Origin of the sequence: Lacticaseibacillus parakribbianus (assembly GCF_025490915.1) — a bacterium.
Lineage (GTDB): Bacteria > Bacillota > Bacilli > Lactobacillales > Lactobacillaceae > Lacticaseibacillus > Lacticaseibacillus parakribbianus.
The window spans coordinates 57672-115026 of record NZ_JANQBA010000002.1; the positions used below are offsets into that span (position 1 = coordinate 57672).

General features: G+C 62.9%; 49 protein-coding genes and 2 pseudogenes (2 of these 51 only partly in view). 19 read left to right on the top strand and 32 right to left on the bottom strand.

What is annotated here, in order from left to right:
- On the bottom strand, positions 1 to 1311 hold the 5' portion of the coding sequence (gene adhE, locus NUH19_RS02330) for a bifunctional acetaldehyde-CoA/alcohol dehydrogenase (protein WP_262314956.1). The gene continues 1305 nt to the left of window position 1, outside the view; 1311 of the gene's 2616 nt are visible here — the first part of the coding sequence; it begins with the start codon at positions 1309 to 1311; its stop codon lies beyond the left edge, outside the window.
- 336 nt (positions 1312 to 1647) lie between these two features.
- Here adhE and NUH19_RS02335 point away from each other — a divergent pair, with 336 nt between their 5' ends.
- Positions 1648 to 2424 carry an alpha/beta hydrolase family protein gene (locus NUH19_RS02335; RefSeq protein WP_262314957.1) on the top strand — a complete coding sequence of 259 codons (777 nt, stop codon included), beginning with the start codon at positions 1648 to 1650 and terminating at the stop codon, positions 2422 to 2424.
- Positions 2425 to 2533: 109 nt separating this feature from the next.
- Here NUH19_RS02335 and NUH19_RS02340 read toward each other — a convergent pair whose 3' ends face one another.
- Entirely contained in the window at positions 2534 to 3541 is a 1008-nt protein-coding gene (locus tag NUH19_RS02340; RefSeq protein ID WP_262314958.1) for a glycosyltransferase family 2 protein, read from the bottom strand.
- A gap of 107 nt (positions 3542 to 3648) precedes the next feature.
- On the opposite strand from NUH19_RS02340, the gene pepF reads away from it, so the two are divergent.
- Complete coding sequence (pepF, locus tag NUH19_RS02345) at positions 3649 to 5460, top strand: oligoendopeptidase F (protein ID WP_262314959.1); 1812 nt, start codon at positions 3649 to 3651, stop codon at positions 5458 to 5460.
- 128 nt (positions 5461 to 5588) lie between these two features.
- Here pepF and NUH19_RS02350 read toward each other — a convergent pair whose 3' ends face one another.
- Positions 5589 to 6095: a flavodoxin domain-containing protein gene (locus NUH19_RS02350; protein WP_262314960.1), complete on the bottom strand. Its 507-nt coding sequence runs from the start codon at positions 6093 to 6095 to the stop codon at positions 5589 to 5591.
- Positions 6096 to 6269: 174 nt separating this feature from the next.
- Here NUH19_RS02350 and NUH19_RS02355 point away from each other — a divergent pair, with 174 nt between their 5' ends.
- Together NUH19_RS02355 and NUH19_RS02360 are read left to right on the top strand one after the other, a co-directional pair.
- The gene (locus tag NUH19_RS02355; RefSeq protein ID WP_262314961.1) at positions 6270 to 6767 is read left to right on the top strand and encodes a thiol peroxidase; all 498 of its coding nucleotides are present in this window, start codon (positions 6270 to 6272) and stop codon (positions 6765 to 6767) included.
- 147 nt (positions 6768 to 6914) lie between these two features.
- Positions 6915 to 7424 carry a hypothetical protein gene (locus tag NUH19_RS02360; protein WP_262314962.1) on the top strand — a complete coding sequence of 170 codons (510 nt, stop codon included), beginning with the start codon at positions 6915 to 6917 and terminating at the stop codon, positions 7422 to 7424.
- Positions 7425 to 7505: 81 nt separating this feature from the next.
- Here the strand turns inward: NUH19_RS02360 and NUH19_RS02365 are convergent, their stop codons facing one another.
- Positions 7506 to 8480 carry an AEC family transporter gene (locus NUH19_RS02365; protein WP_262314963.1) on the bottom strand — a complete coding sequence of 325 codons (975 nt, stop codon included), beginning with the start codon at positions 8478 to 8480 and terminating at the stop codon, positions 7506 to 7508.
- A gap of 20 nt (positions 8481 to 8500) precedes the next feature.
- Positions 8501 to 10162, bottom strand: a pseudogene (locus tag NUH19_RS02370) (malolactic enzyme); the annotation flags it as partial.
- A gap of 105 nt (positions 10163 to 10267) precedes the next feature.
- On the opposite strand from NUH19_RS02370, the gene NUH19_RS02375 reads away from it, so the two are divergent.
- The 5 genes from NUH19_RS02375 to NUH19_RS02395 all read left to right on the top strand — a co-directional run bounded on the left by NUH19_RS02375 (position 10268) and on the right by NUH19_RS02395 (position 14663).
- The gene (locus NUH19_RS02375) at positions 10268 to 11164 is read left to right on the top strand and encodes a LysR family transcriptional regulator (protein WP_262314964.1); all 897 of its coding nucleotides are present in this window, start codon (positions 10268 to 10270) and stop codon (positions 11162 to 11164) included.
- Positions 11154 to 12533 carry a class II fumarate hydratase gene (locus tag NUH19_RS02380; RefSeq protein WP_262314965.1) on the top strand — a complete coding sequence of 460 codons (1380 nt, stop codon included), beginning with the start codon at positions 11154 to 11156 and terminating at the stop codon, positions 12531 to 12533. The genes NUH19_RS02375 and NUH19_RS02380 overlap by 11 nt, the downstream gene beginning before the upstream one ends.
- 208 nt (positions 12534 to 12741) lie before the next feature.
- Entirely contained in the window at positions 12742 to 13101 is a 360-nt protein-coding gene (locus NUH19_RS02385) for a DUF488 domain-containing protein (protein ID WP_262314966.1), read from the top strand.
- Positions 13098 to 13640, top strand: coding sequence for a 5-formyltetrahydrofolate cyclo-ligase (locus tag NUH19_RS02390; protein WP_262314967.1), 543 nt, complete (start codon positions 13098 to 13100; stop codon positions 13638 to 13640). Before NUH19_RS02385 ends, NUH19_RS02390 begins: the two co-directional genes overlap by 4 nt.
- A gap of 84 nt (positions 13641 to 13724) precedes the next feature.
- The gene (locus tag NUH19_RS02395; protein WP_262314968.1) at positions 13725 to 14663 is read left to right on the top strand and encodes an AEC family transporter; all 939 of its coding nucleotides are present in this window, start codon (positions 13725 to 13727) and stop codon (positions 14661 to 14663) included.
- A 147-nt stretch (positions 14664 to 14810) separates the two neighbouring features.
- Here NUH19_RS02395 and lexA read toward each other — a convergent pair whose 3' ends face one another.
- Both lexA and ccpA read right to left on the bottom strand, forming a co-directional pair.
- Positions 14811 to 15437: a transcriptional repressor LexA gene (lexA, locus tag NUH19_RS02400; protein WP_262314969.1), complete on the bottom strand. Its 627-nt coding sequence runs from the start codon at positions 15435 to 15437 to the stop codon at positions 14811 to 14813.
- A gap of 151 nt (positions 15438 to 15588) precedes the next feature.
- On the bottom strand, positions 15589 to 16590 hold the full coding sequence (gene ccpA, locus NUH19_RS02405; protein WP_262314970.1) for a catabolite control protein A: 1002 nt from the start codon (positions 16588 to 16590) through the stop codon (positions 15589 to 15591).
- 189 nt (positions 16591 to 16779) lie between these two features.
- On the opposite strand from ccpA, the gene NUH19_RS02410 reads away from it, so the two are divergent.
- Positions 16780 to 17883, top strand: a complete 1104-nt coding sequence (locus tag NUH19_RS02410; RefSeq protein WP_262314971.1) for a M24 family metallopeptidase — start codon at positions 16780 to 16782, stop codon at positions 17881 to 17883.
- A 105-nt stretch (positions 17884 to 17988) separates the two neighbouring features.
- On the opposite strand, the gene NUH19_RS02415 is transcribed toward NUH19_RS02410, so the two are convergent.
- From NUH19_RS02415 to NUH19_RS02430, 4 genes are all read right to left on the bottom strand, one after another.
- Positions 17989 to 19329 carry an NAD(P)H-dependent oxidoreductase gene (locus NUH19_RS02415; protein ID WP_262314972.1) on the bottom strand — a complete coding sequence of 447 codons (1341 nt, stop codon included), beginning with the start codon at positions 19327 to 19329 and terminating at the stop codon, positions 17989 to 17991.
- Between the two features lie 67 nt (positions 19330 to 19396).
- A complete protein-coding gene (locus NUH19_RS02420) occupies positions 19397 to 19993 on the bottom strand; it encodes an NADPH-dependent FMN reductase (RefSeq protein ID WP_262314973.1) in 597 nt (198 codons plus the stop codon).
- A gap of 271 nt (positions 19994 to 20264) precedes the next feature.
- A complete protein-coding gene (locus NUH19_RS02425) occupies positions 20265 to 21056 on the bottom strand; it encodes a Cof-type HAD-IIB family hydrolase (protein WP_262314974.1) in 792 nt (263 codons plus the stop codon).
- Positions 21053 to 21883 carry a Cof-type HAD-IIB family hydrolase gene (locus NUH19_RS02430; RefSeq protein ID WP_262314975.1) on the bottom strand — a complete coding sequence of 277 codons (831 nt, stop codon included), beginning with the start codon at positions 21881 to 21883 and terminating at the stop codon, positions 21053 to 21055. Before NUH19_RS02430 ends, NUH19_RS02425 begins: the two co-directional genes overlap by 4 nt.
- Before the next feature lie 139 nt (positions 21884 to 22022).
- Between NUH19_RS02430 and NUH19_RS02435 the strand changes: the two genes are divergently transcribed.
- Positions 22023 to 22607 carry a sugar O-acetyltransferase gene (locus NUH19_RS02435; protein WP_262314976.1) on the top strand — a complete coding sequence of 195 codons (585 nt, stop codon included), beginning with the start codon at positions 22023 to 22025 and terminating at the stop codon, positions 22605 to 22607.
- Between the two features lie 672 nt (positions 22608 to 23279).
- Positions 23280 to 23567 (top strand): annotated as a pseudogene (locus NUH19_RS02440) (DapH/DapD/GlmU-related protein); the annotation flags it as partial.
- Between the two features lie 28 nt (positions 23568 to 23595).
- Here NUH19_RS02440 and NUH19_RS02445 read toward each other — a convergent pair.
- A complete protein-coding gene (locus tag NUH19_RS02445; RefSeq protein ID WP_262314977.1) occupies positions 23596 to 24024 on the bottom strand; it encodes a hypothetical protein in 429 nt (142 codons plus the stop codon).
- Between the two features lie 136 nt (positions 24025 to 24160).
- Here NUH19_RS02445 and NUH19_RS02450 point away from each other — a divergent pair, with 136 nt between their 5' ends.
- The gene (locus tag NUH19_RS02450; protein WP_262314978.1) at positions 24161 to 25027 is read left to right on the top strand and encodes a helix-turn-helix domain-containing protein; all 867 of its coding nucleotides are present in this window, start codon (positions 24161 to 24163) and stop codon (positions 25025 to 25027) included.
- A 1014-nt stretch (positions 25028 to 26041) separates the two neighbouring features.
- Here the strand turns inward: NUH19_RS02450 and NUH19_RS02455 are convergent.
- From NUH19_RS02455 to NUH19_RS02465, 3 genes are all read right to left on the bottom strand, one after another.
- Positions 26042 to 26290, bottom strand: coding sequence for a type B 50S ribosomal protein L31 (locus NUH19_RS02455; RefSeq protein ID WP_262314979.1), 249 nt, complete (start codon positions 26288 to 26290; stop codon positions 26042 to 26044).
- Positions 26291 to 26529: 239 nt separating this feature from the next.
- Positions 26530 to 27792, bottom strand: a complete 1263-nt coding sequence (locus NUH19_RS02460; protein ID WP_262314980.1) for a UDP-N-acetylglucosamine 1-carboxyvinyltransferase — start codon at positions 27790 to 27792, stop codon at positions 26530 to 26532.
- Positions 27793 to 28064: 272 nt separating this feature from the next.
- Complete coding sequence (locus tag NUH19_RS02465) at positions 28065 to 29057, bottom strand: aldo/keto reductase (protein WP_262314981.1); 993 nt, start codon at positions 29055 to 29057, stop codon at positions 28065 to 28067.
- A 70-nt stretch (positions 29058 to 29127) separates the two neighbouring features.
- Between NUH19_RS02465 and NUH19_RS02470 the strand changes: the two genes are divergently transcribed.
- Positions 29128 to 29568, top strand: coding sequence for a MerR family transcriptional regulator (locus tag NUH19_RS02470; protein WP_262314982.1), 441 nt, complete (start codon positions 29128 to 29130; stop codon positions 29566 to 29568).
- Positions 29569 to 29705: 137 nt separating this feature from the next.
- Here the strand turns inward: NUH19_RS02470 and NUH19_RS02475 are convergent, their stop codons facing one another.
- The 3 genes from NUH19_RS02475 to NUH19_RS02485 form a co-directional block, all read right to left on the bottom strand.
- Positions 29706 to 31307 carry a CTP synthase gene (locus tag NUH19_RS02475; RefSeq protein WP_262314983.1) on the bottom strand — a complete coding sequence of 534 codons (1602 nt, stop codon included), beginning with the start codon at positions 31305 to 31307 and terminating at the stop codon, positions 29706 to 29708.
- Positions 31308 to 31709: 402 nt separating this feature from the next.
- The gene (gene rpoE, locus NUH19_RS02480; protein WP_276580120.1) at positions 31710 to 32348 is read right to left on the bottom strand and encodes a DNA-directed RNA polymerase subunit delta; all 639 of its coding nucleotides are present in this window, start codon (positions 32346 to 32348) and stop codon (positions 31710 to 31712) included.
- Between the two features lie 43 nt (positions 32349 to 32391).
- Positions 32392 to 32838: a YwiB family protein gene (locus NUH19_RS02485; protein WP_262314985.1), complete on the bottom strand. Its 447-nt coding sequence runs from the start codon at positions 32836 to 32838 to the stop codon at positions 32392 to 32394.
- Between the two features lie 119 nt (positions 32839 to 32957).
- Here NUH19_RS02485 and NUH19_RS02490 point away from each other — a divergent pair, with 119 nt between their 5' ends.
- On the top strand, positions 32958 to 34298 hold the full coding sequence (locus tag NUH19_RS02490) for an HD domain-containing protein (RefSeq protein WP_262314986.1): 1341 nt from the start codon (positions 32958 to 32960) through the stop codon (positions 34296 to 34298).
- On the opposite strand, the gene NUH19_RS02495 is transcribed toward NUH19_RS02490, so the two are convergent.
- Complete coding sequence (locus NUH19_RS02495; RefSeq protein WP_262314987.1) at positions 34273 to 34734, bottom strand: NUDIX hydrolase; 462 nt, start codon at positions 34732 to 34734, stop codon at positions 34273 to 34275. The genes NUH19_RS02490 and NUH19_RS02495 overlap by 26 nt on opposite strands.
- Before the next feature lie 139 nt (positions 34735 to 34873).
- Here NUH19_RS02495 and NUH19_RS02500 point away from each other — a divergent pair, with 139 nt between their 5' ends.
- Positions 34874 to 35926 carry a YdcF family protein gene (locus NUH19_RS02500; RefSeq protein WP_262314988.1) on the top strand — a complete coding sequence of 351 codons (1053 nt, stop codon included), beginning with the start codon at positions 34874 to 34876 and terminating at the stop codon, positions 35924 to 35926.
- A 70-nt stretch (positions 35927 to 35996) separates the two neighbouring features.
- Here the strand turns inward: NUH19_RS02500 and NUH19_RS02505 are convergent, their stop codons facing one another.
- From NUH19_RS02505 to NUH19_RS02515, 3 genes are read right to left on the bottom strand one after another with little or no spacing between them, the layout of a single operon-like run.
- Positions 35997 to 38096 (bottom strand): transglutaminase-like domain-containing protein, encoded by a 2100-nt coding sequence (locus NUH19_RS02505; protein ID WP_262314989.1) that lies wholly within the window; start codon positions 38094 to 38096, stop codon positions 35997 to 35999.
- A gap of 4 nt (positions 38097 to 38100) precedes the next feature.
- A complete protein-coding gene (locus NUH19_RS02510; RefSeq protein ID WP_262314990.1) occupies positions 38101 to 39084 on the bottom strand; it encodes a DUF58 domain-containing protein in 984 nt (327 codons plus the stop codon).
- Between the two features lie 4 nt (positions 39085 to 39088).
- Positions 39089 to 40027, bottom strand: coding sequence for an AAA family ATPase (locus NUH19_RS02515; protein WP_262314991.1), 939 nt, complete (start codon positions 40025 to 40027; stop codon positions 39089 to 39091).
- Between the two features lie 143 nt (positions 40028 to 40170).
- Here NUH19_RS02515 and mscL point away from each other — a divergent pair, with 143 nt between their 5' ends.
- The 3 genes from mscL (at position 40171) to NUH19_RS02530 (ending at position 44278) form a co-directional block, all read left to right on the top strand.
- Positions 40171 to 40545 (top strand): large-conductance mechanosensitive channel protein MscL, encoded by a 375-nt coding sequence (mscL, locus tag NUH19_RS02520; protein ID WP_262314992.1) that lies wholly within the window; start codon positions 40171 to 40173, stop codon positions 40543 to 40545.
- Positions 40546 to 40762: 217 nt separating this feature from the next.
- Positions 40763 to 41248, top strand: a complete 486-nt coding sequence (locus NUH19_RS02525; protein ID WP_262315162.1) for an HAD-IIIA family hydrolase — start codon at positions 40763 to 40765, stop codon at positions 41246 to 41248.
- 297 nt (positions 41249 to 41545) lie between these two features.
- Complete coding sequence (locus tag NUH19_RS02530) at positions 41546 to 44278, top strand: YhgE/Pip domain-containing protein (protein ID WP_262314993.1); 2733 nt, start codon at positions 41546 to 41548, stop codon at positions 44276 to 44278.
- 89 nt (positions 44279 to 44367) lie between these two features.
- On the opposite strand, the gene xylB is transcribed toward NUH19_RS02530, so the two are convergent.
- The 10 genes from xylB to NUH19_RS02580 all read right to left on the bottom strand — a co-directional run.
- Positions 44368 to 45864, bottom strand: a complete 1497-nt coding sequence (gene xylB / locus NUH19_RS02535) for a xylulokinase (RefSeq protein ID WP_262314994.1) — start codon at positions 45862 to 45864, stop codon at positions 44368 to 44370.
- A 183-nt stretch (positions 45865 to 46047) separates the two neighbouring features.
- Positions 46048 to 47247: an ROK family protein gene (locus NUH19_RS02540; protein ID WP_262314995.1), complete on the bottom strand. Its 1200-nt coding sequence runs from the start codon at positions 47245 to 47247 to the stop codon at positions 46048 to 46050.
- A 144-nt stretch (positions 47248 to 47391) separates the two neighbouring features.
- Complete coding sequence (locus NUH19_RS02545) at positions 47392 to 49428, bottom strand: beta-galactosidase (protein WP_262314996.1); 2037 nt, start codon at positions 49426 to 49428, stop codon at positions 47392 to 47394.
- Positions 49429 to 49543: 115 nt separating this feature from the next.
- On the bottom strand, positions 49544 to 50884 hold the full coding sequence (gene xylA / locus NUH19_RS02550) for a xylose isomerase (RefSeq protein ID WP_262314997.1): 1341 nt from the start codon (positions 50882 to 50884) through the stop codon (positions 49544 to 49546).
- Positions 50885 to 51018: 134 nt separating this feature from the next.
- Positions 51019 to 52182 carry an ROK family transcriptional regulator gene (locus tag NUH19_RS02555; RefSeq protein WP_262314998.1) on the bottom strand — a complete coding sequence of 388 codons (1164 nt, stop codon included), beginning with the start codon at positions 52180 to 52182 and terminating at the stop codon, positions 51019 to 51021.
- Positions 52183 to 52204: 22 nt separating this feature from the next.
- Positions 52205 to 53677 (bottom strand): glycoside hydrolase family 1 protein, encoded by a 1473-nt coding sequence (locus NUH19_RS02560; protein WP_262314999.1) that lies wholly within the window; start codon positions 53675 to 53677, stop codon positions 52205 to 52207.
- 12 nt (positions 53678 to 53689) lie between these two features.
- Complete coding sequence (locus tag NUH19_RS02565) at positions 53690 to 54562, bottom strand: ROK family protein (RefSeq protein WP_262315000.1); 873 nt, start codon at positions 54560 to 54562, stop codon at positions 53690 to 53692.
- Positions 54563 to 54571: 9 nt separating this feature from the next.
- Positions 54572 to 55390, bottom strand: coding sequence for an alpha/beta hydrolase (locus NUH19_RS02570; protein ID WP_262315001.1), 819 nt, complete (start codon positions 55388 to 55390; stop codon positions 54572 to 54574).
- Between the two features lie 5 nt (positions 55391 to 55395).
- Positions 55396 to 56859 (bottom strand): alpha-L-fucosidase, encoded by a 1464-nt coding sequence (locus NUH19_RS02575; protein ID WP_262315002.1) that lies wholly within the window; start codon positions 56857 to 56859, stop codon positions 55396 to 55398.
- 1 nt (position 56860) lies between these two features.
- Positions 56861 to 57355, bottom strand: the 3' portion of a protein-coding gene (locus tag NUH19_RS02580) for an SGNH/GDSL hydrolase family protein (RefSeq protein WP_262315003.1). It continues 162 nt past the right edge of the window; the window shows 495 of its 657 coding nt (coding positions 163–657); the start codon falls outside the window, past its right edge; the stop codon is at positions 56861 to 56863.

Below are 57355 nucleotides of genomic sequence, written 5' to 3' on the forward strand. Positions count from 1 at the left end.
GGAGATCGAGTTGCCGCCGTAAGAGCCGCAGCCCAGGGTCAGCGATGGAATCATTTCGTTGTACAGATCCCCGATGCCGCCCATGGTGGAAGGACTGTTGACCAGAATCCGGCAGGCGTTCATGCGATCGGCGTATTCAAGCGCCAGGTCTTCGTCGGCGGTGTGGATGACCGCGGTGTGGCCGAGGCCGCCGTTGTCGAGCATCCCTTCGGCCTTGGCGAAGCCATCGGCGTGGTCTTCGGCCTTGATCATGGCCAGAACCGGGCTGAGCTTTTCACGAGACAGCGGGAACTTCGGGCCAACGCCCTTGAGTTCGGCAATCAAGATTGGCGCGTCTTCTGGAATCTCGATGCCGGCCCAATCCGCAATCGTGTGGGCGCTTTGGCCGACGATCGGTGGGTTAACGGAGCCCTTCTCCAGGTTGATGACGGTCTTGCTCAAAGCCGGGATGTCCTTTTGCTTGGCAAAAGCGGCGCCTTGGGCGATGAATTCGGCCTTCACTTGGTCGTAGATGGCGGCATCGACGATGACCGCCTGCTCGGACGCGCAGACCATGCCGTTATCGAAGCTCTTGGACAAGATGACATCGTTGACCGCCTGCTTGATGTTGGCGGATGCTTCGATGTAGGCTGGCACGTTGCCGGCCCCGACGCCCAGCGCCGGCTTGCCGGTGGAGTAGGCCGCCTTGACCATGCCAGGGCCGCCGGTGGCCAGAACCGTGGCGATGCCTGGGTGGTTCATCAGCTTCTGGCAGGCTTCGATGCTTGGCACCGGAATGTACTGAAGGGCGCCCTTTGGCAGGCCGGCCTTTTCCGCTTCCTCGCGAATCACTTCAAGCGCCTTGGCCGAGGACTTTTGCGCCCCTGGGTGGAAGGAGAAGATGATTGGGTTGCGGGTCTTGATCGCGATTTCGGACTTGAACATCGTGGTCGACGTCGGGTTGGTGACAGGCGTTACGCCGGCGATCACCCCGATTGGTTCCGCGATGGAAACCAGGCCGCGCTGCTTGTCTTCGGCGATCACGCCGACGGTCTTGTTGTCCTTGATGGCGTGCCAAATCTCTTCGGTCGCGAACATGTTCTTGATCGCCTTGTCTTCGTACACACCACGGCCGGTTTCTTCAACCGCCAGCTTGGCCAGCTCCATGTGGTGGTCAAGCCCGGCAATCGCCATGCGGTGAACGATGTGGTCAATCTTGGCCTGGTCGAAGGTCTTCATGACCTTCAGCGCTTCATGGGCGTTGGCGACGAGTTCGTCGATCATCTTGTCAACATCGACGGGCGCTTCAGTTTTAGGTGTCTCTTTAAGCATCTGGATCCCTCCACTTTTGTTTGCAAGTTTTCGTTAACCATTTCACAAACAATAATATAGCAAGGTTTTGTGAATTTGTAAACAAGTTTCGGTGAATTTTTTCACGGAGATTTTGAATTGCTGTTACACCAACGATTTTCAGCTGTCACAAGGTGTGACTGGATGAGCGTAACCGGCTTCATTTCGCGGTCTTCACCTGTACTGAAGCGCAGTCGCAACTGTCTACTTTTTCACACACTGCCGGTTCAAAAAAACTTGGCCGCGTCAGGCAAAAAAATTGCCCGGCGGCGGGTGACCGCGTAAAGTGAAAGGTGAAGCCAACAATGGAGGTGCATCATGGCACAACTGATCGCTACCGATGTGTTTTACGCCGAGGGGCTGGGGCTGACCACCGACTTGTACCAGCCGGCCGGCCACGCGCGAGGGGGCATCATCCTGATTCACGGCGGCGGGTGGTTCCAGGGTGACAAGCACAAGGACGCCGATTGGGCCGAGGCGCTGGCCGCCGCCGGCTACTTCGTGATGGTTCCCAACTACCGGCTGGCCAAGGTGGCCCCGTTCCCGGCGCCGCTGAGCGACATGGCGACCTTGATGGGCTGGTGCAAACGCCACGACCTACCCTTCCCCAGCGAGCACATGGCGGCGGTCGGGGCCAGCGCCGGCGGCAACATGGCCGTCGAGCTCGCGATTCGCTTCGGCATCCCCGCGGTGTCTTTGTCCGGCATCCTGGACATCGCGCCGTGGCTGGCCGAGCACGAGAACGTGGTGCCCGTGCCGCGCGAACCGGGGGCCAGCGTCGCGTCAAGCGCCATCGACCAAGGCGGCGCCGACCCCGGCTTTTACAAGTGGTTCGTCACCAACTACCTGCCGGATCAGGCGCAGTACGCGGCGGCGACCCCGGCGCCGCGGGTGACCCACGCAACCGGCCCCCTGTTTTTGGCCAACTCGCTGCAGGAGTTCGTGCCGATGAGCGGGGTCTTGCAGGTGGCGGCGGCCGCCAGCACCGCCGCAGTGCCGTTCACCGTCCGGGCACTGGCCGGCACCGCGCATGGCAAGGGCTATCTCGACGCTGTTCACGAAGACGTCCTGAGCTTTTTGGCCGCCACGATCTGACCGGCCGGCGGACCCGCGCTTGGCCGACTGCTAGAAAGCTTCGGGCCGGCGCCATCGCCCAAACGCCAAAACAGCGCGACCCCCCAAGCGGGGTCGCGCTGTTGACGTGTCAGTTGAACTGATAAACGTGCCGTGCCATGCGGTAGGCGGTCACGGTCAGGGCCCGGCCGGTGTGGCCGGGCAGGTTCATCACCCGCCCGACCAGGCCGTGGCGCATCTGGGTGTAGAGTGCCGGCGCGGTTTGGGCCATGTAGGCCCAAAGCTCGCGCTTTTTGGCCAGAGCCTGCGGGGTCTTGGCTCGCAGCAGGAGAATCGACGAGATGCCGGTCACGATGGTCACGTAGCTTCTCATGTACCGCGCAAGCGCCGGGTCGTGCAACGGGGTGGTCGCGTAGTAATCGATCATCGCCTTGTTGACGAAAATCTGCTGGTCGATGCGCCCGATCATCACTTGCTCGTTGACGGACTGATCCGCCCGGCCGATGAAGTAGTGGTAAAGATCCAAGTCCAAGTAGCGCATCGCGGTCACGTAAGGCAGCGGGTAGAAGACGTAGAGGTTGTCTTCATAGAAGGTGTGTGCCGGCAGGCTCAGGTGGGCCTCCTGCAGACACGCGGTGCGGTAGATCACCGTGTGCATCAAGAGGTACTTCCCCACCGGCAGCTTCACGTCCCGCCAGGTGAACGCGCGGTCCGTTGGCAGCAGATGGCGGAACTGAATCACCTTCTTGTGGTTTTGCGCCACTTTGTCGTAGATGTAATTGCAGATCAGCATGTCCAGCCCGGCGGTGAAGGTCGCATGGGCCAAGTGAGCCATCAGCGCCTTGAGGGCCGCGGGGTCCAGCCAGTCGTCCGAGTCCACCACCTTGAAAAAACGCCCGGTGGCCTCGGCCAGCCCGTAGTTAATCGCCTGCCCGTGGCCGCCGTTGGCCTCGTGCAGCGCCCGGACCTGCGGGTAGTCTTGGGCATAGCGGTCGGCGATGGCCCCGGTGTCGTCCTTGGAGCCGTCGTCGACAATCAGGATCTCAAGCTCCGGGCCGCCGGTGAGCAGCGCATCGATGCAGCGGGCCATGTAATCGGCGGAGTTGTAGCATGGCACGACGACGCTTAAGAGTTTCACATGATCACAACTTTCTTTATAGTCACTGCCCTTATCATATCAGAAGTGTTCGGCAAACGCGCCTAAAACAGGTAAAATAAGCCTGACCACGAAAGGAAGTTATGCTCATGTCTACCACCCCGATGACCCGCAGCCAGGCCCCGCTCAACCAGACTTGGGACCTGACCGCGCTGTACCCCACCGATGCCGCCTTTGAGGCCGACATCGTCAAGCTCAAGGAACTGACCGCCGACTTCACCCGCATGTACCAGGGCCGCCTGACCCAGCCGGCGGTGATTCAAGACGCCTTGGAGGACTACGCCAACATCCAAGACATCGCAGACCGCGTGATGCACTACGGCTTCCTGCCGGCCGCCGCCGACACCAGCGACGCCCAAGCAACGGCACGCAACAACCGCGTTGAGGCCCTGATGGCCCAGCTCGACGGCGCCTTGACCTTCCTGGCCGCCGAGCTGCAACAGCAGCCGACGGCGACGCTTGACGCCGTGGCGGCGGCCGACGCCGAGCTGGCCCCGTACATCCGCCACGTGCTGCAAGACAAGAAGCAGGCGCTCGATCCCGCCGCCGAAAAGGCCCTGGCCGAGCTCGCCCCGGCGCTTGACGCCCCCAACGCGATTCGCAGCCAAAGCCTTTTTGGCGACGCGGATTTCGGCACCTTCACCGCCAACGGCAAGACCTACCCGCTGTCGTTCGTCGACTACGAGGAGACCTACCAAAAGCACCCGGACACCGCGGTTCGCCGCGCCGCCTACCGCCAGTTCAGCAAGACCCTGGCCAAGTACCAAAACGGCATGGCCGCCGGCTACTACGCCCAGGTCGCCAAGGAGAAAACGCTGGCCACCATGCGCGGCTACGACTCCGTAATCGACTACCTGCTGGCCGACCAGGAAGTCACCCGCGAGATGTTCGACCGCCAGATCGACGTGATTATGACCGAGCTGGCCCCGGTCATGCGCCGCTACATCGGCCACATCCAAAAGCTCTGGGGCCTAGATCACATCGGCTACACCGACCTGCAAATCGACCTGGATCCGACCTACACGCCCAAGGTCACGCTAGATCAGGCCCCGCAGTACATCAAAGACGCGGTGGCGCCGATGGGTCAGGCCTACCAAGACCTGATCATGCGGGCCTTTCCGGAACGCTGGGTCGACTTTGCCCCCAACGTCGGTAAGGAATCCGGTGCCTTCGCCTCGGCCCCGTACTCGGCGCATCCCTACATCCTGATGAGCTGGAGCGACACGCTGCCGGCGATTTACACATTGGTTCACGAGCTCGGCCACGCCGGGCAGATGACGCTTGCGGCCCAGGCTCACGGGATTTTGGCCGCCAACCCGTCGACCTACATTGTGGAGGGGCCCTCGACCTTCCACGAATTACTGTTGACCCACAGTCTGGTGCAGCAGGCCGAGTCGCCGCGGTTGCGTCGCTTCGCCCTGAGCCGCCTGCTGTCTGATACCTACTTCCACAACTGCGTCACCCACCTGCTGGAGGCTGCCTTCCAGCGCAAAGTCTACAAGCTGATCGACGCCGGTGAGTCCTTCACCGCCACCGACCTCAACCGCATCAAAAAAGGCGTCTTGCACCAGTTCTGGGGCGACGCCGTCGATCTGGACGACGGGGCCCCGGAGCTCACGTGGATGCGCCAGTCGCACTACTACATGGGGCTGTACTCTTACACCTACTCCGCGTCCATGGTGGTCTCGACCGGCGCCTACCTGCGGGTGCAAAAAGAGGGCCAGCCGGCGATTGCCGATTGGCAGCGCTTCTTGGCCCTGGGCGACAGCCTGGATCCGATCCACTCGGCCCAGGTGGCCGGCGTCGACATCACAAGCGACGGGGCCTTGCGCGACATGATTCACTTCCTGGACGACACCGAGCGCCAGATTGAGGCGCTTTCCGCCGAAATCGGCGACTAGGCGACCGGCCGCATCAAGCAAAATTTGGCCGTCACGCCACCTGGCCGCAACACGTTCGGCCGCCGTGTCAGCCGGCAGAAATCGATCAAACCCCCGCCAGCGGCCGCTGGCGGGGGTTTGGCGTCGGGTCAGTCACCTTCCAATAGGCCGAGGTCGTCCAGCTGCGTGGCGGCGACCAGAAGCGGCGTGATCGAGGCGGCATTCGGCGGCTGCGGCGCCGTGGCCGAGGCGAAGTACTGCGTCCAGTGAAACACCAGCCGCAGCCGCACCGGCAAGGCCTTGGGGTCGACTTGGCCGCGGAAGTAGAAGAACTGCGGTGCCACGGTGCAGCCGGCGAAGCTGTGGGCCCAGACCCGGTCGAGGTCCAGCTCGCTTTGCGCAAGCATCCCGGTGCCAAACACCAACAGGTGCTCGGGCAAGACCTCCGCATACCGGCGGTAAAAGCGCGAGAAGCCGCTGACCTTCCGCCCCCACAGCAGGTGGCCGCCGTAGACCACCAGCCGGGCGTTTTGCAGCTCGGTTCGCGTAATGAACTTGCTATCGACGACCTCGCAGTGCAGCTGCCGCGCAATCCACAGCGCGTACTGCTGGGTGAACCCGGTCTGTGAGGTGTACACGATCAAACACTTGGCCATCCGTCCCGCTCCCTTCGTCTCTCTTTCTGTATTGTAACAGCCTGCTTTGACACCTTGCCACCCTTGCACACAACTGTCATCAAAATGTTGCTTTTTTGAAATTAAATTGTTCACAATTCGTCACCGGCAGGATTGTGTTATACTGAAGGTAACGTCACCCATAGGAGGCTAATCATGCAAATCACACGTCATGGCACCCCACTTCAGACCACCGGCGAACCGCTTGGCATCGGCCACGCGCTGCCGGCGTTCACCTTGCAAGACGCCGCGGGGCGCACCATCACCCCGGCGGATTGGGCCGGCCAATACACCTTGATCAGCGTCGTGCCGGACATCAACACCCGCGTCTGCAGCCTATCGACCAAGCGCTTCAACGCCGCAATGGCCGATTTTGAAGGCACCCACTTCATCACCGTGTCGACCAACGCCGCGGCCGACCAGCAAAACTGGTGTGCCGCAGAAGGCGTCGCCAACATTCAGCTGCTGTCGGATGCCGAAGGCGCATTCGGCCGCGTGATGGGCCTGCTGGTCGAAGACGGCCACACCGACGCCCGCAGCGTCTGGATCACCGACGCAAGCGGCAAAATCGTCTACCGCGAGCTGGTGCTTGAGCAAACCGACGAGCCGGATTACGACAGCGCCTTGGCTTACCTCGAGACCCACAACCGCTGAGCAGCCTGGGCCGCCAACCACTTGGCGGCCTTTTTGGTGTCACCGAGCGGCCGCTCACGCCAATTTTTCGACCGCTCGCGCAAAAAGCGTGACGGTTGGGGACCCCCGCGGTAAGCTAGGCTCATCAACTTGAAAGCCGGGAAGCTCATGAAAAAATCAAGCGTTATCGTTAATGGCAAGCCGATTCACGGCCTAGCTGCGCTGCCCATCGCCGGTTTGGCCATCGTGATTGCCGCCGTGGTCTTGGCCGTCGTCGTGCCGGTGGTGCTGGGGGTGTCCGCCTTGGCCCTCGGCGCGGTGTTGCTGGTGCTGGCGGTGGTCGCCATCGGGCTTTTGGTGCTGGCCTGCGTCCTGCCCTTCCTTCGCCTGCGTCACGCCACGTTGACCTTCAAGGACGGCGGCGAGTCCAAGCGCTACGTCGTGGCGATCGACGTGCGGCTACGCGACGGCTGGGCGCAGGCCAAGGGCTACTACCGCGCGGCAAGGCAATCCCTCGGTCGCGCCGACGCCTTCGCCGCGGCGCTGGAACGCTTCGTCACCACCGACTTGTACCCGGTGTTCGAGCAGGCGCTGGCTGCGCAGTACGGACCGGCCGTCGCCGCCGCGTTCGTTGCGGCCGGCCAGCACTACCAAGTCAACACCCTCACGGCCAACTGACCCGCTCACCCAACACGGCGACCTCGCGCCGCCCAAAAAAGCGCCGCCTCCAATTGCCTGGAGACGGCGCTTTTGAGTTACCTAGAACCCTTGAATCAGGAGCATCACGATCGGCACCACGATGGCGAACAGCACCGTCGACAGCGTCACGACGTTGGTGGCGTATTCGACGTCGCCGTGGCCTTCGGTGGCCAAAATCGGCAGCACCGCAAGGCCCGGGGCCGAAGCCTGAACGATCAGGGTCTTAATCTCAAGGCTCGGCACGTCGAAGCCGGCGTGAAGGCCGAGCACGATCAGGGCGGTGATCAAGGCAGGGGCGATCACGAAGCGGCCGAGCAAGGCGACGATCGAGTCGCGATCGAAGCGAATCGTTTTGAATCCCGCCTTGGCCAGAATAATCCCGATGTAGATCAGAGACAAAGGCGTCACCAGGCCGCCGACGTAATCCAGCGTGTTGACGGCAAAGCCCAGCCAGCCGACGTGAACGAAGGGAATGTTCAACAGCAGGAAGACCAGTGCCACCAGGAAGCCCAACAGGGGCGCCGGCAGCAGCTTTTTCCAGTTGAAGGCGACCTTAGCCTTGCCGGCGGTCGGGTCGTCCCAGCTCATCAAGAAGGCGCCGAGGGTCCAAGTGGAGACGGTGTTGACCACGTAGTACATCAGAAAGTACGGGGTCGCCTGGTCGCCGAACAGCGCGAGGTTGAGCGGCAGGCCGATAAAGATGGTGTTGGCGTTGACGAACATGTTGATGAAGGTGCCGCGCCGCCCCGGGCGAATCTTGAGGAGGCGGACCAGCAAAAAGGCGATCAGGTAGCCTAAAATTACGGCGCCGAAGCCGTACAGCAAACCGGAGCTCAGGCTCACCAGCTTCTTGAGCGTCAGCCGCTCCAGCACTGAGATAAAGATGGAGGCCGGCAGCGCGACTTTCATTAAGAGCTTGCTGATGGTGCCGCCGAACGCGTCGTCGAACCAATTGTTGCGTTGCAGCAGGTAGCCCAAGGCGATGATCAAGACAATGGTCAAAATGCTTTGGACCGAAGTGTATAAAGCAGTCAAGGTATTCTCTCCTTTGCGGGTTACTTCACGATTTCAACGCCTGTCAGCGGCTGGTACTCCGGGTGCCACTGGCTAGCGGCAACCGTGGCCGCGACATCGGCCACCGGCGCGGCGAGGCCCTCGGCCACCGCCGCTTCGGCCACGGCCACCGCGACGGTCTTGGAGAACACATCCAGCTTGTTGACCGGCGGCAGCACCGCGGCGCCTGGCACCGTGGCGTCCAACTGGCCACCCAGGCTGTGAGCGGCGGCGGAGATCATGCCGTCGGACAGGCGCGAGCTGGCCACGGCGATGGTACCCAGGCCCAGCCCCGGGTAGATCAGGGCGTTGTTGGCCTGACCGATTTCGTAGGTCACCCCGTCCAAGGTGACCGGGGCGGACGGCACCCCGGTGGCGACCAGGGCCCGGCCGTCGGTCCAGCGAATCAGGTCGGCGGCGCTGGCCTCCATCAGCTTGGTCGGATTGGAAATCGGGAAAATCACCGGGCGTTCGGTGTGGGCGGCCATGTCGCGGATAATCGGCTCGGTGAAGGCGCCGGGCTGCGTCGAGGTACCGACCAGAACCGTCGGGTGAACGGCATGGACCGCGGCCTCCAAGGTCGTCAGTTCCGCAGCGTTAGCAAACTCGCTGCGGGACCGCGCGAACGGCCGCTGCGCCGGCGTCAGGGTTGGATCGTCGGCGAACAGCAGGCCCTGCTTGTCGACCAGGTAGAAGTGCTTTTTGGCCTCGGCCGGGCTCATGCCTTGCGCCACGAACTCGTCGTAAACGCGCGAGACGATGCCGGCCCCGGCCGTGCCGGCGCCAAAGCTCATGTAGACCTGGTCTTCCAGGCGCTGCTTGGAGATGTTCAAGGCGCCGAGCAGGCCGGCCAAGACGATGATGCCGGTGCCTTGAATGTCGTCGTTGAAGGTCGTGATCTGGTCTTTGTACTGATCCAGAATCTCGGCGGCGTTGTCGCGGCCGAAGTCCTCAAAGTGCAGGTACAGGTGCGGGAACTGGCTCGTGGCCGCCGCGACGAACTTGTCGACAAAGGCGCGGTACGGCTTGCCGGAGGCGCGGTGCTTGCGCAGGCCCAGGTACAGGTCGTCGTCGAGCAGCGCCTGGTTGTTGGTGCCGGCATCCAGCACCACCGGCAGCACCTGGGATGGGTCGATGCCGGCCGCGGCGGTGTAGACCATCAGCTTGCCGACGGCGATGTCGACGCCCTGGGTCCCCCAGTCGCCGATGCCCAAAATGCCCTCGGCGTCGGTGACCACCAGCAGCCGAATGTCGCGACCGTTGGCGGCGTTGGCCAAGGCGGATGCGATGTCGTCTTGCGCGTCGATGCTCAGATAGGTCGCATTTTGCGGCTCCACGAACAAGGCGCTGTAGTTTTCAATCGTGTCGGCGATGGTCGGGTCATAAACCACCGGCATGAACTCGCTGATGTGCTGGGAGAACAGCTTGTAAAACAGCACGTGGTTGACGTTGAACAGCTGCATCAAAAACAGCCTTTTTTCAAGCGCGTCGCCCTTGCCGAGGTACTGGGCGTAGGCCTGGGTCACCTGCTGGTCCAGCGTCTGAACGGCGGCCGGCAACAACCCGTTGAGCCCGTACTCGGCGCGTTCAACCGGCGAGAAGGCGGTGCCCTTGTTCAAAAACGGATCGTGCAGCAGTTGTTGTGGTGTGTATTTCATGTCGTGATCTCCTTTGTGGTTTCGATGAACTCAGCTTACCCCGCCGAAAAAATCATAGTCAAACCGCCGCGGTGTGATAAACTATTTTTATATGACCAGGAGGTGTCCGGCTTGAACACGCGTGACCTCGATTATTTTCAGAAATTATGCGAAATAAAAAATTTTTCGCAGGTGGCGCAAAGCTTCGGCGTCACCCAACCGACCATCACCATGGCCCTCAAGCGCTTGGAGGCCCACTTCAAGATCCAGCTGATTGACCGCGACCAAAGCCACGGCCAGCTGCGCGTCACCCCGGCCGGGGCCCAGCTGGCGGCCCACGCCGCGGTAATCACCCACCAGCTGGCCGTGGCCGAAGTCGAGCTGGCCCGGGCTCGCAGCACCAAGATTCAGCTGGGCCTGCCACCGATCATCGGCAGCTTCTACTTCCCCCGCCTGGCGCCGGCGCTGCTTCAGGCCGGGCTGATGGATCGGCTGCAGACCCACGAGGCCGGCTCCACCCGGCTGCTCGAGGCCCTCAAGGCCGGCCACCTCGACGTGGCGCTGCTGGGCTCCATCGGCCCGTTGGCGGTGGCGGGGCTGACCGCGCGGCCGCTGGCCAGCGCCCCGTTTGGCCTGGTGGTGGCGCCGAACCACCCGCTGGCCAAGCGCCGGTCGGTGGCCTTTGCGGAGCTTTCCGAGACGCCTTTTGTCACGCTGTCGGAGGGGTTCGTTCACACCAAGGCGCTGAGCTGGTTCACCCGCACCACCGGCGTTCACCCCAGCATCGTCTACCGCACCCCGGATGTCGCCATTCTCAAGCAGATGGTCAAGGCCGGCGTCGGAGCGGCGCTGTTGGCTTCGGTCGCGGTCACCCCGGGCGACGGGCTGGTGACCCTGACCTTGACCGAACCCGGCCAGCCGACCTTCGATATGGCGCTGGTCACCGGCTCACACCTGGTGCCGACCCCCGCCGTCACGCAGTTACTCACGCTTTTGGCTAATTCACAAGGAGAGACACATGCGCATTGAACACGATTCGCTCGGCCCAGTCGAGCTGCCGGACACCGCCACCTGGGGCGCTCAAACCGAGCGGTCCCGCCACAACTTCACCCAAGGACCACAGATGCCGGCGGCGGTGATTCGCGCCTTGATCACCATCAAGCAGGCGGCCGCTGGCGTCAACGGTCAAACGGCGGCGCTGCCGGCCCCGGTGGCCGCGGCCATCGCCCAGGCCGCCACGACGCTTTTGGCCCTGCCGGATGACGCCTTGATGGCCAATTTTCCCCTGCACGTCTACCAAACCGGCAGCGGCACCCAAACCAACATGAACGTCAACGAGGTGCTAGCTCACCTGGCCAGCCAACGCAGCGGCCTGGCCGTGCTGCCCAACGACCACGTCAACTGCGGCCAAAGTAGCAACGACACCTTCCCAACGGCGATGCACATGGCGGCCTACCCCGCCGTCCAGCGCGTGGCGGCGGCCGCCACGGCGCTGATTGCCACGCTGCGCGGCAAGGAGGCGGCTTACCAAGACACAGTCAAGCTCGGTCGCACCCACCTGCAGGACGCGACGCCCCTGACGTTCGGCCAGGAGTGCTCCGGCTGGCGAGCGACGCTTGAGGCCGACCTGGCCAGCCTGACCGCGCTTGCCCCGCAGCTGTTGGGGCTGACGCTCGGCGGCACGGCGGTCGGCACCGGCCTGAACACGACGACCGCTCGCACCAACGCGCTGGTCGAAGCCATCGGCGTTGCCACCGGGCTGCCGTTCACCAGCCTACCCAACTTTTACCACGGGCTCAGCAGCCACAGCGAGCTGACCGTCGTTCACGGGGCGTTGAAGACCCTGGCAGCCGACCTGATGAAAATCGCCAACGACGTGCGGTTCCTGGCCAGCGGCCCCCGCGGCGGCTACGGTGAGCTGCGCGTTCCCGCCAACGAGCCCGGCAGCTCGATCATGCCCGGCAAGGTCAACCCGACTCAGGCCGAGGCGCTGACCATGATCGCCGCCAAAGTGATGGGCAACGACGTGACCGTCGGCATCGCGGCCAGCCAGGGGAACTTCGAGCTCAACGTCTACAAGCCCGTTTTGATTGCCAGCTTCCTTGAAAGCTGCGACCTGCTGGCCGGTGGCATCGCCCAGTTCGATCGCCTGATGATTGCAGGCCTGACCGCCGATGCCCAGCGGATGCGCGAGCTGGTCGACCGCTCGCTGATGCTGGTAACGGCGCTGTCGCCGCACATCGGCTACGAAAAAAGCGCGGCGATCGCCCAGACCGCCCAGCGCGACAACACCACGCTGCGAGAGGCCGCCATCGCGTCCGGCCAGCTGACGGCCGCCCAGTACGACGCCTGGGTCGACCCGCTGGCGATGACCGGCGCCAAGCTTCGGCAAGACTAAGCCGACAGGTGCGGCCCGGCCTGGCGCGGCACGGCCAGGCCGGCCAATGGCTGCTGGTGCCGGGAACAATCGGTTTCTTTTTCGCTTCACGGCGGCAGCGCTGCCACCGGCGTTCGGCCGGTCGCTGAGGCCACGCCCCGGGCGGTGAGCGGTGCCGGCGGCCCTTGACGCGCCAGGCGCGGCCTGCTTTAATCGAGACAAAGGGGGAATGATCATGGAATTCGTACCGGTTCGCATTTACGCCCACAACCAGCCAGAAGGCTACCGCCTGTTGGTGGATCGCGTCTGGCCACGCGGCATCAGCAAGGTCAACGCGGCCTTGGACGACTGGGCCAAGCAAATTGCGCCTAGCACCGAGCTGCGCAAGTGGTTCGGCCACGACCCAGCCAAGGCCGCGGAATTCGCCGCCAAGTACCGCCAGGAGCTCGATGCCAATCCCGAGACCCCGACCTTCATCGCCAAGTTGCGGCAGCTGAACGTGCCGCGGGTGCTGCTCTTGTTCGGCGCCAAGGACGAGACCGACAATAACGCCGTGGTCCTAGCCGGCTACCTGAGGGCACACGCATGAGCGACAAACTTGAATTTCGGCCCCAGCAGCTGGCCCGGCTCAAGGCCCAGGCCACCCAGACGCAAAAAGACGGCGCGGTGCTGGCCGCTAAGCTGATGGCCATCCCGGCCTGGCAGGCGGCCACGACGATCGCGCTGACCGTGGCGAGCCCGATCGAGGTGCCAACCGCGGCCTTGATTGCGGCAGCCGAGGCGGCCGGCAAAACCGTCTACCTGCCCAAAACGATGCCGCACCGCCAGATGACCTTTCTCGAGGATCCCGGGCCGGCCGGACGCATCACCAGCGCCTATGGCATTCCCGAACCGCCTTACCTTGAGGCCAAGGTCAACCAGCAGGTCGACTTGATGCTGGTGCCAGGCATCGGCTTTGCCACCGACACCCACGCCCGGCTGGGTTTTGGCGGCGGCTACTACGACCGCTTCTTAGCCGGCTACCGCGGCCACACGATCACGCTGGTGCCCAAGGTGATGCAGTTTGCCACCGCGGCCTGGCCGATCAACGATTACGACGTTCCCATTCAAGACCTGATTCTCGTCTGACCGATCCACGCCTCGCAGCGGCCACGCCGCTGCTTTTTTGTTGGCCGGGTTGCCCCGTCCGACGCCATGAAAAGGAGTCTACTATTGTCTGCATTCGCCTCAAGTATCGGCGGCGTGTTGGAAATCCTGGTGCTGATCGCGCTGGGCTACGGCATGACCGCCATCGGCTGGTTCGATGACCGCGCCAGCCGCGTGATTTCCAAGGTGGTCCTACAGGCCGCCTTGCCGGCCTACATGATCGTCACCATCACCGGCAAGTTCACCGCCCATCAGCTGCTGACGCTGCTGCCGGACCTGCGCTTTCCCGTTTTGTCGATGGCCCTGCTGTTCGGCCTGTCCTTCGGGGTCGCCCGGGCCCTGGCCGTGCCCAAAATGCGCCGCGGCCTGTTCAAATCCATGTTCTTCAACTCCAACACCGTTTTCATCGGGCTGCCGGTGAACATGGCGCTGTTCGGGCCCAAAAGCCTGCCGTACGTGCTGGTCTACTACATGGCCAACACCACGATTTTCTGGACCGTCGGCGTCTACCTGATCCAAGGCGACGGCCCACGCCCGGCCCATTTTGACCTCAAGCAGGCCTTGGGCAAGGTGCTGTCCCCGCCGCTTCTGGGCTTCATCGTCGGCGTCGTGATGGTGCTGCTACACATCCAGCTGCCGCAGTTTCTGATGGCCGATCTCACCTACGTCGGCAACCTGACCATCCCCGGCTCGATGTTCTTCATCGGCATCGCGATGCACCAGGCGGGAATCACCAACATTCGCTTCGACCGCGAGCTGTTGGGCATCTGCGCCGGCCGCTTCGTCATCGCCCCGCTTCTGATGGCGGCCCTGGTCGCCTTCGCCCCGGTGCCGACGCTGATGAAGCAAGTCTTCATCCTGCAATCGGCGATGCCGGTGATGACCAACGCCCCGGTCGTCGCCAAGCTCTACGGTGCCGACGCGAACAACGCCGCCATCACCGTCACCGCCACCACCCTGCTGTCGATGGTCGCCATCCCAATCATCATGGTGTTGGTGCAGTAGACCAGGGCGAAGCCAGGCGAACTGAGCGAACCGAGTAGCGTGGCGGAGCCCGACGATCCAGGGCGAACTTAGCGACCCCCCGCCATCACGTCACGAAAAAACGTCTGCCTTCCTGCATCACGCAAGAAGACAGACGTTTTGTTTGGCTCAGACCAAGGCCGGGCGGTAAAGGCTGACCACGACGCCCAAGATGATGACGTCATCGAAGTACATGTCGGCCATCGTGTCGTTCTCCGGGTGGAGGCGAACGCCGTTGGCCTCCTTGAAGAAGCGCTTGACCGTCGCCTCGTCGTCGGTGGTCATCGCCACGACAATCTGGCCGTTCTCGGCGGTGGCCTGCTGCTTGACGATAATCTGATCGCCATTCAGGATGCCGATCTTGATCATCGAGTTGCCTTGAACGCGCAGCATGAACAGGTCGTCTGGGTCGTAGCTGAGCTCGCCCGGCACCGGGAAGTAATCCTCGATGTTCTCGATGGCCGTAATCGGGACACCGGCGGCCACGGTCCCGATGATGGGAATGCCGGCCTCTTGAATGCCGGCGAAGGCGCGGCCGGCCTTGGTCACCTCGAGGGTGCGGGGCTTGGTCGGGTCCTTGGCGATCAGCCCCTCCTTGATCAGACGGTCGAGGTAGGCCGCCACGGTGCTGGAGGAGCTTAAGCCGACCGCCTTGCCGATTTCCCGCACTGTCGGCGGGTAGCCGCGGTTTTCGATCGAATCATGGATGGTCAAAAGGATCTCTTTCCACCGCTTTGCACTTGCCTGGGATGGCATACAATCACCGCCTAATGAGATTTGCTGACCTTAATATACCAAACCAAACGCGTGTTTGCAACTTTTTTCGCGTCGTGCCGCGGTTTGTTGCCGCTTTCGGCCGGCCACGCAAAAAGCCGCCGCAAACGCGACGGCTTCGTGGTGCAATGGCTTACTTGGTGGATTGACGATCGGTGATGTCAAAGCCCAGGCGAATGGTCTTGGCATCGATGTCTTCCTTGTTCATCATCTTGGTGAGCAAGCGCATCGCAACGGCACCGATGTCGTACAGCGGCTGGTCGATGGAGGTCAGCTGCGGCCGCGCCATCTCGGTCAGCTTGGTGTTGTTGGACGTGATCAGCTCGAAGTCGTCCGGCACGGAAACGCCGGCGTCGATCGCGCCGTCGAGAACCCCGACGGCCACTTCGTCATCGCCGATGACCGCGGCGGTGGCCCCGGCCTTTTGCAGCTGCTCGAACAGCGCGAGCCCGGCGTGGTAGCTGGTGTCGGATTCAAAGACCAGGCTTTCGTCGTAGGCCAAACCGGCGTTGTCCAACGCCTGCTTGTAGCCCTTCAGGCGGTACTGCCCGTTGATGGCCTGGCTCAAAGGCCCGGTGATCAACGCGACCTGCTTGTTGCCGTTGTTGATCAGCTGCGTGGTTGCGGCCTCAACGGCGGCCACGTAGTCGATGTTGACGGAGCCGACCTGCTCGTCTGGGTCGACGGAGCCGGCCAGCACGATTGGGGTCTTGCTGCGGGAGAACTCCTGGCGAACGCCGTCGGAGATGTCGTTGCCCATGTAAATCAGGCCATCGACCTGCTTGGCCAGCAAGGTGTTGAGCACCTGCACCTCTTTTTGGCTGTTCTCGTCGGAGTTGGCCAAAATGATGTTGTACTTGTACATCGTCGCCACGTCGTCGATCCCCCGTGCGAGGCTGGAGAAGAACATGTTGGTGACATCCGGGATGATCACCCCGACCGTAGTGGTTTTCTTGGAGGCGAGGCCCCGGGCGACGGCGTTCGGCCGGTAGTCGAGCTTGTCGATCACCTCGAGGACCTTCTTGCGGGTGGCCGGCTTAACGTTGGGGTTGCCGTTCACGACGCGGGAGACCGTCGCCATGGAGACGTTGGCCTCACGCGCAACATCGTAAATCGTAATCGTTTGTTTTTCCATTGTGTCATTGCTCCTTGGCATCTGCTGTTGATTTCCAATCAACTGTAACAAAAGTATAATCGCAATGCAAGCGGTTTACTGAAGTTTTCATGCAAACTTTCACCAAGGCTTTTCAGAAAGCCGTTAAAACAGGCAATATGGTATACTTTTGGGTGAATCCGGCGCCAAACGCCGTCTAGGAGGCTAACCATGAATCAACACCTGCAAGCACTGCAACAATGGGTCGAAACCCAAGGCCTCGACCTTGCCTACATCAGCAACTTCACCAACATCAACTACTTCACCGGCTTCTACTCCGATCCCGAGGAGCGAATCACCGGCCTGTTCGTCTTCCCCGACCAGGACCCGTTCCTGTTCGTACCGGCCCTGTCCATCGAGGCCGTGAAGAAAACCGGCTGGCCGTATGGCGTCGCCGGCTACCTCGACCACGAGGACCCCTTCGCGCTGATCGCCGATCAGATCAAGCGCCGCAACCCGAACCCGCGGCTGTGGGGCATCGAAAAAGACGACCTGGCCGTCTTCAAGTTCGAGGCCGTGATGCGCGAGTTCCCGCAGGCCACCTTCCCGGCCGACGCCAGCCGCTTCACCGAGGGCCTGCAGCTGATCAAGACCCCAGACGAAATCGCGACAATGATTGAGGCCGGCGCCCAAGCCGACCGCGCCTTTGCCGCCGGCTTTGCCGCCTTGAAGACCGGCATCACCGAGCAGCAGGTCGTCGCCGAAATCGAGTACAAGATGATGCAAGAAGGCGTGATGCACATGTCCTTTGACACCATCGTGCAGGCCGGCGTCGACGCCGCGGATCCCCACGGCGGCCCGGAGCAGACCAAGGTGCAGCCGGGCGAGCTCGTGTTGTTCGACCTCGGCACCAACAACCACGGCTACATGTCCGACGCCACCCGGACCGTCGCGTTCGGCGGTCCCGTCTCCGCCAAGGCGCGTGAGATCCACAAGGTCTGCCTGGAGGCCCAGCTGACCGCCCAGGCCGCCGTGCGGCCGGGTCTGACCGCCGCCGCCTTGGACAAAATCGCCCGTGATGTGATCGAAAAGGCCGGCTACGGCGAGTACTTCAACCACCGCCTGGGCCACGGCATCGGCATGTCGACCCACGAGTTCCCTTCCATCATGGAAGGCAACGACATGGAACTGCAGCCGGGCATGTGCTTTTCCATCGAGCCGGGCATCTACATCCCCGGCGTCGCCGGTGTTCGCATCGAAGACTGCGTTCACGTCACCGCAACCGGCTGCGAACCGTTCACCCACACCCCCAAAGACTACACCCAAATCGGCTAACCACCGCTTGGGCAACCGCTCGGCTTACGCCGGGCGGTTTTTGGTCTCGGACACAAAAACTGGGTTACCCGCTTGGGGCAACCCAGTTTTTGTGGGATACACCGCTTACGCCTCGGAGGCGCCGCTGGTGGCATCCGGTGTAGTCGGCGCCGGGGTCGCCTCGGAGGCGCCACTGGTGGCATCGGCCGCCGGGGCTGCGCTTTGCGACGCGCCGCTGGTGGCATCGGCCGCCGGGGCGGCCGGGGTGGCCGCGGAGGCGCCGGTGTCGGCGTCTGGCGTCGGCTTTTCGCTTTGCGACGCGCCGCTCACGGCGTCGGCCTTCGCGCTTGGGTTCGGCGCCAGGGTCTGGCCGGTGCGACGCAGGTAATCGGCGACAATCGGCCAGATGTCGAGCACCCACTCGTTGACGCCGCGATACTTGTCGTCGCCGTCGCGCATCGCCTTGTAGTAGTGCATGATGTACTTCTCGTTAATCTTGTTGCCCGGCACCGGCATCGCAAACAGGTCCTTTTGCTTGCTGCGCAGCATCCAAATCACCTGCTTGACGTGGTCTCTGGCACGTTCCGGGTGACAAGCAATCGCGGCGTTGCCGACCTGCCACGGGTAGCGCGGCGCAAGCATCTCGTCGTGGTCCAAGAAGTGGTTATAGTAGACGAACTGGTCGTTGTCGTCCATGTACGTCGCTTCCATCGGGAACGTGTTCAAAAACCAGTTGAGCTGATCGACGGTCAACAGGCCGCGGTCGAGCTTGACGTAATCGTGACCGGCGGCGGCGTTGGTCTTGGCCGCCCCTTGCTCGACCCAGTCCTTGGCGTCCATCGGCACGTCGATGGTGGTATCGGTCGGGTGGCCGGCGCTCAGGTCCTCTTGGCGCCAGGCCTCGTCCGGCTGCTTGTCCTTCATCGCCTTGAGCACCGTCACCCACTTGGCGAACTTGCCCATCACGCTGCCGAGGAACTTGACGGTGCGAGCGTCCTTGAGGTTGCCGTGGTCGTCAAAGGCGGTGCGAACATCCGCGAGCAAGAACTCGTCGCTTGGCATCACCAAGGCGCCGACGCCTGGGGACTCGAGAATCTGGCGCAAGGACAGCTGGGCGCGGGACGAGCCCTGGGTGTAATAAGAGGCGCCGACGATCAACACCGGCTTGTTTTCGAACGGGTGGACGTTGAACGAGAGCCACTCGATCACGTTCTTCATGGCCGGGGCCAGGGTGTGGTTGTGCTCCGGCGTGGCCAAAATCACCCCATCGGCCGCGGCAATTTTCTTGGCCAGGTACTGGATTGGGGCGCTGTCGGTCTGGTCGTCGTCTTGGCTGAACATCGGCACGTCTTGAATGCTCAACAGCTCGATGTCGGCCAGCGGCGCGAACTCACTGGCGATGTAGGTTAACAGCTTGCGATTATAGGATTCATCCGCGATGGACCCCGCGATTCCAACGAATTTCAAAGCGATTATTGGCAGGCGACTCTTGCGAGCGGATTTCAGTCCTGGCCTGCCCCTCCTTTTTGAATGATCAGTGATTGGTCTCCTGCCAGTCGGCGCTGCGCGTCATCTTGGCGGTCAGCTGGCGATTCACGTCCACGAAAGTCGCAAAATTCGTCATCAGCGCGTCAAGCTGGTGGGTCAGCGTCTGGCTGGTCAGGTTCCCGTCGTCGTCGAAGGCGGAAAGCGAGTGGCCGACCATGAACTCGCCGCTCGGCATGATCCGCGCATCAAGTTCCGGCGACTCGAGAATCTGGCGCAGCTGCGCCTGGGCGCGGGAGGTGCCAAGGGCCCCGTAAGACGCGCCCATGATCAGCACCGGCTTGCCCGCGAAGGGGTGAATGTGGTAGGACAGCCAGGCCAAGGCGCTGCTCAAAACGGCCGGGACGCTGTGGTCGTACTCGGGGGTCGCGATGATCACGCCGTCGGCCGCCGCAATGGCCGAGGCCAGCGCCGTGGCCGCCGCCGGAACACTGTGATCCGCCGTTTTGTAAAACAGCGGCAGGTCCGTCAGCTCGTGCAGCGTGACGTCGACCGTGTCTGCGTAGTGGTGCTGCACGAACTGAATCAGCTGGCGATTCGTGGAATGCGCCGAGTTGGTCCCGGCGATGCCAATGTAATGCAACATGTAACTCACCATCCTTAGTTTATCGACTTACCACCCACATTATGCCAGATTGTGAAAAAGTGTTCAATATTTGAAACTGCCCTCATCGTTATCCGAAACTATGATGTCGCGACGGGGCGCAAAAACGGCCGGTGCCGCAGGGGCCCGACCGCTTCGCTTCTGCTGTACTCAGGCGTCGCAACCGCTTGGCCAGCCGCCTGACTTAAGACAACGGCCCGACCACAGTGCCGTGTCGTGACCGGACTGGGGCCGCCGCCACACTCGGCGCGAGTTACTTGAGCAGGTGTTGGTCGATGTAGCGCAACACGCCTTGGGCCTCGTTGCTGGCCGCCTGGTCCTTGGCCGCGGCCAGCACCGCCGGCTGCGCATTGGCCATCGCCACGCCCAGGCCGACTGCTTGAATCATCTCTAAGTCGTTGCCGCCGTCGCCAAACGCCGCCATCTCGGCCAGGTCGATGCCGAGCATCGCCCCAAGCTCCCGCAGTCCCGCAGCCTTGTGTACCCCGGGCTGAATCAGGTCGATGTCGCCGTGGCCCGAGCTGACCGCCACGGCCCAACCGACGAGCCGCTCACTCAAGGCCGCAACCAATGCCTCGGTGCGTTGTGGGGGGCAGCTCAGGGCGAACTTCAGCACGTCGTCTGCGACTTGCGCCACGTCCGGCACCACGGCGAGATGGTGGTAGTAGCGCCGCATCTCGGCGACGTGGGCGGCCGTGACGGTCGGGCCAGCGTAGGCGCTGCGGCGGCCGCAGACCAGCACCTGCAGCTCGGGGAAGTCCGCCAGCACCGCCAAGATGGCGGCTGTGGCGGCCGGGGCGAAGGCATGCACCGCGAGCTCTCGGTCAACCGTGCGAAGGTACGCGCCGTTTTCCGCCACGTACAATAGGTCCGGGTAAGCCGGGAAAAAGGACGCGAGCTGCGAAAACTGGTTGCCGCTGGCAACCACGAAGCGGACGCCTTGCGCCTGCATCCGCTCGTGCAGCCGGGCGAACGCGGCGTTGTCGTAGGTGCCGTCGCCGCTCAGGAAGGTGCCATCCATGTCCGTTGCAATCAGGCGAATCATCGCGCCACCTCCGCATCATTCAGTACAAAGCGCGTGAGGGCCTTAGCGATGCCGTCGTCGTCGTTGCTGGCGGTGACGAAGTCCGCATGGGCCTTGGCCATGTCTGAGCCGTTTTGCATGCACACCGCCAGGCCGACCAGCTTGAACATCGCCAGGTCGTTGCCCTCGTCGCCGAAGGCCATCATGTCGGCCGGCGAAATCGCCAGGCGGGTGGCGAGCTGGCGCAGCCCGGCCGCCTTGTCGACGCCTTGGGCCATCACCTCCAGGAAGCTCGGCCCGGCTCGCAAGACGCTGTAATCGGCGGCCAACGCCGCTTCGATCTGCGGTGCGGCCGCGTCCAGGCGGGTCTTGGCGCCGACGAACAGCCCCTTGGTGACGGCAAAATCGGCCGGCAGCTCACCGGGCTCGCGGATCAACAGCCCGGCGGCGTTCTCCGCGGCCTGTTGGACGATGGTGGCGTCGACGTCGCAGTCGGCAGTGATGATCGTGCTGTCTTCGGCCACCACGTTGAACGGTACGGCAAGGGTCTTGGCCAGCGCGGTCATCCGCCGGTAGCCGGCGTTGTCAACCAGGCGGCGGCCGATCACGGCCCCAGCGGCGGTCACCACCACCGCCCCATTGTTGGTGACGGCGTATTGGTCGGGGCCCTGAATGCCCAGCGCCGCCATGAACGGCGCGATGCCGGCCAGCGGTCGCCCGGAGGTCAAGACGACCTTGATGCCCCGGGCCAGGCAGGCCGCCACCGCGGTCTGGGTCGAAGGCAGGATCCGGTGGTGCGAATCCAGCAGGGTGTCGTCGATGTCGAGTGCGATCAAGCGAATGGTCATAAGCAAGCTCCTTTGCAAGGTGTTGCCACAAGCTTAGCACATCCGACGCGACATTATTGCAAGCACCTGCCGACACCCGCCGGATTCGGCCTGCTCTAGGCGACCGGGGGTGGTAAACTGTCCCCAATAGGAGGCAATCATGACAGAACAAACAAAAATGCTGGCCGGACGGCTGTACGACGCGATGGACCCGGCCCTGGCCGCCAAGCGCCAGCTGGCTCGCCAAACCGCGGACGCCTACAACGCCACCACCGAAGGCGACGCCGCCAAGCGCCACGCCATTCTCGCCGGGCTATTGGGCCACCTGGGCACCGACTGCGAGCTCAACCCCAGCGTTCGCTTCGATTACGGAGAGAACCTCTACCTGGGCAATCACTGCTACTTCAACTTCGACTGCATTTTTCTCGACTGCGCCGCGATCCGCTTCGGCGACAACGTGTTCGTCGGGCCGCGGTGCAGCTTCCTGACGCCGGTTCACCCGCTGCAGGCGGCCGCTCGCAACCGCCAGTTCGACGACGCCGGCCAAGTCCACTTGTTCGAATCCGCCCAGCCGATCACCGTCGAAAGCAACGTGTGGCTGGGCGGCGGCGTCACCGTCAACCCCGGCGTCACCATTCACCACGACGCGGTGGTCGGCTCGGGTGCCGTGGTCACTAAAGACGTCCAGGCCTTCGCCATCGTCGCCGGGGTGCCGGCCAAGGTGATTGGCGACGTGCGAGCGTGATTGACGCCGTTTGGGGGACCACGAGTGGCCGAGCCAAAAAGGATGGGGGCCGCGGCGTGATGCCGTCCAGCCGCGGCGCATCCGGCATAATGAGGTCCACGGCATCTTGGCGTCGCCGACCGAAGCGGCCAGTGTATACCGTGACTTTCACGAGACGAATCGAACCCACTTCATCAGGCATCAGCTTCACACGATTTTGCCCCAAGCATTCTGACGCGGCAAAAACGGCGCAATGTCCCGCGGATTATACGCCTTTGGAACACCGATCCGGGCGGCCAACCAATCTGCTACAACGGTGACGAGTCCTAGGAGGCAGCAGATGATCAAATTCGAGCAAGTCGAGCAGTGGCCAACCCTGCCGTTCAAATTCTTTCAGCACCACCCCGGCACCCCGATCACGGTGGCGCCGCACTGGCACCCGGAAGTCGAGCTGAACTTCCTAGTCGCCGGTGGGCCCCTGCGCTTCGTCGCCGGCAACCGCGCGACCACCTACCGGCCCGGCGACTGCTGGGCCGTCGACCGCCGCGTCAGCCACGAGGCAGACGGCGACAACACCCTGACCTGGGACGAGTTTGGCTTCATCATTGACGAGCGCTTCTTGCAGGGCAAGCTGCCCCAAAGTGCCGACTGGCAGCTGCACCTGAACGGTCAGGCCTCGGCGACGGCCGCCCCGGCCGCCCGGTCCTGCCCGAACTCAGGGCCCGAGGGCTGCAGTACAACGCGCCGGTTCGCATCGGCGACAACTGCTGACTCGGCGCCGGTGTCATCGTGCTGCCCGGCATCACCATCGGCAACAACGTCGTGATCGGCGCCGGCAGCGTGGTCACCCACGACCTGCCCAGCGACGTGGTCGCGTTCGGCGACCCCTGCAAGATTGCCCGGCCGGTCAACGACCACGACCGCGACTTTTACTTCAAGGACCACCGCATCGACCCGGGGCTGCTGAACGCAAAAGGCTGACCGCGTCAACGCGGCCAGCCCCCGAGTGCTACTTGCCAACCAACCCGTACCAGTCGATGGTGGTCAGATACGCCAAGTTCTCGCCATTGTAGGCCATCCCCCCGCGGCGGTCGGCCGGAAAACGGAAGTGCCGGCCCTTGCCGGCGACGCGCATGTCCAGGCGCTTTTCGGTCAACGTGTTGCTCACCCGAAAGTCCGAGATGTCGGCCGTCGCCAGCGCCTCGGGCCGCCCCTCGTGGCGCCCGCTCAACGGGTACACCCACAACGTCTCCGCCGTGAAAACCAACAGCACCGGCCGCTCGAACAGATCCCCGTACAAGGCGGGGTTAGACGTGATGTCAAACACCACGTGCGATGCGGAGGAGCCGGTGCGGCGGCCCCACAGGTAATTGCCGACCGGCGCCACGCCGAGCGACTTCACGATGGCCAAGGCGGCTTCTTGCGTCAATGCAACCATAATTGTCATCCTTTCGCCTTTCAATTCACGCGCGACCCATCTAAGATAGAGTCAGCGCCTTGCCTTCAGTGTAGCCGAGCGCGGCCGCACGGGGAGGTCAAGATGAATTGATTCACATTTTTGAGGAGGCGTGGCCATGACTTTCGAACACTCCACCCTGGGGGCCGCCTACCGCGAGCTGCGCAAGCGCCGCGGCCTGGCCATCAAGCAGGTCCGTGGCGACCTGGATGCCTCGGCGGTTTCACACTTCGAACGCGACAGCGCGGACATCCGCATGACCAACTTGGTGGCGCTGCTTGCGCCAACCGGGATGCCGGTTGATGAGTTCACGCAGCTACTCCCCGCCGCCACCAGCAGCGTGGCGGCCACGATGCGCCAGCTTTCCGCGGCCTATGACCGCGGTGATGCGACCGCCATCGCGGCGATGCTTTCGAATTACGCCGACGCGCAACCCGCGACGCCACCGCGCTACCTGATTCGGCTGATTGTGGCTTCGTGTTACGCCGAGCTGGCCCAGCAGCCGACACAACTGGCCGCGGCGGACGCCGAATTCGTGTCGGACTACCTGATGCAAGACGGTCGCTGGTTTGGCCTCGAGTACATCGCCTTTGGCAACCTCGCCTACAGCCTGCCGCCGCAGACCAACACAAGGCTGTTGGCCAAAATGCTGCGGGAGTACCGCGCCTTCCACCTGTCCAGCTACACCCCGCTCTTCACCGCGGCCGTCTACAACCTCGCCGTGAACCAGCTGGAAGCCGGCGACTACGCCGAGACACGCAGGCTGTTGGCTGCGGCCGAGCCCGACATCACCGACTCGAGTGATCTTTACCGCCGCATCCACTTCGCCTTTTTGCGTCTGCTAACGCCTTGGCTGGAGTCCCGCCAGGCCCAAGACGCGGCCGCCCTCAATCAGTTTCTAACGGTGACGGCGCTGATCGACCCGACGCTTGCGACCAAGTTTCGCACCTGGCAGACCCAGCTGGTGGCAAGACACAACGGCTGACCTTGCGCATTGTTGACTGCCACCGCATCGGCTCGGCGCTTGTGGTCGCGGATTGCCGCCACCCAACCGCCTGACTGCATCGCAACGCCAACAGCCCGAATCGTCTTCAATGACGGTTCGGGCTGTTGGCGTTGCGACGCCGGCCGCGCCGAAGCCACCGGACTCGGTGAATCCGGTGGCCTTGGCCTTTTCAATTACGTTCCTGGCTTTTGCTGCCCGTAATGCTGCCATTGCGCCCAGCGGTTCCGGTCATCCGCGCGGCTAACTAGGTTAGGAGTGGCGGTGGCCGGCCTGCAGCCGGTGGGGTGATGCGAAAGTCCCTGGTATTCCCCTAAGTACGGTCCCGGGGTTGCACGAAAACTCTCGAGTTGAAAGCCGTGTGACGATACACTGCGGCCTGGCATGGGTGGGGGCTGTCGCCTTGGTGCGAACCGCTGGCGCAGTCCCGCGCGGTGGATACTGCGGCAGCCAAGGCCTTGGCCGCCTCCCCGCACAAGAACAATCATTCGCGGATAGCTTAACACTATACCAATTTACCGTCAACTCATTTGACTCGGCTTTGACTTGGTATCGCTTGCACCGCGCCGGTTGGGCTTGGCTCACCCGCGTCAGCGCCTCGGTGCCGCGCGAGGCGGCGCCGTCGCGGCGGTTGGCACCGTTTTGCGCGTCCACCTAGAAGCGACCGTGCCAATCCGCCACGACGCCGTGAGCGCACGCCAGATTCTTGGCCGTGGCCAGCGCCAGGCATGGCCCCACCGTCAGACGCCTGGCTGCAGGCGTCGTACCGCCTTCACCCAGCCGATTGTAGCTTGTCGTCAGGTGTTCCGCTTCGGCCGCATGGCGACGCCTGCGAGCCCTCAGTCTCACGCTTTGGGCCCGAGAACACGTCCGGTTCTGACTTGCGCGGCCACGATCCTCTGAGGTGGCACGGGGCGGGTCGCGACGACCGGCCCTTTTTCGGGGCACAAAAAAGACGCGCGGCCAAAGGCGTCGCGCGTCTGTTTAATTGCAGGTTTACTTGCTGGTAAGACCGTACTTCTTGTTGAAGCGATCAACACGACCGTCAGCCTTGCTGAACTTCTGCTTACCGGTGTAGAACGGGTGGGAATCGGACGTGATTTCCACACGAATCAACGGGTAGGTTTCGCCTTCGAATTCGACGGTTTCGTTCGAGCTCTTGGTCGAGCCGGAAACGAACTTGAACCCGGTTGCGGAGTCCATGAATACGACCTGGTGGTAATCTGGGTGGATGCCTTGCTTCATAGTAATCTTCTCCTTTGCCCTAAGCCATTGCCTGACCTAGAGATATTCGTGTCACAACCTTAGCAGTTTATCATAGCCGGCCGCCAAAAGCAACCGCTCGCCGGCAAATCCGGTGCGGTGGCCAACCCTGCAGTCCGGACCCCGAATCAAGCTCGCCGCCCAGACCGCGTCGCGGGTACAACAAACGCGGTGAGCCGCACTCGCGGCCCCCTCACAGTCGGCGCATTCGGCGCAAGCCCTCACTCGTTGACCAACGCGACGTCGGCCCCGAGGCCCTGCAGCTTCATGATCACGCGGTCGTAGCCGCGCAGAATGTTTTCGGCCTTGGTGATGACGGTTTCGCCCTCCGCCATCAAAGCCGCGGTCATCAAACACGCCCCGGCGCGAATCTCCTCGGCCGCGACCTCGGTGCCTTGCAGCCGGTCGGCGTGGTGAAGCAAGATCACGTCGTTTTCCACCGTGATGTCGGCGCCCATGCGAATCAGCTCGGGAATGTGCCGCACCCGCTTGGGGTAGATAGTGTCGACGATGATGCCCTCGCCATGCGCCTTGAGCAACAGCGGCGTGATCGGCTGCTGCAGGTCGGTGGCAAAGCCCGGGTAAGGCATGGTTTTGATCTGCACCATGCGCAGGTCACCGGACGGGTAGACGAAAATGCTGTCCTCGCCGACGTCCATGGTCACACCCATTTCCTCGAGCTTGGCCAAAAAGGCGTCGAGGTGTTCGGAGATGATGTTTTGAACCTTCACCCCGTCCCCCACGGCCGCCGCCATGGCGAGGTAGGTACCGGCCTCGATGCGGTCGGGAATGATGGTGTGGGCGTTGTGGGCGGCCAGCTGGTCGACGCCTTCGATGCGGATGACATCGGTGCCGGCGCCGCGAATCTCAGCGCCCATGTTGTTCAGGTAGGTCGCCAGGTCGATGATTTCGGGTTCCTTGGCCGCGTTTTCAATCACCGTGCGGCCATGCGCCGTCACCGCGGCGAGAATCACGTTGATGGTCGCGCCGACGGACACCATGTCCAGGAAAATCCGGGCGCCGTGCAGCCCCTCCTTGGGGGCGCGAATCGCGATGGCGCCGTGCTCGTTGGCCACCTTGGCGCCGAGGGCTTCAAAGCCCTTGATGTGCTGGTCGATCGGCCGCGGCCCGATGTCGTCGCCGCCGGGCAGGCCGACGATCGCCTGGCCGAAGCGGCCGAGCATCGCGCCCATGAAGTAGTACGAGGCCCGAAGCGACTTGATCTTGCCGTTGGGCAGCGGCACGTTTTGAATCTCGGTTGGGTCAATCTTCAGGACACAGTCGGCGAATTCGGATTTCACGTTCATCTCGTCGAGAATCGCCATCAGGTTGTCCACATCCTGAATGTGGGGGACGGAGTCAAGGGTCACCGGGGTGCGTGACAAAATCGCGGCGGGGATGAGCGCAACGGTGCTGTTCTTGGCCCCGCCGATCACGACCGTGCCGGAGAGCTTCTTGCCGCCGCGGATCAGCATTTTTTTCATTTGAATTATTCCTCACTTACAGACGTTCACAGGTATGGCCGCGCCACTAAGACAGGCGCAACGGTTGATTCGTTCACTGATGGGAGAGTCGTGCAAAAAAACACACGTTCATCGTTTTATTTTAATGAACTTCTGTACAAAACACAAGGCCGATCCCGGATTACCGGTAATTCTGAGAAAACCCTCACGAAGCGGCCGACCGCGGATTCGGCCGCTTCGTGAGGGTCAGCAAAGCCCCGGCGAATGGCTTCGCCGGGGCTTTGAACGCGCTGTTATTTTTGGGCCAAAACCCGATCGATGGCCGCCAGTTCGTCCGTCGTAAAGTGCGGCTGATCCAGCGCCTTAAGGTTGGCCTCAAGCTGGCTGACCCGTGAGGCCCCGATCAAGACACTGGCGACGGTCGGCTGCTGCAAGATCCAGGCCAGCGCCATCGCGGCCAGGCTCTGGCCGCGGTCGGCCGCAATCCGGTTGAGGGCCCGGACGGTACCCAGCGTTTTTTCGACGTTGTCCGGGTGCAGGAACGGGCTGGAGCTGCGAGCGGCGCGGGAGTCGGCCGGAATGCCGTTCAGGTAGCGGTCGGTCAACAGCCCCTGCGCCAGCGGGCTGAAGGTGATTGCCCCCAGCTGTTCCTTGGCGAGCTCTTGGAACAGCCCGTCTTCCGGACCACGGGTGAACATGTTGTAGCAGACCTGGTGGATGATGATCGGCGTGCCCAGCCGGCGAAAGATTGGTACGATCGCCGCGGTTTGCTCGGCCGAGTAGTTGGAGATGCCGATGTACAGGGCCTTGCCCTGCCGCACCAGCTGATCCAGCGCCTGGGCGGTTTCCTCAAACGGGGTGTCCGGATCCGGCCGGTGGCTGTAGAAAATGTCCACGTAGTCCAGTCCCAACCGGCGCAGGCTCTGGTCGCAAGACGCGATGATGCTCTTCTTGGAGCCCCACTCCCCGTACGGGCCCGGCCACATGTAGTAACCGGCCTTGGTGGAGATCACCATTTCGTCGCGGTAGGCCGCAAACTCCTGGTGAAAAATCCGCCCGAAGTTTTCCTCGGCCGAGCCGGCGGTTGGGCCGTAGTTGTTGGCCAGGTCGAAGTGCGTGATGCCGTGGTCAAAGGCGGCCGCGAGCACCGCCTTTTGGTTGGCCAAGGGGTCGACGGAGCCGAAGTTGTGCCACAGCCCCAAAGACAGCGCAGACAGGCGCAGACCGGAGCGGCCGACGCGGTTGTAAGTCATGTTCTGGTACCGATTCTCATCTGCAAGATACATTTTGATCACCTCTGGGCTTAGTGTACAACTTGAAGTACACTTGAAGTAAAGCGATTTCTCGGAGGCAATTATGACCTATACCATCACCCAGCTCAGCCGGCTGTTCAACCTGCCGGCGTCGACTTTGCGGTACTACGAGCAAGTCGGCCTGCTGACGCACGTCCAGCGCCGCGGCAGCCGCCGCCTCTACAACGACGGTCACTTCAACCGACTCAAGTCGATCTGCTGCTTCAAGCAGGCCGGCATGACCATCACTCAGCTGCAGACCTACTTTGACCTGGCCGACACGCCCGGCACCGAGCCGGCAATTGTCGCGCTTTTGACTCAGCAAGAGCGCGAACTTGCGGCCAAGCAGCAGGCCCTGGCGGAATCTTTGGCCCACCTGCACCGCAAGCTGGCCTTCCACCGCGCCTGCGCGGCCGCCGCGGCCGCCGGCACCCCGGCGCCTTGCTGGGACCACTTCCGCAATTGCCCGCAAGCGGAGATCGAGGCCGCCCTCAAGGAGGCGTAGGCGAACCCACCCCCGATAAGCGCGTCGGCCGGCATCACCACTTGCGCCGAGTCGCTCACCGCCAAGTACCTGTGAGCCAGCCGCACGCACGCAAAGGGGTACCCGCAAAACGCGGGTACCCCTTTGCTGTGTCTAAGTTAGTTGAAGTCGCCGGCGGCCTTGATGAAGGCCTTGAACAGGCCTTCCGGACGGGTCGGCCGCGACTGGAATTCCGGGTGGTACTGAGAGGCAACGAAGAACTTGTTGGCCGGCAGCTCGATCACTTCCATCAGGCGGTTATCAGGCGACACGCCGGAGAAGACCAGGCCCTTGTCCTCCAAGGCCTTGCGGTACTTGGTGTTGAACTCGTAGCGGTGACGGTGACGCTTTTGCACCTCCGGCACGTTGTCGTAGGCCGCAGCGGCCACGGTGCCCGGCTGCAAAACGCATGGGTACAGGCCCAGGCGCAGCGTGCCACCGAGGTTTTCGACGTTGACCTGGTCTGGCATCAGGTCGATGACCGGGTCTTCGATGTCCGGGGCCACCTCGGTGGAGCCGGCGTGCTTGATGCCGGCGACGTTGCGGGCGAACTCGATGGACGCCATCTGCATCCCCAGGCAGATGCCCAAGAACGGCACGTCGTTCTCACGCGCGTAGCGAATCGCGGCGATTTTGCCTTCCAAGCCGCGGTCGCCGAAGCCCCCGGGCACCAGGATGCCATCGGCGTCGCCCAGCAACTCCTTGACGTTGTCATCGGTCACGTCCTCGGCCTGGAAGGTGACCAGGTCGATGTCAGAATCCCAGAAGTAGCCGGCCGACTTCAGCGCCTCGGCGACGGAGATATAGGCGTCCTTGAGGGCGACGTACTTGCCGACCAGGGCGATTTTGACGGAGTGGTGCAGGTTTTGCACCTTGTGAACCAAGGCGGTCCACTCGGTCATGTCGGCCGCCGGCACATCTAGGCCGAAGTGCTCGATCACGCGCTGGTCCATGCCCTGGGCTTGCATCGCCAAGGGAATCTCGTACAGCGTCTTGGCGTCGCGGGATTCGATGATCGAGTCCTGACGCACGTCGGTGAACAGCGCGATCTTCTCCTTCATGCCTTCCGTGACCGGCTTTTCGGTCCGCAGAATCAGCATGTTCGGCTGGATGCCAATGTTGCGCAGCTCCTTGACCGAGTGCTGGGTCGGCTTGGTCTTCATCTCGCCGGCGGCCCGCAGGTAAGGCACCAGGGTGGCGTGGATGTAGTAGGTGTTTTCGGCCCCCACGTCGTTTTTCATCTGGCGAATCGCCTCGAGGAACGGCTGGGATTCGATGTCCCCGACCGTGCCGCCGATTTCGGTTATGATGATGTCGGAGTCGGTCGTCGTGGCCGCCCGCATGATCTTCTCCTTGAGCATGTTGGTGATGTGTGGAATCACCTGAACGGTCGCGCCGAGGTACTCACCCTTGCGTTCCTTGTCCAGCACCTCGGAGTAGATCTTGCCCGTGGTGACGTTGCTGTACTTGTTCAGGTTAATATCGATGAAGCGTTCGTAATGGCCAAGGTCCAGGTCCGTTTCGGCACCATCGTCGGTTACGAAGACTTCCCCGTGCTGGTACGGGTTCATCGTGCCGGGATCCACGTTGATGTACGGATCAAATTTTTGAATCGTTACCTTCAAGCCCCGGTTTTTGAGCAATCGACCCAGGCTTGCCGCCACGATCCCTTTGCCAAGTGAAGACACGACCCCACCGGTAACAAAAATATACTTGGTCATGAGAAAACTCCTTTGTGTGATTTTGACGGGTAAAAACAAAAACAAGCTCCCTATTCAACCGAACAGGGAGCTTGCAACCGTTTTGGCTCTGCAAGAGCAGAGCGCCCAAAAAGTATAGTAACGAAAATAACACCAGGCGTCAAGGGCTTTGTGAAAGTCGCGCGTGAAACCCGCGGCTGGCGCGGTTTCAGCGGCCTGGCCGGCGCCCATTTCGGCGTAAAATGACTCAGGCCAGGCGCTTAGCCATCATCGCCGCCTGCCTCAAGGTGGTGTTGCGATTGCGACGCGACGCCAGCGGGTAGAAGGGCTCCCGTAGCATTTTGGCGTAAAAGGCCCGGGCGTAGTGGACCTTGGCCGGCGCGGTGAGACCAAAAAACCGGCCGCAGCCGGTTTCGTCAACACTTAGTCTTTGTCTGAATCGGCGTCATCGGACGTGAAGTCGTCGCCGTCTTCATCCGCGTCGTCGGCCTCGTCATCGTCATCGCCGAACTCGGCCAGCTGCCCTTCGATGCCATCCGGCAGATCGTCGGCCGCATCGTCGGTTTCGTCGCTGTCGTCGGCATCCACGGCGGCGTCGAAGTCGTCCGGCTCATCGCCGTCGGCCTCGGTGTCGTCAGCCTCGTCATCGTCGTCGTCGAAGTCGTCGTCTTCCGGATCGTCGTCGTTGTAGTCGATGACATCGTCGTCGTCGGCCACATCGGCCAGGAACGCGTTGACCTTCTTGCGTTTCTTGCGGCGTGGGGCGTCGTCGTCTTCTTCGGGGTGGTTGACCTCTTCGTCGACGGATTCGTACGGGTACCACTCGCGCAGGCCCCAGACGTTATCGCCCAAGGAGATGAAGCTGCCATCGACGTTCAAGTCGGTGTAAAATTGCGGCAAGCGATCGCGAACTTCCTCGTCGCTCTTGCCCAAGTAGGTCTGGATCTCATTCACAATGTCCACGAAAGGCATGGTGTCGCCCTTCTCCTCGAGGATGGCGCGTGCCACCTCGATCATGGACAGTTCAGCTTTGTTCGCATCGGCAAATACGTCTAGTTTCAACCGGTACACGCCCTTTCCACAGTCTATTTAAGATATTACGCGCTCAGGCGGTAAATTGCAAATGCAGCCGGTAATTTCCAAGGTGTTCGCCGTTGCCGAACAGCTGGTACTCGATGTACACCTCGCCGGCCAATGGGTCCTCGGTCATCCGCACGTCCAGCCGCGGCGTGACCGTTTCGACCGGAATGTCGCCGTACGGAGTGCGGTAACGGGTCAAGATGCGCCGGTCGTTGGCAAAATGAAGGCGCAGGTTGGTCTCCGCGTCGCTTGCGCCGCGCGACAGCTGCACGGAGCCGTCGGTTCGCAGCTTGAGCGTCACCGGGTAGTCCGTGCCGGCCGTCGGGTCCACCTCGCGGTACCGGATGTACAGCGTCCCGCCCATGGCCACCAAGGTGCCGGGCTCGTCAAAAACGTGTTTTTCAGTCTCGCCGTCCTGCTCCACGAAGGTTTCCAGGTGCAGCGTAATCGCGATGCCATGTGTCAAATCCATGCACTCACCGTCCCTTTCTGCCAGCCATTATACCAAAATTCACAAGCGCGTGTCATGACCGGCCTTTTCCTTTATAATGAAGGTGATACACACGGGCCTTGGCCCAGTCAGGAGAAATCATGCCGATTCAGTACTTACCGCGCGAAAAAGTGTTTCGTGATCCAGTTCATAATTACATCCACGTCCGGCACCAGGTGATCTTGGATCTGATCAACACCCCGGAGTTTCAGCGCCTGCGCCGCATCAAGCAGCTCGGCGTGGCGGCGGAGGTCTTCCAAGGCGCCGAGCACACCCGCTTCACCCACAGCCTCGGGGTCTACGAGATCACCCGCCAGATCTGCGACAACTTCGCGGCCAACTACCCGACCCAAACCGCCGGCGACGGTCTGTGGGACGACGCCGAGCGGCTGGTGGCGCTTTGCGCGGCGCTGTTGCACGACATCGGCCACGGCGCTTACTCGCACACCTTCGAGCACATTTTCAACACCGACCACGAGGCGATCACCCGCCAGATTGTGACCGACCCCAGCACCAACGTCTGCCGCATCCTGCGGCAGGTGGCGCCGGGCTTTCCGGAGAAAGTGGCCAGCGTGATCGCCCACACCTACCCGAACCCGCAGGTCGTGCAGATGATCTCAAGCCAAATCGACGCCGACCGCATGGATTACCTGCTGCGCGACGCTTACAACACCGGCACCAAGTACGGCGAGTTCGACCTCACCCGCATCCTGCGGGTGATGCGGCCTTACGCCGGCGGCATCGGCTTTGACGCCAACGGGATGCACGCGGTGGAGGATTACATCGTCAGCCGTTTTCAGATGTACCAGCAGATCTACTTTCACCCGGTGTCCCGCGGGATGGAGATGATTCTGACCCACCTGCTGCAACGGGCCAAGGTGCTGTATGAGGCCGGCAAGTTCGACGCCAGCTTCGCCCCGCGGCTGTTGATCCCGTTTTTCAAGCGGGACTTCACGCTGCAAGACTACCTGCGCCTGGACGACGGGGTGCTCAACACCTACTTCAGCTACTGGCTGGACTACCCCGATCCGGTGCTGGCCGACCTGGCCGACCGCTTCTTGAGCCGGCGGCCGCTGAAGTCGGTGACCTTCACCGAAGCCACCGCCGGCCTGCTGCCAAAGCTGCGCGACCTGGTGCAGCAGGCCGGGTTTGACCCCACCTACTACACCGCCGAAAACGACAGCTTCGACCTGCCATACGATCAATACGACCCAAGCGCCGCCAATCCGAAGACCCAAATCGAGATCATCCAGGCCGACGGCACCCTCGAGGAGCTGTCGACGCTGTCGCGGCTGGTCGCCGCCTTGTCTGGTCAGGCCGTCGGCGACAAGCGCTTCTACTTCCCCAAGGTGATGCTAGACACCGATGCCGAGGCGGCCAACGCCAAGGTCTACCGCACCTTTCAGCAGTACCTGCTCAACGGGGCGCTGATCCGGCCGTGAGGCGCAGCCACTGGGCCACGGCCCAGCGGTGCGTCGGCCGCTTCAGCTGGGCCGCCGCCAGCTCGACGGGCATCAGCATCAGCGTGTTGAAATCCTCAAGCGGCGCCTGCACCCGCCGAATGTCTTGGGCCGCGTAGAAGGTGGCCGGGTGGTAGTACGCGGTTTGGCGGTGGTGCGAGTAGAAGTACTCACTGGCCCGGCCCAAAAGCGCACCTTGCGTCACCGCCACGCCGAACTCCTCGAGCAGCTCCCGCGCCAACGTCTGCGCGTCGCTTTCTTGCCCCTCGACCTCGCCGCCGGGCAGAAACAGCGCGTGGTTAGGCGCCTCCAGAATCAACAGGCGCTTGCCGGTGTCATCGGGGATCACCCCGTACACGCCGATGCGCGTCTTGTAGGTCAAAGTCGGATCCTTGGTGCCGAATACTGGATCATGCATGTGTACACCTTTCCGAGACAACGCCGGACCGCCGCGCAACGCGGCGAAGGCGCCCGGGCGATTGTCCCCTGTTTTTTAACCACTGGATTGGTCTCATTATAACCCCACGGAAATTTAATCACCACAAGGAAGTGTCGCCATGGCCGTCGTGCCTTACCTGTTAATCCCCGTCGCCTTGTTCGGGGCCCTGTTTTTCACCAGCTTCTTCAAGGAGCCGCGGCGCCTGCTCAACGGCCTGCTGTTCAACCTGTTTGGCATCACCGTTTTGACCGCGGCCGCCGGGGCGATTCTCGCCTCCAACAACCGGCTGCTGATCGCGGTGTTCGCCACCCTCTTCGTCATCGCCCTGTTGGTGATCGGCGTCTTGTTCGCCTTGCACTTGGTCTGGCTGCTGTGGAACGCCCGGGTGGTGTGGCGGCGCGAAGGCCACTCGCTGGGCAACATGCTGACGCTTCTGATCGCCATCGGCCTGCTGCTGCTCGAAATCGCCGCCAGCATCGGCCGTGGCTGGCTGCCCGACCCGGTCTACAACGGTCTGGCCGTGTTCTTCAGCCTGGGCATCGGCTACGAGCTGGTCGCCTTGTACAACTTCTTGACCGCGCTTGTGTTGTACAACCTCTACCGCCCCCGCCGTGACAAGGACTACCTGATCGTGCTGGGCTCCGGCCTGATTGGCGGCGACCGCGTCTCGCCGCTGTTGGCCGCTCGCATCAACGCCGGGCTCAAGTTCTACCGCAAGCAGTTGCAAAAAACCGGCAAGCACGCGACGCTGGTCTTCTCGGGCGGCCAAGGCCCGGACGAAAAGCTGCCGGAAGGGCTAGCCATGCAGCGCTTCGCCCTGGCCGCCGGGATTCCCGAAGCCGACACGCTGGTCGAAGGTGCCTCCAAAACCACCTACCAAAACATGCTGTTCTCCAAACGCCTGATTGAGAGCCGCACCGCCGGCCAGCCTTACAAGGCCGCCTTTTTCACCAACAACTACCACCTGCTCCGGGCCGGCATCTTCGCCCGGGCCGCCGGGCTGGCCGCCAACGGGGTCGGCGCCGCCACGTCGTTTTACTTCCTGCCCAACGCCGTGATTCGCGAATACCTGGCCTTCGTGGTGATCCACAAGCGCCGCCACATCGTCATCCTCGGCCTGATCGCCGCCTTTGGCCTCGCCGTGGCGCTGCAACAGGCGTTTTTGCCCTAACAATCCGCCAGTCAAAACACCGGTCACGCTCACCCGCTTCGGACGAACGTGACCGGTGTTTTTGGCTGGCCTAAAGGCGGCGGCTCAGCCAGGGCAGGCCGTGGCTAACGCGCCTGAACGCGGTGAGCGGCAGCGCCTGGTGGTGGCCGAAGACGCTGGCCTCGTAGGCGGCGGTCAGGGTCGCGAAGGCGCCGTCAAGCGACAGCCGGGCCTCGATGGCCGCGGCGTAGGCCACCAGGTTTTGGCCGCTCGGCCGCCGCCGCACCCCGCCCAGCGCGTACAGCAGCAGCCGGTAGCGCCGCGGGAAGTTCTGCGGCGTCAGGTACACCGCGGCAAGCCGGGCCACCAGCTTGCGGCGCAGCAGCCAGGCCAGCAGCGCCAAGGCGGCCGCGATCACCGCCAGGGCCCACCGCCACAAGCTGTGCCCTTCGGCTTCTTGGGTCTGCTGCACGGTCGCGCTGCTTTGGCTGGCCGCCTGCAACGCGCTTTTGCCGCTGGCCGAGCTTTGGGTGCTGGCGCTTGCGCTGGCGCTGCTCGAGCTGGCGCTGGTCTGAAGCGTCAGCGGGGTTGCCGCGCTGCTGCCAAACCCCGGCGTCGGCTCGAAGTCGATCCAGCCGTACTTGGGACCGAAGTACACCTCCGGCCAGGAATGGGCGTTGGCGTTGGTGATCGCGTAGGTATCGTTGCCCATGGCGGTGCCTTGGTTGAAGCCCTTGGCCCACCGCGCCGGCACCCCTAGCGTTCGCAGCATCACCACCATGGCGCTTGAGAAGTTATCGCAGTAGCCGACCTTGCTGGTGAAGAGAAAATGATCAACGTAATCGCGACCCTTGGGCGTTTTGGGCGTGTCGACCTTCGAGTAGGTGAAGCGCGGATCCGTCTTCAGGAACTGCTCGATGGCCACCGCCCGGTCGTAATCGTTGGTCGCATCGGCCGTGACGCGCGTCGCCAGCTGCTTGATGCGAGCCGGCAGCTTCTCTGGCAGCTGCACCGTGCGGCCCTCCGTCGCGCGGTCGCCGACCTGCCTGAGGGCAGCCGCGTCGCGCTTTTTGGGTTTCACCCGCAGGCTCAGCTTCTTGATGCCACCGCTTTGGCCGCGGAACAGCCGGGCAAAATCCGCGGCGTAAAACAGGTCGTTGAACGACCCCGGCGACACCGCCGTGATGCTGACATCACCGTTGGGCAGCCCGAAGTAGTCGACCGGCGTCTTGGCGGTGATGGTGACCGCCTGGCTAGCGGCGTAGGCCGCGGCCTTGGCGTCTTTGATACCGGTCAGGGTGCCGTTGTCAAGGGTCAGCGTCTGCACCTGATCGCGGCTCAAGGGTCCCTCCTGCCAGCCGCGGCCGCTGTAGTCGGTTTTGACCGTGACCCGCAGGTACAGCGGGGTCTTGGTCGCCACCGTGAACACCGGCGTGGTGTCGTCGTACACCGGGCCGCCCAGCGTCGTGTCATTGTCGCTGTACCCGGTTCGCGGCGTGTCTTCGGTCATGGCCAGCAAGACATCGTACAGGCCGGACGCGTTGACCCAGTTGCGAACCGGCACCGTGGCGGTGTCCAAAACACTTGACCCATGCGCCACACCCAGCACCGCGACCCCGGCGATCAAGGCCGCGACCGCCCCGCGACCGAGGCCGCCTCGCCAAGACCCGGCGTTGATCAGGCAGGCAATCGCCATCACCTGCAGGCTCTCGGCCACCAGCGCGTTGCCGTTAATGGCATGCACCATCAGCAAGTACCACAGCACCAAAAGCAGGGCCAGGTAAGGATGCGCGTACCGCACCCCGAGCACTGCTAGGGCCAAGGCGAATAGCAGGCCGAGCAACGCGGCCAGAAGCGTCGCCACGTTCACTCCGCCACGGGTGACGAACCCCTGCCAGGCCTGGGCTAGCTCGCGCCCAAGCGTCCAGAGGTTGCGATTGTTTTTGGCCATGTCGGGCAGCAAGGCACACCAGCTGCCCAGGCTTGCCCCCACCAAGGCCAGCACCCACAGGACCCGCCAGCGCGGCCAGCGGCGCCAGCCGGCGGCCAGAACCACCGCGGCAACGCCGACGCCGCGCAGCACCCAAGGGTGGTCCAGGGCGTTGACGGCCAAAAACGGGGTGAGCATGACCTGAATCAGCCAGAGCATCAGGGCCGCTCGCCACCAATCACCCAGCTTGCGTTGTCTCATCGCCTCACCCCCTGACCAACTGGCTGCGACCGCCGGCCATCACGACCGGCCCGGCCGCCGTCAGCGCCACCGCCAAGACGGGCTGCGGCGCAAGCGCCGTCTGCACCGCGGCCACCGCCGCCTCGGGGCAAAACACAATAGTGGGAAGACCCGGCAAGGCGGCAAGCCCCGCCGCACCGACCGCGTCCGGTTGCACCGTGGCGAACCACTCCTCGCTGGGGGCGACCACCGGCCCGGCCGCCGTCAGCGCCGTGAGCTCGCGCCACAACCCTCGCGAAGCCAGCGTGTGAACCAGCGCCAGCTGCAGCTCAAACTGCGCCGAGTCGGCGATCAGCACCGCCTGCCACGGCACTTGGGTAGCACTTCTGGTCTGCCGCACGATGGCCGCACCGTGCTTGGCGGTCAACTTCCAGTCGATCGCCTGAATCGGGTCGCCGGCCACGTAAGGCCGCAATCCAATCAGGTCGAAGCTCGGTGCCCCCGCCGTGGTTTGCAGCCGTGCCGTCGCCGCGCGAAGCACCGGGTAGAGCCTGGCGCAGAGCGCCGCCTCCCGCCTGGGGCCGACCAAAAGCGGCTCCCGCAGCGTCAGCGGCCGCGCCTTTTGGAGCAGCCCCACCGCGTCCGTGGCCACCAAGGTCAGCGGCAGCCGGTGGTAGCGGCCGCGTTCCAGCCTGACGGCCACGCTGCCCTGGGCCCGACCCCAAACCGGTGCCCAGCTGACAGGCTGAACGCCGCCGCGAACGGCTAGTTGGGCGAACCAGGCGCGACCGTGCAGCGTCAGGGCCACCGGCGCCTCCGCCGTCGCCAGGCTGCGGCTGGTCGCCTGAACCAACCGCAGCGGCCAGCCCAGGCTGACGACGCCGATGGCCAACAACCCGGCGGCACACAGCGCCAGGGTCCAGCCGGTGTCGGTGTTGAAGGCCGCGCCGAACAGCATCACCACGCCTGCCAGCGCCACCACGAAGACGTCTCGCATCACCATCCGCATCGCATCACCCCCGCACCGGCACCGGCGTGTTTTCCAGGCACTCCGCCAGCACCTCCTGGGCCGTGGCGCTGGCACCGGGCCGCACCAGCAGGCGGTGCTGCAGGACCACCGGTGCCAGCAGCTGCAAGTCGGCGGCCACCACGTAGTCACGCCCGGCCGTCACCGCGTAGGCCTTGGCCGCGGCCACCAGCGCCAAGGCCCCGCGAGGCGACACCCCGGTGGCGAGCTCGGGGTGTTCGCGCGTGGCCACGACCAGGCTCATCACGTAATCAAGCAGCGAGCCGGCGACTTGCACCGAGGCGACCAGCGCCTTGAGCGTCGCCAGCTGGGCCGCCGACACCAGGGGCGTCAGGGCCTCCAGCCGCGGCGCCGCCTGCCCCAGGGCCAGCAGGGTGCGTTCGGCCTGGGCATCCGGGTAGCCGATGGTCAGCCGCATCAAGAAGCGGTCGAGCTGGGCCTCGGGCAGCGGGTAGGTGCCTTCGTAATCGGCGGGATTTTGGGTCGCCAGCACGAAGAAGTCCGCCGGCAGGTCGTGGGTGTGATCGTCGATGGTCACGCGCCGCTCGGCCATCGCCTCCAGCAGGGCCGATTGCACCCGCGGCGTCGCGCGGTTGATTTCATCGGCCAGCAAAAAGGCGGTGAACACCGGCCCCTTCTGGAAGCGAAAGGCACCTTGGGCCTGGTCGTACACCGTCACGCCCAAAATGTCGCTGGGCAACAGGTCCGGCGTGAACTGAATGCGGTGAAAGTCCCCCGCGAAGGTTCGCGCCAGCGCCTTGGCCAGCGTGGTTTTCCCCACCCCCGGAATGTCTTCGAACAAGACGTGCCCGCCTGCCAAAAGGGCCGCGATGGTCATGCGAATGACCTGTTTCTTCCCCACGATGACCGTGTCGATGTGATCGATCGCCGCGTCAATCAGCGCCTGTGCTTCCTCTGGTGTCATGCTGTTTCCTCCTGTCGGTCTTTCCTTAATTATTATCGATTTATATTTCGAATGCAAGCGGATACAACGCTTGTGGCCACCTAGTTGAGACCGGTATACTGAAGGCAAAACCAGCCGGTGGTCCCGGCGACAGGAGGTTCATTGTGTTCAAAGAATTTCGGCAGTTCATCATGCGCGGCAACGTCTTAGACTTGGCGGTCGGCGTCATCATCGGCAGTGCGTTCACGAAGCTGGTGACGTCTTTGACCGACAACCTGATCGGCCCGATTCTGGGCATGTTCACCAAGAGCACCAACCTGACCAAGCTCCATGTTTCGGTCCTCGGCGCCAACTTCACCTACGGGGCCTTCCTGAACGACATCATCAACTTTTTGATTGTGGCGTTCATCGTCTTTTTGATCGTTCGCACCGTGAACCGGCTGCTGCCCAAGAAGGCGGCGGCCCCGGCCGGCCCGACCAAAGAAGAGGTCCTGCTCACCGAGATTCGCGACCTGCTGGCCAAGCAGAATCAGGACTGAGTCGCATCTGAACAATCCAGGCTCCGGCCCGGGCGGATCACCACCTTCGGCCCCGGGCCCGGCGGCGGTGCGTCTGATCCCCCGCCCTAACTAATGGCATTTGAGGCCAAACCCAGACTATTTTTATTCTCAGATACGACCTAGGCCGCATTTCCACGTCAATGAAGGAATACTAGCTAGGAGGTCCACATGCTCACAACGGTTCTGATTGATCGCGATGGCACTCTCGGCGGCGACGGCCATTTCCATCCACTCGCAGACTTTGTCCCCTATCCAGGCGGTGCCGGCCGCCTTGCAGCAACTCCGCGAGCACGGCCTGCGCTGTCTGGTTTTGACGAACCAGACCCGCATTGCAAGCGGTGAGCTCGATGAAAAGGCGCTGGTTGCCAGCCTCCTGGCCCTCGGCGTTGATGACGTCTTCGTTTGTCCGCACCCAGCAGTCGTTGGCTGCAACTGTCGCAAACCTCACCTGGGCTTGTTCCGGCAGGCTTCGATGCGCTACGCCTTCACCGCCCAAGAGGCGGTGGTGATTGGCGACTCGAACCAAGCGGATATGGGCCTGGCCCTGGCCGCCGGCTGCCTCGGCTTGCACGTGGCCACCGGGCGCAACGAACCCGCGTCGGGCCTACCCGGCATCATCGAGCAACCAGACTTCGCCGCCGCCACAAACTGGGTGCTGACCCACTATGGCTCCCCAATCTAACCAAGTTCAATCGAGCCGTTGGGGGCACTTGTGTCCATGAACTGGAATTAGTCGTATTCAAAGACGCGTGCAACGGCGAGATTATCGCAGACCGCGTCGTGGATCACGACCCCGCCAGGCAAAGAAGCACCGCCACCCCGATTCGGGATGGCGGTGCTTCTTTGCCTAGCCTACGCGGACTGGTCATCAGTCGCCCGGCCGAATACCACGCGCGGCGCTGCCGCGCTTTTATTTTCTTCAAAAATAATGTTCATAACATGATATAATATCGCGCAGAACATACCACAAGGAGAGAATATGCGAAACATTGGAAAGTTGTTCGTTCTGGACTGGAAGCGCATCTTCAAGAGTCCCTTCGCCTTCCTGCTGATCTGCGCGTTGGTCATCATCCCCAGCCTCTACTGCTGGTTCAACGTCTGGGCGCTGTGGGATCCTTACAGCAACACACAGGCGCTGAAGGTCGCCGTGTATTCGGCCGACGCCCCAACTCAATTCGCCGGCAAGAAAATTGCGATTGGTGATGAGCTGATCACCCAGCTTCACGCCAACAAGAAGCTCGGCTGGCAGTTCGTCACCTCCAAGCAGGCAGTGGTCGATGGGGTGCAAAGCGGCAAGTACTACGCCGGCATCGTGGTGCCGCGCCGCTTCTCCAAGGACCTGATGACCTTCGTCGATGGCAAGATTCAGCGCCCGAAGCTGAAGTACTACGTCAACGAGAAGATCAATGCGATTGCGCCAAAAATCACGGCCAGCGGCACCACGACGCTGCAAAGCACGATTTCAAGCCAGTTCGTCGACACCGTGGCCAAGACGCTGGTCGGGGTGTTCAACCAGGCCGGCGTTAAGCTGGACGCCAACCTGCCGCTGATTCGCCGCTTTGCCAGCCTCGTCACCGCCACGAACGCCCAGCTGCCGACCATCCGGCAGTACCTGAACACCATCTCCACCGTCCAGGCCAAGCTGCCGGCGCTGAAAGCCAAGCTCAAGGCGGCCAACCAGCTGGTCGGCTACCTGCCGCAGGTCAACGCGGCCGGCCAAAAACTCGTGGCGGCCAACGGCTACCTGCCGCTGGTCCAAGACGCCGGCCGGCTGGCTGTGACTGTGAAGGGCAAGCTGCCCGAGGTCCAGGCCGCCGGCACCCAGCTGGCCGCGGTCAACGCCCAGTACGACACGCTGGCCCAAGCCGTCACCAAGGCCGCGACGGTCACCGGCCAGGGACTGACCGTGATTGATCAGGTCGACGGCACCCTGCCGTCTTTGACCCGCTTCGGCCAGGCGGCTCAGGCCACGGTGGCCACCACCAAAGACTCGGTGCTGCCCAAGGTGACCCAGGCGCTGGGCGTGGTTCACACCGCCGTTGACGCAGGTCTGAGCGTCATCGCGCAAGCCAACACCGCCTGGGCGGCCGACCTGACCGCCCTGAACGCCGACCTGGCCGAACTGGACGCGGCACCCGACACCGCCGCGGTGCGAGCGGCGATCGCCACGCGGTTGACGCAGGCCGCCGCTCGCGCCGCCAACGCGGCGGCCACCGCCCGGGCCCTGGCCGCCACGCTGACGCACCTGAAGGCAACCGGACAAACATTGCAGATCAAAGATACCGCGGCACTGACAACGGCAATCGACCGACTCAACCGGGTGGCGACCACGGCAGACGCCCTAGAGACTCAGGCCAAGGCGTTGGCGCAGGCGGTGCCAAACCTCTCCTTGACCGATCTGCGGTCGCGCCTAACCACACTGGCGACCACGGCAGGTGGCTTCGCCCAGGCGGCCACGGTTTTGGCTAATCTGAACCTCGCCGCCAGTGTTCAGACCGTGGTGACCCACTTCACCGCTGCCTTGAGCGCCGCCGACACCACGCTGACGCAGATCAATCAGCAGGTGCTGCCGGCCATGCCGGCGCTACTCGCCAACACTAAGGACCTGTTGCGCCAGGCCAACACCTTCCTCAAGGCGCTGCGCCACCAGCTGCCGGCACTGAAAACCGAGCTGGCCGACGCCGACCGGCTGCTCAACGGCCACATGGGCCAGATTCAATCCGGGGTCACCCTGGCCGCGGGGCTTTACCAAACCGAGTTCCCGGCGCTGAAGGCCAAGCTGCAACGGGCGACCGGCTTCATCCAAAGCGACCTGCCCGGCATTGAGCGCGACCTGACCACCTCGCTTGCGCTGGCCAACGCCAAGCTACCGCTTTTGGAAAGCGGGTTGCAAACCGCGGCCGCCTTCAAGCAAGATGACTGGCCGACGCTTGAAACCGCGATTCAAAAAGGGGCCGCCGCCATCAAAAAGGGTGAGCGGTCCGTCGACCTCAGCGCCTTGATCGCGCTGTTGCGCCGCGACGCCACCAAGGAGGCCAGTTTTTTGGCCGCGCCGGTGACCGTCAGCCAGACCACGCTGTACCACATTCCGACCTACGGCTCCCAAAGCGCCCCGTTCTACTTGGCCCTGTGCATCTGGGTCGGCGCCTTGCTGCTCGGCGCGATTCTGATGACCGAATACGAGCTGCCGGCCGCACTCGCTCACACCACCGTTCGGCAGCGCTACTTGGCCCGGTGGCTGACCTTCGCCGGCCTCGGGATGCTGCAGGCGCTGGTCGCGGCGGCCGGCAACATCGTGCTGATTCACACCTACGTGGTCAACAAGCCGCTTTACCTGCTGTTTGCGATGCTGTTAGCCGTGGTGTTCGTCTCCATTCTCTACGCGCTGATTGCGCTGTTCGGCAACGTCGGCAAGGGCCTCGGGATCATCATCTTGGTGCTGTCGATTTCCGGCGCCGGCGGGAACTTCCCGGTGGTGCTGTCCGGTCAGTTCTTCCAGGCCATCAACCCCTGGCTACCGTTCACCTACGCCGTCAACCTGCTGCGCGAAACGGTCGGGGGCATCTACTGGCCGGGGCTGTGGCAAGACCTCGCGGCGCTTGCCGCGTTTGGCCTCGCCTTCACCGCCTTGGGCCTGCTGCTCAAGGGCCCGATCCGGCCGTGGATCGACCGCATGCACCGCATCACACGCCAAAGCAAAATCATCGAGTGACGTCAAAAACGCTAGGGTCCACGCCCTGGCGTTTTTGCGTGGCGGCACGCAAAAAGCCGATGGTCCCCCATCGGCTCAATGTGCTTGGCTTACGCGCGGAAGTCGGCCAGTGCGGCCGACAGATCCTTGGTCTGCGGGTAAACCTGCCGGTACAGCTTGTAGAGCTTGGCGTATTTGGCCACGTGCTCCGGGTTGGGCAGGTAGGTCTGCCGCTCGTGAACGAAGGTCTTGGCGCAGGCGTCAAAGTCCGCAAACCAGCCCAGGCCGACCGCCGCGATCATCGCGGCGCCAAGGCCTGGCCCCTGCTCGCTTTGCAGGCAAACCACCGGCTTGTCGAACACGTCGGCCTGGATCTGCAACCACAACGGGCTGTGGGCCCCGCCACCGATCGAGGTCAGCTTGGTGAAGGTTTTGCCATGCGCCGCGTAGAGGTTCAGGATGTCCTTGAACGAGAAGGTCACGCCTTCCATCACCGCGCGAATGAAGTCGCCCTTGCCCTGCCGGCTGTCGACGCCGATGAAGCTGCCGCGAATCGTAGCGTCGGCGTAAGGAGTGCGTTCACCGACGATGTACGGCGTGAACAGCAGGCCGTTGGCGCCAATGCCGGTGTCAATCGTCGCCTGCATGAAATCGTCGAAGTCGTCATCCGGCGCGAACGTGTTTTTGAGCCAGCTCAGGCTGTAGCCGGCCGCCAGGGTTACCCCCATCGAGTAGTAGGCATTGGGAATCGCGTGGTTGAAAAAGTGCAAGTCGCCGTGGTAATCGTGGGTGACGTCCGGCTCGTAGCCCAGCACCACCCCGGAGGTCCCGATGCTGCACATGCCACGGTCGGGGTTGGTGATCCCGGCCCCGATGGCCCCGCAGGCGTTATCCGCACCGCCGCCGAACACCGGCAGACCCGGCTTCAAGCCGACAGCGGCCGCGAAGGTCGCAGTCAGGGTGCCGGCCTGATCCGTCGCCTGGATCAACGGTGGGCACAGGCTTTCCGGCAGATCGAAGACTGCGCAGACGGCGCTGCTCCAGCGACCGGCGGCGACGTCGAGCATCACCGTGCCGGCGGCGTCCGACAGCTCCATTTGAATCTTGCCGGTCATCTTGTAGCGCAGGTAATCCTTGGGCAACAAGAACGTGGTGGCCTGGGCAAAAATCTCCGGCTCGTTCTCCTTAACCCACAGCAGCTTGGGCAGCGTAAAGCCCTCCAGCGGCCGGTTGCGCGTAATGTCGAGGTAGGTCTGGCCCATGGTGGCCATGATCTCCGAAGACTGCTTGGTGGTACGGGTGTCGTTCCACAGGATCGCCGGACGCAGCGGCCGGCCGGCGGCGTTCAGCAGCACCAGGCCGTGCATCTGCCCGGAGTAACTCAGCCCCTTGATGTCTTCGGCTTGGACGCCGCTTTGCGCCAGCACGTCCTTGATCGCCCCGGCCGTCGCCTCGACCCAGTGATCGGGATTTTGCTCGTTGTAGCCGGGCTGCGGCTGGCTCAACGGATACGGCCGCGAGCCGGTGGCAACCACGGCGCCTTCCCGCGTGACCAAGAGGACCTTGACCGCGCTTGTTCCTAAATCGACCCCAATGACGTATTCCATAATTGTGTGACGCAGGGTTGCCCCTGCGACTCCTTTCGTGCGTTTTAAGTTTGTTAGTTATCTTTACTTACCCTTAAATTGTAGCGGTTACACCCGGCGAACGCAAGCCCTTTCACGCGACCGGACACAGAAAAACGCACCGCCAATCGGCGGTGCGTTCAGGTAACATCTGTGTCGTTTCTGTCAATTCAACTCTCTGGCCGCGCCGCCTGCACCGTTCTCCTGGGTGCCGAAGGTCAGCTGGCCGGACTCGATGTTCAAGAGGTCATGGGTCAGCATCGCGCAGCCGCCCAGCAAGACGCAGTGCCGCACGTCGTCGACCAGGTCGATTTCGGTGGCCTCGGCAGTCAGGCTGGGCAGGTCCTTGCGAATCTGGGTCAAAAGCGGCGGCAGCTTGGCGATCAGCCCGGAGTTGATCATCACCCGCCGCGGATCCAGCGCCACGGTGATGTTGTAGATCACATTGGCGATGTAGCGGCAAAACCGCGCGAGCTCCTTTTCGACGACGGGGTCACCCGCTTGGTACAAGGCGATCACCCGGTCGCGGGTGATGGTCGAATCGCCGAGGCGGTCTCGCACGTGGTCGACGATGGCGGCCTCCGAGCAGATGCTTTCGATGGTCGTCGTCTGCCCGTTGGCGAAGAACGCCTGGTTGTACACCACCGTGTGGCCGATTTCGCCGGCCTCACCGTGGCGGCCGGTGTACAACTTGCCGTGGATGATGATACCGGCCCCGATCCCCTTGTGAATGCTGATGCAGACCAGGCTTTCGTCCTCGCGGCGCCGCTCGAAGTCGCGCTCGTACACCGCCGCCAGGTTCGCCTCGTTTTGCAGCCGGACCGGCACCGTGAAGGTCTCTTCAAGCACCCGCGCGATGTCGACGCCGCCCAGGTCGATGAACGGCGAGAAGGTCACCTGGTTGTGGTGGACGATGCCGTGAACGGCAATCACGATGCCCAACAGCGGCAGGTGCGGCGGGGTCGCGCGGTCGTAATCGGCAATCCAGTCGGTAATCACCTTGAGCACGGCGTCAAAACTCAGGCCGCGAATTTCGATGCCTTCCTCGATCAACAGCTCGCCGGTCAGCCGGGCGGCGGCGATCACCAGGTAGTCGTACCCCCAGTCCATCGTGATGATGTAGCCGAGGTCGCGGTTGAAGGTCAAAATCGTGGGCTTGCGCCCGCCGTTGTGGGTGCTGTCGCCTTGCCCCTGCTCGATCAAGTACCCCTTCTCGATCAAGTTGGCGACCACATCCGACACCGTGACCTTGTTCAACCCGATGTTCTTGGAAATCTGACTGCGCGAAATCGTGCCGCGGTTGAACGCCTCGGTCAACACCCGCTTCTCGTTAAGCACCCGCAAAAGATTCTTATCTGTCCGCATCCTGTACTCCTCACCGTGCGTCAGCCTGACCTGACACCCATACCGCACTGTTAATAGCCTTATTTTACCATACCTCCCCCGCCGCAACCGCTTTACCGACACCAAAACGGCGGCGAGATTAGACTCACTCGCCGCCGCTTGCGATTACGCGCGAGGCGTCTTCAGAATCACCACGCCAAAGGCCGGCAGGTTCAGGGTGGCCGGCTGAGTCGCCCCGCTCAGCAGGTCAAGACCAGTTGGCGCCGGGTTAGCCACCGCGCAGGCCTTGGCCGTCGTGTTGATGGCGAAGGTGTAGGTCGCCTGCCGGCTGTAGCGGTGCGTGACCTCGACGCCTGCGAACGGCTCAGCCGCGGTGAGGTCAAGCCCAGCCGCCGCGGCGATTTTGGTCAGCAAAAAGCGCAGTCCGGCTGCATCCAGCTGGGTTCCGACGTACAGCGCGTGGCCGCGGCCCAGGTCGTTTTGGCAAATCGCCGGGGCCCCGGTGTAAAACAGCTGGGCGTCGTCGTAGGTCGCCAGCACCTTGGCCGTGGTCGGGTGCGTGACATCGCACAGGAAGCTGGCCGAGCACGACTGGTCGGCCCCCAGCGCGACGTTAACCGTCGTCTCGGGCGGCAAGGCGTCGAACTCTTCGTTCCACAGCCCCAACACCTCCTGCAGGCTGCCCGGGTAGCCGCCGAGGTAGACGTTGTCGTGATCGTCGACGATGCCCGACATGTAGGTGGTCACGAAGGTCCCGCCGCCTTGCACGTAGCTTGCGATCTTGGCCGACAGGGCCTCGGAGGTGGTGTACATCACCGGCGCGATCACGGCGGCAAAGCCGTCAAAAGGCGTCTCCTTGCCGATCATCGCGACGTCCAGCCCGGCATCGTAGCACATCTGATAGTACAGGTGGACCTGCTTGACGTAATCCATCTGCCGGCTCGGGCCGGTCGCGTACTCAACGCCCCAAAAGCTCGGCCAGTCGAACAAGACGGCAACTTTGGCGCGGTTGCGGCTGGCCAAGAGGTCGGCCGGCAACGACGCAAGCTCGGCGCCAAGCGCCTGGACCTCGCGAAAGACGCGGGTCTCGTGGGTACCGGTCGCCTCGGCGTGGGAGATCACCGCGCCGTGGAACTTCTCGATGCCGTTTTGAGATTGCTTCATCTGGAAGAACTGCACGGTGTTGGCGCCGTGAGCCACCGCCTGGTACGACAGCATCCGCATCTCACCGGGCTTCTTCAAGGCGCAGTACGGCTGCCAGTTCTGCTGGCTTGGCGTCTGCTCCATCAGCATGAACGGGGCCTGGCGCAGCCCGGCCATCAGGTCGTGCTTCATCGCCGTCTCGCTGGCCGGCGTGTCGAAGCTCGGGTAGTTGTCCCAGGAGACAATGTCCATCTCCTTGGCCCATTGGAAGTAGTCCAGGTCCTTTTGGGTGCTCATCAGGTTGGTGGTGATCGGGGTGGTCGCATCGACGGCGCGAATCGCCGCCTTTTCCAGCTTGAAGTTGGCCAACAAGGCATCGGATTGGAAGCGCCGGTAGTCAAGCGCCGCCCCGGCCAACACCGGCTTGTCAGAGCCGGCGTCGATCATGTCCGTCAGGTGCATCGGCGGCAGGATCTCGGACCAGTCGTGGAAGGTGTGACCCCAAAAGTTGCTGTTCCAAGCGGCGTTGACCGCCGCCAGGTCCGGGTAGTGACCGCGCAGCCAGGTGCGAAAGGCCGAAGCACAGTTGTCGCAGTAGCACTGGCCGCCGTACTCGTTGCTGATGTGCCAGCAGACCAAGGCGGGATGGTCGTGGTAACGCGCGGCCAGCCGGGACACCAGGTCTTGGGCCAGGCTCTGGAAGTTCGGCGAGCTCGGGCAGGCGTTGTGGCGCATCCCCTGCCTGGCGTGGCGGCCGTCGATGTCGGTTCGCGCCACATCCGGGTATTTTTCGATCACCCAGGCCGGGATCGCGCCGGTCGCGGTGGCCAGGACCACCTTCATCTGGTACTTGGCGGCCAGCGCCATGATTTTGTCCAGCAGGCTGAAGTCGTAGGTCGCCTCGTTGGGCTGAAGCAGCGCCCAGGAGAAGACGTTCAAGGTCAGCGAGTTGATGTGAGCTTGCCGCAGCTTGATCAGGTCCCCTTCCCAGGTCGCCTCGGGCCACTGCTCGGGATTGTAGTCGCCGCCAAACAGCAGCGGCAGGGTTTTAAGTGCCATGAGAATCCTCCTTCTTTCAAAAAACGGTCGTGCAACATTCTGGGAATGTCGCACGACCGCATGTGCTGCGATCACCGGGGGGATGGTCGCGGTGAGTTAACGTTCAATCTTGGGATTACTTCAGGGTCTCGATCATGTAGTGGTTCAGGGTGTCCTTGAGCTCCTCGAGGCGACCGGACTTGGTGGCAGCGAGCAGCGCGGATTGTGGCTTGTCGATGATGTAATCGTTCAGGGACTTGAAGTCTTCCTTGCCGGCTTCGATGCTTGCGCCGATGCCTTCGTCGTAGCTTGCGTAGCGGTCCTTGATGAAGTCATCGAAGACGCGGTCTTCGTGCAGACGCTCCGCAACCTTCAAGCCGGCGGCAAAGGTATCCATGCCGACGATGTGGCCGTAGAACATGTCTTCTGGGGTGAAGCTGGAGCGACGTGGCTTGGCGTCGAAGTTCAGGCCACCCTTGCCCAGGCCGCCGTTTTCAACGACTTCGTACATCGCAAGCGTTGCTTCGTACAGGTCTGATGGGAACTCGTCAATGTCCCAGCCGATCAGCTTGTCGCCCTGGTTGGCGTCCAGGGAGCCGAGCAGCCCGGCCTCACGCGCCGTGCGGATCTCGTGCTGGTAGGTGTGGCCGGCGAGGTTGGCGTGGTTGCCTTCCAGGTTCAGCTTGTAGGTGCCATCCAGGCCGTAAGTCTTCATGAAGGCGATGGTGGTGGCGGCGTCGAAGTCGTACTGGTGCATCATCGGTTCCTTAGGCTTTGGTTCAAGCAACAGCTGGCCGGTGTAGCCGATTTCCTTGGCGTAGTCGGCGGCCATGTGGAAGAACTTGGCCAGGTGTTCCTGCTCGCGAAGCATGTCGGTGTTCAAAAGCGTCTCGTAACCTTCACGGCCACCCCAGAACACGTAGTTCTCGGCGCCGACCTTCTTGGCGGTGTCGAGGCCTTCCTTGACCTGCGCAGCCGCAAAGGCGAAGATGTCGGCGAATGGGCTGGAAGCCGCACCGGAGACAAAGCGTGGGTTGGTGAACATGTTGGCGGTGTTCCACAGCACCTTCATGCCGGTCTGCTTCTGGTAGTCGACGAACATGTCGGTGATGGTTTCGATGTTCTTGTTGGTTTCGCGCAGCGTGTCGCCTTCTGGGGCGATGTCACGGTCGTGGAAGCAGAAGAAGTCGACGCCCATCTTGTCGTAGAACTCAAAGGCCGCCTCGACCCGCGCCTTGGCCAGGTCCATGCCGGTCAGGCCGTTCCAAGGGCGAATGGCGGTGCCATCGCCGAAGATGTCGTTGAGCTGCTGGCCGAATGTGTGCCAGTAAGCGACGGAGAAGCGGAGCCAATCGCGCATCTTCTTGCCACCGACCACCTCATCGGCGTTGTAGTAGTGGTAGTTCAGCCCGGACTTCAGGCTGCTGGTGCCAACGAACGGGATCTTGTCAACGTTTGGAAAATATGTCTTAGCCATGCAAAAGTTTCCTTTCTTGTTAGCCGTTTTTAGGTTAGTTAGTATATTTAACTTACAGGTGAATTGTAGCGCTTTCAGCTTGCAAACACAAGCCATCCCCGCGACTTTTCTGAACTTTTTGACCGCGCCGGGGGTCAGGCCGGCCGGCGACGGAAGTTCAGCTCGCCCGGCCCCACCGCCAGCAGCTGCTGAATCAGGGTCGCACAGGCGCCGAGCAGGGTGCAGTTGCGAACGTCGTCAACCAGGTAGATCTTAGTCTCCTGGGTGGTCAGGTGCGGAATGTTGGCCGTGATCGCCGGCAGCAGCTCGGGCACCGACGCAATCAGCTGCGAGTTGATCGCCACGCGGCGCGGATCCAAGGTGATAATCGTGTTGTAGATGATGTTAGCGATGTCGTAGCAAAAATCATCCAGGATGGTGATCGCCAGCGGGTCGTTGGCCCGGTACCGTGCGACCAGGTCCTCACGCGTCAGTCGCGGGTCGTTGGCCGCCTGCCGCAGCCGCTCGACGATCGCGGTTTCGGAGCAGAGGCTCTCGATGGTGGTCGGCGTTTGATGGGCCTTGAGTGCCCGGTCGTACAGGATGGTCTGACCGATCTCGCCGGCCTCGCCGAGCTTGCCGGTGTACAACCGGTTGTTCAAGATGATCCCGGCCCCGATGCCGCTGTGAATACTGATGCAGACGATGTTATCGATCGCGTCGTGGCTTTCGAAGTCCCGCTCGTAGATGACGCTGAGGTTGGCCTCGTTTTGCAACACAATCGGCACCTTGAGCTTTTGCCATAGGAGTTTGGCGATGTCTTGGTCCTTGAAGTCGATGAACGGGGTGTAAAGCACCCGGTTTTGGTAGACGATGCCGTGAATCGCCACGGCCACGCCGAGCAGCGGGACCGTGGCCGGCAAGGCGTCGGTATGGGCGATGCTGACCATCAGGGCCAGGCGGTCCTCGATGGCCATGTCACGCGCCGGAAACCGCTCGACGGAAACCACGCTCCCGTCTAGGCGGTTGATCATGCGGTCGATGAAGTCCTGGCCCATGTCGTAGTTGACCACGTAGCCCAGGTTGGCGTTGAAGCGCAGGATGGTCGGCTTGCGGCCGCCGTTGCGGGTGCTGTCACCCTGCCCCGACTCCAGCAGGTACCCCGAATCGATCAGCTCGGACACGATGTCTGACACCGTGACCTTGTTGAGGCCGAGGTTCTTGGAAATCTGGCTGCGGGAGATGGGGCCATCGTTGAACACCTGCTGCATCACGTGCTGGACGTTCAGGACCCGCACGAGGTTCCGGTTCGCTTGCATAATTACTCCTTACTCGACTTGCCTACTTGCCGGGCTGAATGGCCGCCCCGTTGGTTTGAATCAAGTCGTGGTACCAGGTGAAGCTCTTCTTGGGAATGCGCCGCAGGTCCTTGGCCGAGTCGTCGTCGCGGTCGACGAAGACGAAGCCGTAACGCTTGCGGTAGCCGTTGAGCCAGGACAAAATGTCCGAGAAGCTCCACGCGCAGTAGCCGATCAGGTCAACGCCGTCGGTGATCGCTTCCTTCATCGTGCGAACGTGATCCTCGAGGTAGGCGATGCGGTAGTCGTCGTTGACCTGCCCGTCGACCAGCTCGTCCTTGGCCCCCAGGCCGTTTTCGGTGACGAACAGCGGCAGGCGGTACTTCTCGTAGACCTGGCGCAGCGCGACGCGGAAGCCCACCGGGTCGATTTCCCAGCCCCAGTCGGTCTTTTGCAGGTACGGGTTGGAGACGGAGTTGAACATCGGCACCTCCGGGTTTTGCGCCTGCTCACCCTTGGGCTGCATCAGGTACGGATCGGTGGCGGAGAAATCCTTTTGCTCGGCGTCTTGCACCGGCTTTTCCAGCCGGTTTTGCTGCACCGTGCCGCCGTGGTAGTAGTTGATGCCCAAGAAGTCCGGCTTCGCGCTTTTCAGCAGCTGGTCGTCTGCATCAGTCACCTCGGGCATCAGCCCGGCCCGGGTCAGCTGCTGGCGCATGAAGTACGGGTACTCGCCGCGGCAGTAGACGTCCAGCCACCAGTTGTTGTTGAAGTCATCGGCGTTCAGTGCGGCCAGCACGTCGTTGGGATCGCCGGTCAACGGGTAAACCGGACCGTAGCCGAAGCTCGGCCCGATCAGGCCGCTTGGCACCAGCTCGTGAAACAAGTTGATCGCCGTCGCGTTGGCCAAGTTGACGATGTGATTGGCGGCATACATCCGCCGCACGTCCTGAACCTTAGGCGGGTGGTTGCCCCAGCGGTAGCCCATGCCGGTGAACACGTTTTGCTCGTTCATCGTGACCCAGTACTTGACCGAGTCGCCGAACGCTTCAAACAGGGTGCGGCAGTACTTGGCGAAGGCCGGAATCACCGCTCGCGACTCCCAGCCGCCGTACTTGTCCTGAAGCGCCTGGGGCAGATCCCAGTGGTAGAGGGTCAAAACGGGTTCGATGCCATTCTTGCGTAGCTCGGCGATCAGCCGGCGGTAAAAATCAAGCCCCGCCGGGTTGACGGCCCCTTCGCCGTCCGGAATCACGCGGCTCCAGGCCACGGAGAAGCGGTAGGCCTTGAGCCCAAGCTTGGCCATCAGCCCGACGTCTTCTGCCATGTGGTGGTAATGGTCAATCGCCACGTCGCCGGTCGTGCCCTTGAAGGTGTTGCCCGGCGTGTGGGCGTAGGTGTCCCAGATCGATGGCCCCTTGCCGTCTTCGGCGTAGGCGCCTTCCACTTGGTAGGCGGCGCTGGCCGCCCCCCACAAGAAGTTCGGTGGGAAGTCCTTGAGTTTGTCGTAGTACATGGTAGCCTCCTTTTAGTGTTGCTTGGCCACGGCCAAGGCACCGAGCAGCCCCGCGTCGTTGTCGTGCTTGCACAGCACAACCGGGGTGCGGTAGTCCTTGACCCAAAACGGGTTCTTCTCAAGCGCGGCCTCGATGAACGGCAGAATCTTCGGGTTCTTGGAGATGCCGCCGCCGATCAGGATTCGCTCCGGGTCGGTGGTCGCCACCAGGTTGTAAATCGCCACGGCGACGTGGTCGGCCCAGTCCGCCACTACCTGACGGGTCGTCGGGTTGGCGAGGTCGGCCATCAGCGCCTCGCCGCTGGTTGCCTCGTAGGCCACGCCCTTGCTTTTGGCGTAGGCGCGAACCAGCGAGCTGGTCGAGGCCATGTCGTGCAGGGTGGCAAAGCCGCGGGTGGTGAAGTCCGTGACCGACATCCCGTACTCACCGGCGCGGAAGTGCTTGCCGTGAACCAGGTTGCCGTTGATCACCAGGCCACACCCCACGCCGGTGCCCAGGGTCAACACCGCGTAGTCGGTCAGCCCCACCGCGTTGCCGTTGAGCCCCTCGGCCAAGGCGGCACACTTCGCGTCGTTCTCCACGTGGATTGGCACCTGGCGGCTCAGGTGAGCCGCGAAGTGTTCGATCAGGTTGTAGCCGTCCAGCTGGCCCAAGGCGCCGGCTCGCACGGCGACGCCGGTGGTCACGTCGATGAACCCCGGAAAGGAGATGCCGATGGCGGTGACCGCTGAATCCGCGTTGGCGATGGCCGCCATGTCCTCAAAAAACTGTTCCGGGTCCTCGCAGCGCGTCGGGTACTTGCCCTTGGTCAGAAAATTGGCGTCAGCGTCGAAGGTCGCGTACTTGACGAAGGTCCCGCCGATATCGAAACATAAATAGCTCATCGTATCCTCCTAGAAGTTGTTGGCCACCCAGGCCTCAAAGAGCTGCGGCCAGGCGTCGACTTGCGATTGAATGCCGTAGCCGTTGCCGGCGATGGCGGTTTCCTTGGTGGCCAGGCTCAGCCCGTGACCACCCTTGGGGAAAATGTGTAGCTCGACGGACACGCCGGCCTTTTGCAAGGCGGAGGCGAACATCAGCGAGTTCTCCATCGGCACACAGTCGTCGGTCGCCGTGGTCCACAGGAAGGTCTTTGGCGTGTCTTGGGTCACCTGCTTTTCAAGCGAGACCTTGGCCATCAGCGCCGGGTCGCCGTAATCGTCGCCGAGCAGCGCCTTGAAGGAGTCGTGATGGGCCAGCGGTCCCGAGGTGATCACTGAGTAGCCGAGAAACAGGCCGTTGGGGCGAATCGCCGCCGGGTCGAAGCCGTACTGGCTGGCGAGGTCTTGATGCCACTGGGTGGCAAAGTCGGCCGCCAGGTGACCGCCGGCGGAAAAGCCGGCGATGATCAGCTTGGCGGGGTCGACGTGGTACTCGGCGGCATGGGCCCGAACGCTTTGGACCACCGTCGCCAGCTCGAGCAAGGCGACCGGGTAACGCGCCGGGGCCACGCTGTAACGCAGGACGAAGACGTTGTAGCCCATCGCCAAGAACCGCACGGCGACCGGCTCCGCCTCGCGGTCGGAGGTCATCACGTAGCCGCCGCCCGGGCACAAGACGATGGTCGGGCGAACCCGGTTCTCATCCATTTCGGCAAAATTGTCCAGCACGTAGCCGTAAACCTTGGCGCTGTTAGAAAGTGGCGTCGACACTGTGTGTACGAATGTTTGCATGATTGTCACTCCATCGTTATTTTGAGCCCGACCGGCCGGTTGTCAGCACTTGGGCGAATCGTCACGTGCATCCCGTCTGCTTCGACGTGCCAGTCGACCGGGCCGCCGCCCAGCTGACTCACGCCGCGAATCACGCCGTGAAACTGCGGCTGGTTCGACTCGTCAAAGGCGCGAAAGGCGGTGAGCACCAGCTCCGTCGCCGCCCCCGGCGCCAGCGCGTAGGCGTAGACGGCGCCGTGGTTGGCGGTGTAGCGGAAGTCCTGTTGGCCGTAGTGCAAGGCCGACAGATCCTCGAACATGCCGCCGCTCAGGTTGGTCGGCCCCTCGCCGAACCGCTTCCAAGGCAGGCTGCCGTAGATGCCCTCGCCGTTGACGGCCAGCCAGGCCCCGATCGCCTTGAGAATCTCTTGGTCCTTGGGGGCAATCGACCCGTCGGCCCGCGGGCCGACGTTGAGCAACAGGTTGCCGTTCTTGGCCACGGCGTCCAGCAGGCTGATCAGCACCTCGTTGACGCTCTTGTAGTCCAGTGAATCGGTGTAGCACCACGAGTTGTTGGCGATGGCGGTGTCGGTTTGCCAGTAAAACGGGGTCGGTTGCGCGAAGCCGCCGCGCTCGACGTCGGGAATGCCGGCCCCCCAGGCCATGCCGTCGTACTTGTAGCAGATGCTGACCGCGCTCCCCCACTCGACGGCGCGGTTGTAGTAGTAGGCGGCAAGCTCTTGCATGTAGGGCTTGAAGGCGGCGTGTTGCAGCCACCAGTCGAAGTACAAAAGCTCCGGGCGGTAGTTGTCGATCAGCTCGCAGACCCGCTCGACCCAGTCCTCGAGAAACTCGGCGGTCGGGTAAGGCTTGGAGAACAGGTCCTGGTTGTCCGGCTCAGGGGCGGCCGGCCAGTAGAAGTCGCCCTTGTGTAGCGGCTCGTGGACGTCCGAATCGAACTCGCGGCCGTGGCCCATGAACCACCAATGCTCGGCGCGGTGGTTGGACAAGGCAAAATGCAGCCCGTGGTCCAGCGTCGCCTGGCGCAGCTCACCCAAAACGTCTCGGTGCGGTCCCATTTCGTAGGCGTTCCAGTGCGACAGCGCGGAGCGGTACATCTGAAAGCCGTCGTGGTGCTCGGCCACTGGGAAGTAATACTTGGCGCCAGCCTGCTGGAACAGGTCCAGCCACTGGGTCGCGTCGAACTGCTTGGCGGAAAACAGCGGAATCAGGTCCTTGTAGCCGAAGACCTTTTGCGGCCCGTACGTCGCCACGTGGTGCTCAAAGGCCGGGTAGCCCTTGATGTACATGTTGCGCGAGTACCACTCGTTACTGTACTCGGGCACGGTGTAGACGCCCCAGTGGGTGAAAATTCCAAACTTCGCCTGCCGGAACCAATCCGGCGCCGGGTGCTGGCCGATGCTGGCCCAGTCGGCGTGGTAGCGACCGGCGGCGTTGACCGCCTGAATCTCCTTGAACGTGTGTGCCATGTTACCCCCTCCAATCAAAGCCAACCGCATCAAGCCACGCCTTGGCGAGCACCGCCGATCCTTGCAGGTTCGGGTGAATCCGGTCCATCGTGATGCCAAAGACGCTGGCCTGCTTCAAGAAGCGGTCGACCGCGGCCTGCGCGTCGATGTAAAGCAGCCCGTTGGTCGTGGCCAGCGCTCGGGCGGCGGCCTGGTAGGCCAAAAGCGCGTGGCGCATCGGGTCGTCTAGGTTCAGCTCCCACATCACCGGGCTGACGAGCAACGGCGTCGCCCCGGCCGCCTTGGTCTTATCGATCAGGTCCTGGTAGGTGCGGCGGTACAGGTCAACGTCCACCAGGTCCAAGCGCCGGCGAAACTGGCTGTCGAAAAAGCGCCAGACGTCGTTGATGCCGATCATGATTGACACGTAGTTGGGCTGGTGGGCCAGAACGTCTCGGTCCCACCGGGCAGCCAGCTTGACGATGGTGTCGCCGTTGACCCCGGCGTTGATCACGGC

Bases quoted from the DNA above. Each gene is read 5' to 3' on its own strand.
- NUH19_RS02555 (WP_262314998.1), bottom strand. From the start codon at position 52,182: ATGCAAGCGAACCGGAACCTCGTGCGGGTCCTGAACGTCCAGCACGTG.
- NUH19_RS02335 (WP_262314957.1), top strand. From the start codon at position 1,648: ATGGCACAACTGATCGCTACCGATGTGTTTTACGCCGAGGGGCTGGGG.
- NUH19_RS02380 (WP_262314965.1), top strand. From the start codon at position 11,154: ATGCGCATTGAACACGATTCGCTCGGCCCAGTCGAGCTGCCGGACACC.
- NUH19_RS02430 (WP_262314975.1), bottom strand. From the start codon at position 21,883: ATGACCATTCGCTTGATCGCACTCGACATCGACGACACCCTGCTGGAT.
- NUH19_RS02545 (WP_262314996.1), bottom strand. From the start codon at position 49,428: ATGGCACTTAAAACCCTGCCGCTGCTGTTTGGCGGCGACTACAATCCC.
- NUH19_RS02360 (WP_262314962.1), top strand. From the start codon at position 6,915: ATGAAAAAATCAAGCGTTATCGTTAATGGCAAGCCGATTCACGGCCTA.
- NUH19_RS02495 (WP_262314987.1), bottom strand. From the start codon at position 34,734: ATGCATGATCCAGTATTCGGCACCAAGGATCCGACTTTGACCTACAAG.
- NUH19_RS02575 (WP_262315002.1), bottom strand. From the start codon at position 56,859: ATGGCACACACGTTCAAGGAGATTCAGGCGGTCAACGCCGCCGGTCGC.
- NUH19_RS02460 (WP_262314980.1), bottom strand. From the start codon at position 27,792: ATGAAAAAAATGCTGATCCGCGGCGGCAAGAAGCTCTCCGGCACGGTC.
- NUH19_RS02465 (WP_262314981.1), bottom strand. From the start codon at position 29,057: ATGTATCTTGCAGATGAGAATCGGTACCAGAACATGACTTACAACCGC.
- NUH19_RS02450 (WP_262314978.1), top strand. From the start codon at position 24,161: ATGACTTTCGAACACTCCACCCTGGGGGCCGCCTACCGCGAGCTGCGC.
- NUH19_RS02455 (WP_262314979.1), bottom strand. From the start codon at position 26,290: ATGAAGCAAGGCATCCACCCAGATTACCACCAGGTCGTATTCATGGAC.
- NUH19_RS02565 (WP_262315000.1), bottom strand. From the start codon at position 54,562: ATGAGCTATTTATGTTTCGATATCGGCGGGACCTTCGTCAAGTACGCG.
- NUH19_RS02505 (WP_262314989.1), bottom strand. From the start codon at position 38,096: ATGAGACAACGCAAGCTGGGTGATTGGTGGCGAGCGGCCCTGATGCTC.
- NUH19_RS02540 (WP_262314995.1), bottom strand. From the start codon at position 47,247: ATGCGGACAGATAAGAATCTTTTGCGGGTGCTTAACGAGAAGCGGGTG.
- NUH19_RS02525 (WP_262315162.1), top strand. From the start codon at position 40,763: ATGGCACTCTCGGCGGCGACGGCCATTTCCATCCACTCGCAGACTTTG.
- NUH19_RS02490 (WP_262314986.1), top strand. From the start codon at position 32,958: ATGCCGATTCAGTACTTACCGCGCGAAAAAGTGTTTCGTGATCCAGTT.
- NUH19_RS02475 (WP_262314983.1), bottom strand. From the start codon at position 31,307: ATGACCAAGTATATTTTTGTTACCGGTGGGGTCGTGTCTTCACTTGGC.
- NUH19_RS02485 (WP_262314985.1), bottom strand. From the start codon at position 32,838: ATGGATTTGACACATGGCATCGCGATTACGCTGCACCTGGAAACCTTC.
- ccpA (WP_262314970.1), bottom strand. From the start codon at position 16,590: ATGGAAAAACAAACGATTACGATTTACGATGTTGCGCGTGAGGCCAAC.
- NUH19_RS02420 (WP_262314973.1), bottom strand. From the start codon at position 19,993: ATGTTGCATTACATTGGCATCGCCGGGACCAACTCGGCGCATTCCACG.
- xylB (WP_262314994.1), bottom strand. From the start codon at position 45,864: ATGGAATACGTCATTGGGGTCGATTTAGGAACAAGCGCGGTCAAGGTC.
- NUH19_RS02510 (WP_262314990.1), bottom strand. From the start codon at position 39,084: ATGCGGATGGTGATGCGAGACGTCTTCGTGGTGGCGCTGGCAGGCGTG.
- lexA (WP_262314969.1), bottom strand. From the start codon at position 15,437: ATGCCATCCCAGGCAAGTGCAAAGCGGTGGAAAGAGATCCTTTTGACC.
- NUH19_RS02355 (WP_262314961.1), top strand. From the start codon at position 6,270: ATGCAAATCACACGTCATGGCACCCCACTTCAGACCACCGGCGAACCG.
- NUH19_RS02350 (WP_262314960.1), bottom strand. From the start codon at position 6,095: ATGGCCAAGTGTTTGATCGTGTACACCTCACAGACCGGGTTCACCCAG.
- NUH19_RS02500 (WP_262314988.1), top strand. From the start codon at position 34,874: ATGGCCGTCGTGCCTTACCTGTTAATCCCCGTCGCCTTGTTCGGGGCC.
- NUH19_RS02445 (WP_262314977.1), bottom strand. From the start codon at position 24,024: ATGGTTGCATTGACGCAAGAAGCCGCCTTGGCCATCGTGAAGTCGCTC.
- NUH19_RS02470 (WP_262314982.1), top strand. From the start codon at position 29,128: ATGACCTATACCATCACCCAGCTCAGCCGGCTGTTCAACCTGCCGGCG.
- NUH19_RS02560 (WP_262314999.1), bottom strand. From the start codon at position 53,677: ATGTACTACGACAAACTCAAGGACTTCCCACCGAACTTCTTGTGGGGG.
- NUH19_RS02515 (WP_262314991.1), bottom strand. From the start codon at position 40,027: ATGACACCAGAGGAAGCACAGGCGCTGATTGACGCGGCGATCGATCAC.
- NUH19_RS02435 (WP_262314976.1), top strand. From the start codon at position 22,023: ATGACAGAACAAACAAAAATGCTGGCCGGACGGCTGTACGACGCGATG.
- xylA (WP_262314997.1), bottom strand. From the start codon at position 50,884: ATGGCTAAGACATATTTTCCAAACGTTGACAAGATCCCGTTCGTTGGC.
- NUH19_RS02390 (WP_262314967.1), top strand. From the start codon at position 13,098: ATGAGCGACAAACTTGAATTTCGGCCCCAGCAGCTGGCCCGGCTCAAG.
- NUH19_RS02570 (WP_262315001.1), bottom strand. From the start codon at position 55,390: ATGCAAACATTCGTACACACAGTGTCGACGCCACTTTCTAACAGCGCC.
- NUH19_RS02425 (WP_262314974.1), bottom strand. From the start codon at position 21,056: ATGATTCGCCTGATTGCAACGGACATGGATGGCACCTTCCTGAGCGGC.
- NUH19_RS02410 (WP_262314971.1), top strand. From the start codon at position 16,780: ATGAATCAACACCTGCAAGCACTGCAACAATGGGTCGAAACCCAAGGC.
- NUH19_RS02385 (WP_262314966.1), top strand. From the start codon at position 12,742: ATGATCATGGAATTCGTACCGGTTCGCATTTACGCCCACAACCAGCCA.
- pepF (WP_262314959.1), top strand. From the start codon at position 3,649: ATGTCTACCACCCCGATGACCCGCAGCCAGGCCCCGCTCAACCAGACT.
- NUH19_RS02530 (WP_262314993.1), top strand. From the start codon at position 41,546: ATGCGAAACATTGGAAAGTTGTTCGTTCTGGACTGGAAGCGCATCTTC.